This window comes from Paraburkholderia sp. RL17-381-BIF-C (genome assembly GCF_046026435.1).
Lineage (GTDB): Bacteria > Pseudomonadota > Gammaproteobacteria > Burkholderiales > Burkholderiaceae > Paraburkholderia.
The window spans coordinates 1-55,073 of sequence record NZ_JARESX010000050.1; the positions used below are offsets into that span (position 1 = coordinate 1).

Sequence of the window (55,073 nt, forward strand, 5' to 3'; positions counted from 1 at the left end):
ACCCCAAACCAGCAATCATCACACATCCCCAACCGCATGCCCCCCACCTCAACCAACCATCGACCGCCCCACCCCTCCTTCTGAACCATCACGACTAGCCCCATTCAACTGCTGATAACGCCGAAACTTCGAAGGCGCCATCCCCTTCACCGCCAGAAACTGCCGGTTGAAATTCGACAAGTTATTAAACCCCGCCTTGAAACAAATATCAGTAACGCTCAACTCATCTTCGGTGAGCAACTGACAAGCCAGATTGATCCGCATCCGATTCACATACTGCACAAACGGTAAGCCAGTATGCCGCCGAAAATACCGCGAAAACGCGCTGACACTTTGCCCCGCGAGCTGCGCGAGATCCGACTCCCGCAACTCATTAGCGAGATTCCCCCCGATATAAGTGAGCACATGATTGATCCGAGTCGAAGCAAACCCACCAGGATCGGCCTGATAAGCAGGACTCGCCAGCATCTCACGATCTTCAGCGTTCACCAGAATGTCGAGCATCGACATGAACAGCACGAGCCGACGCAACCCACGCGCCGCCAGCAACTCAAGAAACAGCGGCTGGATCGCCGCGCTCGTCTGCGCACCGAACGACACGCCACGCCGTGAATCCGCGAGCAGTGCCTCGACCTGACGCCACTCCGGAAAACTCTCAACGCAGCTCGACACGAACTCCTGCCCGAACTGCACGACCAGATTGCGCTGCGCAATGCTTTCCCCTTGCGGCACTTCACTCACCCAGTTGTGCGGCAAGTTCGGTCCGATCAGCACCAGATTGCCAGGCGTGAAGCTGCTGATGTGATCGCCGACGAACATCTTGCCAGTCGTCGCCACGATCAGATGAATCTCGTATTCGGGATGAAAGTGCCAACGCACGGTGCGATACGGATAACCGTGCGACCACACTTTGAACGATTCGTCGCGGCGCACGGCCACGAGTTCGAGATCGGGTTGCACTGTCTGCCTCCATGAAGCGGCCTGCCAACGGCGCCGCCGGTCTTTGTCTTATATAGCGAACCGTAACCCTCTAACGCGCTCTTCACCACTAAAAATGAAACCGCGGATCGATACTTTTTTGCATTCGGGTTAGTCCTGGCGCATCGCCTGTCAAATTTGATGCAACGCAATACATGCGGCAACGCACTTCCACCACACAACGGCGTCCCGCGAGCCACGTCGAAAAGCCCCGCTGCGCCGCGCTGCGCCACAAAAAAGCCTGTGGCTCCGCCTTGACTTTCGTTTCAGCCGGTACGATCATTCGCTCACACACAGAGCAAATGCTCCATACCGAGACAACGCCAGGCCTTCCAGGTTTCTTCGCTACCCGGGGCGCGGACGCGATGCGTCTGGTTGGAGGCACTCACGAAAAAAACGCACGCTTCGAATCGTGCGAGCAAGGACATTCAGGAGACGCACATGAACAGCGGGCAAGGCAGCGGCGCTGCCGCACACGTGATCCTGCACATCGGCGCGGGATCGTTTCATCGCGCGCATCAGGCGTGGTATCTGCATCGGTTGAACGAGGCCAAGGTGCCCGGCGAGCCGCACTGGTCGCTGACGGTCGGCAACATCCGCAGCGACATGAATGCGGTGCTCGAAGCGCTCGCCGCGCAAAACGGCGTCTACACACTCGAGACCGTCACGCCCCAAGGTGAGCGCGCGTACGAAACCATTCGCTCGATCGAGCGCGTCGTGCCGTGGACCGAAAGCCTCGACGCGCTGATCGAAGCGGGCGCCGACCCGGCCTGCAAGATCATCGCGTTCACCGTCACCGAAGGCGGCTATTACCTCGACGAAGATGACGAACTCGACACCGCCAACGCCGATCTCGCCGCCGACCTCGAGGGCGGCCACACCACCATTTACGGCGCGCTCGCAGCGATTCTCGACGCGCGCATGAAGCGCGGCGCGGGCCCCGTCACGCTGCAGACCTGCGACAACCTGCGCAGCAACGGCGAACGCTTCCACGCGGGCATGAGCGAGTTTCTCGAACGACGTGGCGCGGAGGAACTCGCGCAATGGTTCGACGACAACACGGCCTGTCCGAGTTCGATGGTCGATCGCATCACACCGCGTCCCACGCCGGATGTGCGCGAACGCGTCAAGGCCGCCACCGGCGTCGACGACGCCTGCCCGGTAATGGGCGAAGCGTTCATTCAGTGGGTGATCGAAGACCGGTTTATCGCGGGCCGCCCGGCATGGGAAAAGGTCGGCGCGGAACTGGTCGACTCGGTGATGCCGTACGAGGAAGCGAAGATCCGCATTCTTAATGCGCCGCACAGCTGCATCGCATGGGCGGGTACGCTGGTCGGGCTGAACTACATTCACGAAGGCACGCTCGACGCGGACATCAATCGATTCGCCTTCGACTACGTCACGGAAGACGTGATTCCGTGTCTCACACCGAGTCCGCTCGATCTCGAACGGTATCGCGATGTGGTGCTGGAGCGCTTCAGCAACCCGTATATCCAGGACACGAACCAGCGCGTGGCGGCGGACGGCTTTTCGAAGCTGCCAGGCTTTATCGCGCCGACGTTGACGGAGTGCTTCGAGCGCGGCGCCACACCGGCGGCGACGGCAATGCTGCCCGCGCTGTTCTTCCGCTTTCTCGAGCGCTGGAACGCCGGCAAGCTGCCGTACACGTATCAGGATGGCGTGATGGACGAGCGCGTGGCGCGCGGCTTTTTCGCGGCGCCCGATCCGTTGAAAGCGTTCGCCGCTGACCGGCTGCTATGGGGCAGCATGGCGCAGACGCCGGAACTGGAATCGGCGCTGGAGGGCGCACTGGCGCGTGTCGATGTATGGCTGGCCAAACGCGGCGCGATTTGAGCGCCGACCGCGCCGGCCTCATCCATTGAGCTCAACAAGCGCCGCGCGTCGCGCGGCATCGAAACACGCGCTGCCAGGCTTAATGCGCATGGCACCGCGCGCCATGTGCGGCTAAAGTAGCGCATCTCTAACGACGAAGGTTCCGCGCCCATGTATCTCGGCATCGACCTCGGCACGTCCGAAGTGAAAGTTCTGCTGCTCGCCTCCAACGGACGCGTGATCGGCACCGCAGGCTCACCGTTTACCGTTTCGCGCCCTCATCAGCGCTGGGCCGAGCAGAATCCCGAAGACTGGTGGGCAGGCACGCGCAGCGCGCTCGCCGCCCTGCGCGCCAAACATCCCGACGAGTTCGCGCAGATTCGCGGCATCGGCCTGTCCGGTCAGATGCACGGCGCCGTGCTGCTGGATGCACAGGACCGCGTGTTGCGGCCCGCGATCCTATGGAACGACATGCGCAGCGACAAGGAATGCGCGGAATTGACCGAACGCGCGCCGGAGTTGCACAGCGTGGCCGGCAATCTCGCCATGCCCGGTTTCACCGCACCGAAGCTGCTGTGGGTCGCGCGCCATGAGCCGGACATTTTTGCGCGGACCGCCTGCGTGCTGCTGCCGAAGGATTACTTGCGCCTGCAATTGACCGGCGGCAAGGTGTCCGATCCATCGGACGCGGCCGGCACGCTGTGGCTCGACGTCGCCAAACGCGACTGGTCCGATTCGCTGCTCGCGGCCTGCAACATGTCACGCGCGCAGATGCCGAGCCTGTGCGAAGGCAGCGAGCCGTCCGGCACGCTGCTGCCCGAGGTGGCGCGCGAATTCGACCTGAGCGACGGCGTGATCGTCGCGGCCGGCGGTGGCGACAACGCCACAAGCGCGATCGGCATCGGCGCGACGCAACCCGGCGACGGCTTCGTTTCGCTCGGCACGTCGGGCGTGTTGTGCGTGGTCGGCGACAGCTTCCGGCCGAATCCGGCTTCGGCGGTGCATGCATTCTGTCACGCGATTCCGGATCGCTGGCATCAGATGAGCGTGGTGCTGTCCGCCGCGAGTTGTCTGCGCTGGGTCTGCAAGCTCACCTCCACCGACGAGCCGACCCTGCTCGGCGAAATCGAGGCGCTCCCGGCCGACACGTTGAACACCGCACCGCTCTTTTTGCCCTATCTGTCCGGCGAACGCACGCCGCACAACGACCCGTATGCGCAAGGCGTGTTCTTCGGCATGAATCACGCAACTGATCGCGCGCTGCTCGGCTACGCGGTACTCGAAGGCGTCACGCTCGCGCTCACCGACGGCCTCGACGCGCTGCGCGCGGCCGGCACCGAAGCGAAGGCGCTATCCCTGCTCGGCGGCGGCGCCCGCAGCGACTACTGGGCGCAATTGCTGGCCGACTCGCTCGATACGGCGACGCGCAAGCACGGCGGCGGCGAAACCGGCGCGGCGCTCGGCGCGGCACGTCTCGGCTGGCTGGCAGCCGGCGGCGATCCGGCCACGGTGCTGACCAAACCGCCGATCGAAAAGGAGTTCACACCGAACCCGCGCCGCCACGCCGAATTGCGCGCGCGACTCGAAGCGTATCGCGCACTCTATCGCCATGTGCGGCCGCTGTTCGACCCCGCGCGGCAGCCGCTTGCCTGACCGGCAATCCGCCACCGGTTTGCGCGCCAGGTTCAGTTAAAGCGCGCAGACCGGCTGCTATCATCGGCGCACTTCAAGCGAACCGTCACCGTGCCCAAGTCCACAGAAAAATTAGATCTTGCTACCCGCGCCGCGTGGCTCTACTACGTCGCCGGCAATACCCAGAACGAGATCGCCGAAAAGCTCCAGGTGTCGCGTCCGGTCGCGCAGCGGCTGGTCGCCTTCGCAGTGGAAAAGAATCTGATTCGCGTGCGCGTCGATCATCAACTGGCCGATTGCCTCGCGCTCGCCGATCAACTGTCGAAGCGCTACGGTCTGAGCATGTGCGAAGTGGTGCCGGTCGACAGCGATACGTCGGAGGAAGTCGACCGCAAGCTGGCGGTGGCCGGCGCGCAGGTGATGGAGCGCTATCTCGGCGAGGAAAAGCCGATGGTGGTCGCGGTGAGCAGCGGCCGGACGCTGAAGGCCGCGGTCGATCAGATCGCGCAACTGGACCGTCCGCAACACCGGCTGGTATCCATGGTCGGGGCGATCGCCCAGGACGGCTCCTCGAACCGCTACGACGTCGCGCTGCACATTTCGGAGAAGACCGGCGGCAAGCATTTTCTGCTTCCCGCGCCGCTGCTCGCCGATAGCGAAGCGGAGCGCGCGCAGTGGTGCAATCACCGGCTGTACCGGATCGTCGAATCGCTGTCGGCGCAGGCCGACGTGGCGTTCGTCGGCATCGGCAATATCGGGCCGAATTGTCCGTTGCACGAAGACGGCTTCATTACGTCGGCGGAAGTGAAGGAATTGATGCAGAACGGCGCGGTGGCCGAAATGCTCGGACTGCCGATCGATTCGGCCGGCGCGCACGTCGAATCGCCGATCGGCCGGCGCGTGACGAGCATCGCACTGGATTCGCCGCCACGGCGTCCCACCATCGGCTTCGCCGGCGGCGAGCGCAAGCGCGAGGCGCTGATTGCGGTGCTCAAAGGCGGCTGGCTCTCCGGACTGGTCACTGACGAGTCGTGCGCGCGAGCCGCGCTCGAAGCCTGAGCGGAAGTTGGCACACCGTCGGACGCAGCGCTGAAAGCGGTCCACGTTCGTCTTACATGACCGGCAAGCCTTCGGTGATGATGATGCGATAGTCGGCGCCTTGCAGGCGCGTGTCGCTGACGGCCTGATACTCCGGGCTGTGATACCAGGCGAGCGCTTCATCGTAGCTGGTGAATTCGAGGATCAGAATGTCTTCGATCGCCGGACCTTCCACCACTTCCCTGCGCCCATGGCTCGCCAGCATCATCACCGGATGCTGCTCGAAGGTTGCAGGCGCAACCTGTTTGTACTCTTCCAGTTTGGCGGGATCGAGCGTTTTCTCGCGCGTAATGACGACATAGGCGGGCATGAGCGTTCCAGAGCGTGATTGAAAAGGAAAGCGGCGCGCCCGCCGCTTTTCCAATCGTCACGCGGCTAGCACTTCAACGATCTTACGCTGGAATGCTTTGCCTGCGCTGTCGAACAAATGGCAATGCTCCGGCGTCGCGCCGTTTTTTTGGGGCTTGCCGGTTCGGTAGCGAAACATCACACCATCGGACGTGACCGACTGCGCATGCCGAAAAATCAGGCCCGCGCCGCAGACGTGCCGGCGGGCAACCACTCGTGCTCGAAGTGGTAGTTCGGCGAGCCGGTACCGCCTAGCGCCCGACCAATGCCGGCGACCGCCTTGGAAACGGCATAACCGGCGAGATCGGGTAAGACGTGACAAAGCCGCCCGCAGGGGCCGGCCAGGTTGAACAGCTGGCCGACCGAGGAAATGAGCGGCGTATTCAGAAAGTCGTTGCTCCTGGACACACAGTCGATCATCGCTGAGCCGATCAAACTGTTCACGCTCTTCATGTTCGAGTCCGCAGATTGGTCAGGCTTGCCGCATCTGGAAGGATATGAAGACGTCGACATCCCGTCCCGGCTGGTGACCATCGAGGTTGCGCTCATGACATCTGAGTCGCGTACCCGTTCGCGAGTGGCGCTGGAGCCAGCGCAATGGCGTTCCGTATTGCCGAAGGTGGCGTTAAACCCCGACCTCCGCTGCTCACGCTCGTGACCGCCGCACGTGGACGGGGCAGAGGGCACGTCCGAAGCATTCGAATTGCTGAATCGCGCACTGGAAAAATACGTGTCGATTTTCGTCGACGTGAGTCGTTGCATGCTGATTTCCTCTGTTGATTTTGCGTGCCAGATAACCCGTCTGGCCGGGTATTGGTCAGCGGCTCGCGACGAGTCGCCGTTCAATGCTGGAGCCGGTTGAAAGCGGGTCCGCTGCCGATCGAGCGGACGCGCTCGCCGCCTGCGTTAAGGGAGCAGACAGTCAAGCAGCGTGGAAGAAAAGATGCGGTGCGGATCGTGGCGGTTAAGCGTATTGCGCGCCGTGTTCCAGGTGGCCCCTGACGGCTGTCCCTCGGAATACAGATTCGGAATCGTGCTGCCAATCATCACGCTGTCCTGCCACGCGGCGGCATTCGTATAGGCCCAGCCTTTCGACCATTCGGGGCGCACGGTCGCATATGAGCCTGCGTAGTTCGACATCATCCACTGCTCGATTTCCCGATAGAAACTGTTCGCCGCCGGCGTGCCGGGCATCGTCAAAATGTCGAAGTAGACGGCGATGTTCCACTCCGGATGGTCTGGACACGGCTTGAGTGCGGCAAGCGACGGTGTGGCGGCACCCGGCCCGGCATCGGCCGGTTGATCGAGCCCGGTCACGCGGATTTCGACAGGGCCATTCATTGGGTACTCGCCGCGTTGCCTGTAGGCCTCGACCCGGTTCTGGTAGAACTGCACGAACTCGTGGATGACGCGTTGCACGTCAGCACGCCGGGCAAGCACGGCGTAGCCGTTTGCGGTCACGCGCAGCGTCGAAGGACGGACGTATTGCAGAACGTTGCGCGACCAGCCCCAGATGTCGCCACTGAACGTGACGCCCAGCCCCGCCATGACGATACCCATCTGCAGCTGCCCAAAAGCCGGCGTCAGGTGGCGTTCGCCCCCGATCACGATGCGTTTGATCAGCTCCGCCAGCGGCTGCGGGATGGAATCGGAAAATGAATAGTTATAGGGCTTCGTCACCTCCCGCGAGAAGAGCGGCTTGCGGGATTGCACCGTCCACACCTTGAGCCACGGGCAACTCGTGAACGGAAACCAGATCGCCTCCATCCGGCCTGTGCGGTCGAGGAACGATTCGATCGTACGTCCCCCGGACTTCGCCGGGGCGAACAGTTCGGATGCCGGAATATCCACGAAACTCTGGCAGCGCAGCCGCTGGTTGACGCCCGCTTCGAGCGTCGCCTCGACGATCAACGCGCGGCCGAGATGAACGAGGAACGCACCGATGTCCGCATCGGTTCGCTTGAACGTGCGCAGCGCATACTGATGTTTCTGGGCATCGAACACGACCGCCGTCAGCGACAGGATCAGATTGCTAAGCGAGCCGTAGGTATGCCCCTTCAAAGCGGTTTCGCCGGAAGCGGGTATGGCTGTTCCGTGCGCACCGATCGCAAGAGCGCCGCCTAGCGTAATGTCACCTGGAGCTGGCGAGGCCGTCACGCCCAGACCGAATTTTTCCAGCGTGGCGAGTAACGCTTCCATCGAAATGCCGGTTTGCGCCGTGACGCGTGCGGGCTGAGATGACGTGTCCACGGTTACTGCGTTGAGCGACCTCGTCATGTCGAGCAGGACGACTTGCGACGCCCCGCTGGTCCGGTCGATCGTCAGCGGGGACCAGTTGTGCATATAGCCGCGCGGCCTGATGCGATATCCGTTCGCGCGCGCCCAATTGACAATCGTGACGACAGCAGCGGGCGTGTCGGGCGACGCTGTCCAGACGTCCGCTATCGCGATTTCACCGCTCCAATTCTGGAATGCCTGTTTATACAGCGGAATACCGGTGGGAAAATTGGCCGGAACAGGCGCGGCGCCTTGCGCGTGCGCGGCGATCTGATAAACCGGCGTCCATCCGGTCACGACTCCAGCCACCGAGAGCCGGGCGATATCGGCAATGAATTTACGTCGTGGCGGTGGTGTAAGAACATCTTGAAGAGAGTGGGTCACGTTCGCTCGAATGCCTGTTGATGGGAAGAAGATTTCAGTCCCCATGCTATTTTCTTTAGGCGTTCGCGAGGCGATGACTATTCATGACATGACCGTGACGATCACGATAAACGCGGTTGACCGGATGCGGCGAGCTGTTGCGGTGAGCCGATGGGATAGGCGGGACGTTAGCGCTTGCGCGTCACTCGATTGATCAGGATGGATCTGTCGACCAACGCAGCCACGCATTACTGATGAAAAAAAAGCCGCGCTCGAAGGGCGCGGCATAGAGTCGTTGCAGAGTTCGGAAGTCAGGGCCGCAAGAAGGTGGCCCTTGGAGAACTTACGCCGCCAGCACTTCGACGATCTTTCGCTGAAATGCTTTCCCAGCGCTGTCGAACAAATGGCAATGCTCCGGCGTCGCGCCGAGTTTTTGCGTCTCGCCCTTGGTATGCCGCTCGAGCGGCGGAATCCGCGCGATCAGCCCGTCCGGCGCAACGCTCGACTCTGCATACAGATACGCCGCGTCGCCGAGCGATTCGACCGCCATGGTGCGGGCCGAAACGCCGTCCTCGGCCATGCCGACATGCAGATGCTCGGGGCGAATGCCGACCGTCACCTTGTCGCCCTGTTTGACCGCGGCCGGTTCCACCGCGACGCGCTGGGTTTCGCCGGTTTCGTAGCGCACCGTGACACCGTCATGCGTGACCGACTGCACGACACCTTCCATGAAATTCATCTTCGGCGAACCGATGAATCCCGCCACGAAACGGTTGGCGGGCGCGTGATACAGCATGGTCGGGCTGCCGACCTGCTCCAGATTGCCCGCCGACAGCACGACGATCTTGTCCGCCAGCGTCATGGCTTCGACCTGATCGTGCGTCACGTAGATCATCGTGGTCTTCAGTTCGTCATGCAGACGCGCGAATTCGAGGCGCATTTTCACGCGCAACGCGGCGTCGAGATTCGACAGCGGCTCGTCGAACAGAAATACTTTCGGCTTGCGCGTGATCGCGCGGCCGATCGCCACGCGCTGACGCTGTCCGCCGGACAACTGCTTCGGCTTGCGGTCGAGCAGATGGTCGATGTGCAGGATCTTCGCCGCGTTGCGCACGGCCGCGTCGATTTCCGGCTTCTTGGTGCCGGCGAGTTTCAGGCCGAACGCCATGTTGTCGTAGAGCGTCATGTGCGGATATAGCGCGTACGACTGGAACACCATCGCAATGCCGCGCTTGGCGGGTGCGACGTCGTTCACGCGCATGCCGTCGATGGTCAGATCGCCGCCGCTGATATCTTCGAGGCCGGCGATCATCCGCATTAGCGTTGATTTACCGCAACCGCTCGGGCCCACGAACACGACGAACTCGCCGTCGGCGATATCGAGGTTGATGTCGCGCATCACTTCGTTGTCGTCGTACGCCTTCCGGATGTTGCGCAGAGTTACGCTTGCCATGATGTGTCTCCGTGTAATGCTATGTGTTGCTTGTCCGTTGCTTCGGTTGCCTGAATTTCCCAAGGCTGCCGCGTTGATTCGTATCCCGGTGCCTCGCTTTCCCGTGCCACGCATGCCGTTTACGGCGCGGCGGCCGTCACGCTCAGCGTCCATTGCGCGACCAGTTCCGGCAGCTGCTGCATGTCGTCGAATACGTGACGCGCGCCCGCCGCATGGAGCTTGTCGATCTGCGCATCGCTCGCATGACCGCCGCCTATGAAACCGAGCACCGTCATACCCGCCGCGCTCGCCGCCGTCACGCCCGTGACGCTGTCCTCCACCACGAGGCACCACGAGGGCGCGAGGCCGAGCCCCCTCGCCGCCGCCAGATAAACATCGGGCGCGGGCTTCGGATTCGGCACCGTATCGGCGCAGAACAGGCGGTCGCCGAAAAACCTCACGAGGCCCGTGCGCGCCAGCACCGATTCCACATACGGGCGGAAGCTGTTGCTCGCGCAACCTTTGGTGAGCGGCACCTGAGCCAATGCGGCTTCAATGCCGTCGACTGTCGGTGCCTGCATCGCCGCCGCTTCCACCGCGCGGCGGATCGCATCGATATCCTCGAGCGTGAGGCTTCTGCCGAGTTGCGCGGCGGTGCCTTGCAGCACTTTCTCGATGCGTAGTCCGAGCAACGGCAGCACCACCGGTTCGACATCAGTGCCGGGCCACAGTGTTTCGAGTTCGCGCACCAGCATGCGCGCCGCCACGGCTTCGCTGTCGATCAGCACGCCATCGCAATCGCAGATCAGCGCGAAATTGCCGACCACCGTGCTTCCACTCGTGCCTGACGTCATTTGACCGCCCCGAACGTGAGGCCGCGCACCAGTTGCTTCTGCGACAGCCAGCCGACAATCAGGATCGGCGCGACCGCCAGCAGCGAAGCGGCGGACAGCTTGGCCCAGAACAAGCCCTCAGGACTCGAATACGAGGCGATGAACACAGTCAGCGGCGCGGCGTTCGAACTCGACAGGTTGATGCTCCAGAACGCTTCGTTCCACGACAGGATCACGAGCAGCAGCGCAGTGGAAGCCAGTCCCGGCAGCGACATGGGCATCAGCAGATACACGATTTCCTGCCACGTCGCGGCGCCGTCGATCCGCCCGGCTTCGAGAATGTCGCGCGGAATTTCGGCGAAGTACGTGAACGACATCCACACCGCGATCGGCAGATTGATGAGGGTGTAGACGATCACGAGACCGGATACCGTATCGAGCATGCCGCTGTTTTTCCACAGCAGATAGATCGGCACCAGCACGCCGACCGACGGCATCATCTTGGTCGAGAGCATCCACAGCAGCACTTTCTGTGTGCGGCGGGTCGGGAAAAACGCCATCGCATACGCAGCCGGCACGGCGAGTATCAGGCACAGAATCGTCACGCCCGCCGAGATCAGCACCGAATTCAACGCGAACGAAAAATAATTGCTGCGCGCGAACACCTCGCGGAAGCTATCGAGCGTCGGGATGAAAAACAGCGATGACGAATAGGCCTGCTGCTCCGTCTTGAACGCGGTGATCGTCATCCAGAAGATCGGAAAGAACAGCAGCAACGCGACGAGCCAAGCGATCACGCCGGGGATGCCGCGGCGAATCGCGGCGAACGGCGACTTGGCCGGCACGGTCATGGGTGTCGTGCTCGACACCGGGGTAGAGGCAACCTGGCTCATTTTTCGTACTCCCCTTTCAGGTTCTTCGCGAGCATCCGCACAAGGAAGAACGACACGATATTGGCCAGCACGACAGCGAGAATGCCGCCCGCCGAGGCGAGACCGACGTCGAACTGTTGCAGGCCCAGCGAATAGATCAGGTACGACAGGTTGGTGGTCGCGGTGCCCGGACCGCCGCCCGTGGTCGTATAGATTTCGGCGAAGATCGACAGCAGGAAAATGGTTTCCATCATCACCACCACCGCAATCGCCCTTTTCAGGTGTGGCAGCGTGATATAGAAGAACATCGAGAACGGACCCGCTCCGTCGATCCGCGCCGCTTCCTTCTGCTCCTGATCGAGCGACTGGATCGCCGTGAACAGAATCAGGAACGCAAACGGCAGCCACTGCCACGCCACGATCATGATCACCGCTGTCAGCGGATATTCGGCGAACCAGTCGATCGGCTGCATGCCCATGGCGCGCATGCCCTGCGCGATCAGGCCATACACCGGATGCAGGATCATGTTCTTCCAGATCAGCGCGCTCACGGTCGGCATCACGAAGAACGGCGCGATGGCGAGCAGCCGCGCGATCCCTTGCCCGTAGAACTTACGGTCGAACAGAATCGCCATCAGCACGCCGCCGACCACCGTGATCACAAGGACCGAGATGATCAGTTCGAGCGTGTGTCCGATCGAAGGGCCGAACGACGGATCGCTGGCAAGAAACTTATAGTTGTCGAAACCCGCGAAGCCTTTGAGGTCCGGGTTCAACAGGTTGTAGCGCGAGAACGAAAACCAGATCGTCATCGCGAGCGGAATCGCCATCCACAGCACCAGCACGGCAACCGAAGGCGAGACCAGCCAGCGGGCGGAATTGGCTTTGCGAGTTTCGCGTTCTTTTTCTGTCTGGGGTTGGGCATGCATGAGAGGTAGGCGCAAAGGACGCATGATTGACCACCTGTTCGGTAATGCGCGGGCCGCCGCCTGAAGCCGCATGAAAACCGCAGCGACACCCTGCGATGTCGCGGCGCCCGCGCGGCGGAAACGGCCCGCTGTGCTGCGTGGGCCGGCTGACGGGCGTCAGCCGGCGCGTGCCACGTAACGCTCGTGGCTTACTTCTGGTAGCCGGCCTGCTTCACAGCGCGATCCGCCGTGGCGTTGCCCGCTGCCAGCGCCTGGTCGACCGTCATCTGACCGGCAATCGCGCCGGAGATGCTCTGACCGACCACGGTGCCGAACGACTGGAACTCAGGAATCCCGACGAACTGCACACCGGTGTACGGCACCGGCTTGAGGGTCGGATGCTCCGGATCCGCCGTTTCGATCGCCTTCAGCACGAAGTCGCCGAACGGTGCTGCCTGCTTGTACTCGGGGCGAGCGTAGGTGGATTGACGCGTTCCCGGCGGCACCGAGGCCCAGCCTTCGTCCTTCGCAACCAGTTCGATGTACTCCTTCGACGTCGCCCACGTGATGAACTTCTTCGCCGCGTCAGCCTGCTTCGACGACTTCGGAATCGCCAGCGCCCAGGCCCACAGCCAGTGCGAGCCCTTTGGCGTGACCGCGATCGGCGCCGCGGCGAACCCGACCTTGTCGGCGATCTGCGACTGCTGCTTGTTATAGAGCATGCCGGCAGCGACCGTCGCGTCGATCCACATTGCACACTTGCCGGAAGACATCAGCGTGAGGTTCTCGTTGAAGCCGTTCGAGCTCGCTCCCGGAGGGCCGTCTTTCTTCAGCAGATCGACATAGAACGTGATCGCCTTCTTCCATTCCGGCGAGGTGAGCTGCGCGTTCCACTTCTCGTCGAACCAGCGGCCGCCGAACGTGTTCACCACCGTCGTGCCGTAGGCCATGTTCTCGCCCCAGCCCGCCTTGCCGCGCAGGCAGATGCCGTACATGCCGTTGGCCTTGTCGGTGAGCTTGTCGGCGAATTGCGCGATCTGGTCGTAGGTGGGCTGATCGGGCATCTTCAGGCCCTTGGCCGCGAACAGGTCCTTGCGGTAATACGTCATCGAGCTTTCGACGTAGAACGGCAGCGCATACAACTGGCCGCCGCTCGAGAGGCCGTCGCGGGCCGTCTTCACGACGTCGTTCAGATCGTAATCGGCGGGCAGATTGGTGAGCGGCGTGAGCCAGCCGCGCTTGCCCCATTGCGGCGTTTCGTACGCGCCGATCGTCATCACGTCGAACTGGCCGCTGCCGGTCGTGATGTCGGTGGTGGCGCGCTGACGCAGCACGTTTTCTTCGAGAATCACCCAGTTCAGCTTGATGTCCGGATTCGCCTTTTCGAACGCGGGCGAGAGCTTCTTCAGCTCGATCATGTCCGGATTGTTCAGGGTGGCGATCGTCACCGTGGCCGCCGACGCGCTCAATGCAAAGCATGCGACAGCGCCGGCACTGACCGCCTTTAGCGTGGATTTGAGAGCTGGCTTCATGTGTTGTCTCCTTTCTCGTACGTTATGTAGTACAGCGTTTGTTCTACGAAAATGACGATGAACGGCGCGGACTCAGCTCATCCAGTTGCCGCCGTCCACGTTCAGGGTTTGCGCGGTGATGTAGTCGGCATCCGCCGACGCGAGAAACAGGGCGGCGCCGGTCAGATCGTCCGGCACGCCCATGCGGCCGAGCGGCACCGCTTCGCCGACAAGGCGTTTCTTCTCGCCGAGCGGCCGGTTTTCATAGCGTGCGAAAAGTGCGTCGACTTCGTTCCACATCGGCGTATCGACGACGCCCGGCGCGATACCGTTCACATTGATCTTGTGCGGCGCGAGCGCCAATGCCGCCGACTGCGTGTAGCTGAGCACGGCCGCCTTGGTCGCGCAGTAGTGCGAGACGAGCGCCTCGCCACGCCGGCCGGCTTGCGACGACATATTGATGATCTTGCCGCCACGGCCCTGCTCGACCATCTTCTGTGCGACGGCTTGCATCAGGAAGAACATGCCCTTCACATTGACCGCGAAGAGTCGGTCGAACACGTCCCAGGATTCGTCGAGGATCGGGCGCATGTCGAAGAGCGCCGCGTTGTTGAACAGAATGTCGACCTGGCCGAAGCGCTCCAGCGTGCTCGCCACGATGCGCTGGATATCCTCGCGGCGCGTGACGTCGGCGCTCACGCTCAGCACGCGTTCGCCGTGAGCGGCACGCAGCGCGTCGCCGAAACTGTCTGCCGGCTTTACGTCGACCAGCACGCAGCGCGCGCCTTCGTCCAGATATCGGCGGGCTACGGCTTCACCGATTCCGCTTGCCGCGCCCGTCAGAATCGCCACCTTGTCTTGCAATCGTGCCGCCACTGCTTGTCTCCGGTTCGTTTCGCTTCTTGAGGCGCGGTGAGCGAACGCTCGTTGCGCGAACAATTGCTCTGTTTGTGATCGAATGATCGGATACGCACCGGGTCATGTCAAGGCGCCCGAGCAGATTTCGATGGTGCAGCGCGGCAGGACATCAGGTGGCCTTCCCTGCTTCGAACCACACTAATACGAGAAATCGAAGACAGCCAATCTCCATTCCACTCAACCCGCTGACAAAAATTCGAGATACGTTATATCATTGCGACCTCGCTTCGCTTCGAAGCCTTCGCCGCTTGATCGCCTTTTCGTCAGGAGCTCCTCGCTGATGGCTACATCGATTGCAGAACGCCATGCCGTGCGGCTCGCGCATGCCGAAGCGCATGCCACGTTGCACGGTCTCGCGCTGACGCCGCTGCGTCGTCAGGTGTATGAGGCGATCGTCGCCAACGAGCGGCCGATCGGCGCTTACGAGTTGCTTGACGCGCTCGAACCCCAGCGCGGCCGTATGCCGCCCACGACCGTGTACCGCGCGCTGGACTTTCTGCTCGCGCATGGCTTCGTCCATCGGATCGAATCGAAGAATGCATTCGTGGCCTGCTGCGAAGTCGGCGTGCCGCATCGCAGCCAGTTCCTGATGTGCGACGGCTGCGGTGCGACCGTCGAGATTCCCGGCGACGATCTCGCCGAACAGTTGTCGCATAGCGCGCCGGCACATGGCTTCGAAGTGCATCGCCAGGTCGTCGAACTCAGCGGGCTGTGCGCACTGTGTGCCCGCGCGGTGCGGCCCGCGGGTGGTTCGGCATGAAACGACGCGTCAAGCCGGCATAAACCAGGCACACCCTTCCCAACGTTTGTGGTTCTTTCAACTCTCACGCAGCAGGACAGAACAATGAAGAAATTCGGCTCGATGTTGAACGGGGCGCAGCGAGCGCTGAAGCTGTCGAAGTACCTCGCCGCGAGTGCCGCGGTGTTCGCGTTCGGCCACGCCGCAATGGCCGCGGATGCAAAAATTCCGGTGGTCGCCGCGGAAAATTTTTACGGCGACGTGGTGCAGCAACTGGGCGGCGATCGCGTCGACGTGACGAGCATTCTCAGCAATCCGGACCAGGATCCGCATCTGTTCGAAGCCAGCCCCAAGACGGCGCGCGCGTTGCAGCATGCAAGCCTTGTGGTCTACAACGGCGCCGACTACGATCCGTGGATGGCAAAATTGCTGGCTGCGTCGAAAGGCACGAAGCGCATCACGATTGTCGCCGCCGATCTCACCGGCAAGAAGAGCGGCGATAATCCGCACCTCTGGTACGACCCGGCCACCATGCCGAAAGTGGCGCGCGCGGTGAGCGAAGCGCTCGTCGCGGCTGACCCGGCGCACAAGTCGGCGTACGATGCGAACCTCGCGAAGTTTCTCGATTCGCTGAAACCGGTCGACGCCAAGGTCGCCGAACTGCACGGCCGCTACGCGGGCGTGCCGGTCACGGCGACCGAGCCGGTGTTCGGTTATATGTCCGACGCGGTGGGCCTGACCATGCGCAATCTGCGCTTCCAGCTCGCCACCATGAACGACACGGAAGCCAGCGCCGCGGATATCGCCGCGTTCGAAGGCGACCTGCGCGAAAAGCGCGTCCGTGTTCTGATCTATAACAGCCAGGCAACCGAGGCCCTGACCAAACGCATGTTGAAACTCGCGCAGCAATCGAAGGTGCCGACCATGAGCGTCACCGAGACCGAACCGGCCGGCAAGACCTACCAGACGTGGATGCTCACGCAGCTCGACGCGCTGGGCACGGCGCTGGCCGCGGGCGATGCCAATGCGGCTGCGTCGGGCGCGAAAGGAAAAACCCAATGACTCAGACTGGCCGCAGCGCGCCAGCGCCTGCCCCCACCACCACACCCGTGCTCGAGCTCGAGCACGTGACGCTCGAACTCGGCGACCGCACGATTCTGCGCGACACCGGCTTCGTGGTGAATCAGGGCGAATTCATCGGCGTGCTCGGGCCGAACGGCGCGGGCAAGACCACGCTGATGCGCGCCGTGCTCGGTCTCGTGCCCGCCGCCCACGGCGTGATCCGCGTGCTGGGTCAACCCGTCGAGCGCGGCCACGCGTCGATTGGCTATATGCCACAGACGCGCAGTGCGCTCGCCGGACGCCGCGTGCGCGGCCGCGATTTCGTCGCGATGGCCGCCGACGGTCATCGCTGGGGCTTGCCGCATGCGGACGCCGCCACTCGCGCCGACGTCGAGCGCGTGCTGGATCTGGTCGGCGGGCGCAAGCTCGCCGAGCGGCCGCTGTCCGAGCTGTCGGGCGGCGAGCGTCAACGGCTCCTGCTCGCGCAATGTCTGCTCGGCAATCCGAAACTGCTGTTGCTCGACGAACCGCTGATCAGCCTCGACCCGCATCATCAGAAAAGCGTGGTCGAACTGGTGCGGCGCGTGCAGCAGGAACTCGGCATCGCCGTGCTGTTTTCGGCGCATGAACTGAATCCGCTGCTGAACTCGATCGATCGCGTGCTGTATCTCGGCAGCGGCGTGGCCGCGCTCGGCACCGTAGACGAAGTGATCACCCGGCCGGTGCTGTCGCGTCTGTATGGTTCGCCGATCGACGTGATGCGCGTGAATGGCCGCATCTTCGTGATGTCGGGCGATGTCGAAGTCGAAAAACACGACCACGAGCACGAACACGACGAAGACGGCGGCCACAGCCACTCGCACGCGCATTCACATTCGCATGGCCGCTCGCACGGCCACTCACACCAGCACGACTCAAGCGACGGACACACGCACGATGTTTGAATACGATTTCATGGTGAACGCATTCGCGGCGTCGGGGATCGTCGCGGTGCTGGCCGGCGTGGTCGGATATTTTCTCGTGCTGCGCGGGCAGACCTTCGCGGGCCACGCGCTCTCGCACGTCGGCTTCACCGGCGCGACCGGCGCGGTCCTGATCGGCATCTCGCCGATCTGGGGGATGATCGGCTTCACGCTCGCGGCGGGCGTCGGCATGGGCGCGCTCGGCGAGCGCCTCGCCGGACGCGATGTGGCGATCGGCGTGATCCTTTCGCTGTCGCTCGGCTTCGGCTTGCTGTTTCTGCACTTTTTCACCGCGTATGCGACCCAGGTCACCGCGCTGCTGTTCGGCAACGTGCTCGGCGTGAATGCGTCGACGCTCGTGGTGCTGGCGGCCCTGGGCGTGGTGAGTCTGCTGGCGCTCGCGGCGATCATGCGACCGCTGCTGTTCGCTTCGTTGCAGCCGGAACTAGCCGAGGCCAAGGGCGTGTCGTTGCGCCTCGTGTCCGTGCTGTTTCTCGCGATTGCCGCGCTCGCCGTGGCGGCATGTACGCAGATCGTCGGCGTGCTGTTGGTGTTCACGCTGATGGTCGGCCCGGCCGCCGCCGCGCAAAACATGACGACGCGCTTATCGGCCGGCCTCGTGCTCGCCGCTGTGTTTGCGTTGTTGCAGGCGTGGCTCGGCTTGACGCTCGCGTTCTACACCGATTGGCCCACGAGCTTCTGGATCACCGTGTTGTCGGCGCTGGTGTATGGCGGGAGTTTGTTGCGACGGCGTTGAGCGAGGACGAGGACGATGGCGGTGACGCACCGGCACACCGCCGCCATCGTCCTGCGAGAGACTTCAGCCGAGCAGCACCTTCGCGTGATGCGCGAGATGATCCTCGATGAACGTCGAGATGAAGTAGTAGCCGTGGTCATACCCCGCGTGACGGCGCAATGTCAGCGGCTGACCGGCTGCCTCGCAAGCGGCTTCGAACACGTCCGGATTCAGCTGCTCCGCGAGGAACTGATCCGCGAGGCCCTGATCGACCAGAATCCCCGCCGAAAACTTGCGTGACGCCTGCGCCACCAGCTCGCTCGCGTCGTACTGTTTCCACGCTTCGCGGTCGTCGCCCAGATAACCGCTGAACGCTTTCTCGCCCCACGGGCAGCGTGTCGGCGCGGCGATCGGCGCGAACGCCGACACCGATCGATAGATCTCCGGATTGCGCAACGCGAGCATCAACGCGCCGTGACCACCCATCGAATGCCCGAAGATGCCGAGACGCGCGCCGTCCACCGGCAGATTCGCGAGCACCGTTTCGCGCAGCTCGTCGCGCACGTACGAGTACATCCGATAGTGCTGCGCCCACGGCTGCTGCGTGGCGTCGACGTAAAAGCCCGCGCCCACGCCGAAGTCCCACGCCGCGCTTTCGCCTGGCACGCCCGCGCCGCGCGGACTGGTGTCCGGCGCGATGAGCGCAATGCCGTGCTGCGCCGCGAAGCGCTGCGCGCCGGCCTTGACCGCAAAGGTTTCTTCCGTGCACGTGAGTCCCGCGAGGTAGAACAGCGCGGGCACGTTCGCGTTGGCTTGCAAAGCCTGCGGCGGCAGATAGATGGAGAAGCGCATCGGCAGGCCGATGGTCTGCGAGTCGTGTTTATAGATGCGCTGCTCACCGCCATGACAGGCGTGCGACGACAGAAGTTCAAGCATGCCGATGCTCCTCGTTACGCCGCGTTAGTACAGCACGACCGAGCGGATCGACTCGCCCTTCTTCATCAGATCGAAGCCCTCGTTGATGCGTTCGAGCGGCAGACGGTGCGTGATCAGATCGTCGATGTTGATCTTGCCTTCCATGTACCAGTCGACGATCTTCGGCACGTCCGTGCGGCCACGTGCGCCGCCGAACGCCGAGCCCTTCCACTCGCGGCCCGTCACCAGCTGGAACGGACGCGTGCTGATCTCCTCGCCCGCCGCCGCCACGCCGATGATGAACGACTGGCCCCAGCCCTTGTGCGTGCACTCCAGCGCCTGGCGCATCACCTTCGTGTTGCCGATGCATTCGAACGAATAGTCCGCGCCGCCATCGGTGAGTTGCACGATGTGATCGACCACGCTCTCGACTTCGTTCGGGTTGATGAAGTGCGTCATGCCGAACTTCTTCGCGAGTTCGACGCGGCCCGGATTGATGTCGACGCCGATGATCTTGTCCGCGCCGACCATCTTCGCGCCCTGGATCACGTTCAACCCGATGCCGCCGAGGCCGAACACCACCACGTTCGCACCCGCTTCGACCTTCGCCGAATACACGACCGCGCCGACGCCCGTCGTCACACCGCAGCCGATGTAGCAAATCTTGTCGAACGGTGCGTCTTCACGCACCTTCGCGACCGCGATTTCCGGCACGACGATGTAATTCGAAAACGTGGACGTGCCCATGTAGTGAAACAAAGGCTTGCCGTCGAGAGAAAAACGCGAGGTGGCATCCGGCATCAAGCCCTTGCCTTGCGTCGAACGGATGGCCTGACAGAGGTTGGTCTTGCGCGACAGACAGAACTTGCATTGCCGGCACTCCGGCGTGTAAAGCGGAATGACGTGATCGCCCTTTTTCAAGGTGCCGACGCCCGGACCCGTATCGACGATCACGCCCGCGCCTTCGTGGCCGAGAATCGCCGGGAAGATGCCTTCCGGATCCGCGCCGGAGAGCGTGTAGTAATCGGTATGGCAGATGCCCGTGGCCTTCACTTCGATCAGGACTTCACCGGCGCGCGGACCTTCCAGATCGACTTCCTCGATCGTCAACGGCGCGCCAGCTTTCCATGCGATTGCTGCTTTGGTCTTCATCGTGAATGCTCCTGTGAGTCTGTCAATGCAAGGCGCGTTGCGCGCCGACATCATTGCGGCGCGCACGTGCTGCGATTCGGTACTGCGGTTGATGCGTGTGTCAGGCTCAGGGCCCACAGTGGCGCCGCCACCCGGCGCAGTGCGCCGAGCGACACCTTAGCGTGCGAAACACATCATGGTATTGCAAAGTGCGTCACGGCATTGTCTGAACTCGACATGGTTTCGCTCAGCGCTGAGGTTTGTCGGCGAACCATGTCTCGACACGTCCGTAGAGATCGAGAAAGCGGGTGTAGCGTTCTGCAAGCGCTGCATCGCCTTGCGGACCGGCGACACGAGTCGCGCCGGGCGCGAGCGCGGCGAGATCGCTCGCGTGCCAGTGCCCGCTTGCGAGACCGCCGAGCATGGCCGCGCCGCGCGGCGCCGCGTTCGGACAATCGACCGCGTGCAGCTCGACATTCAACGCATCGGCCAGCAACTGGCGCCAGCGCGCGTCGATGGAACCGCCGCCCGCCAGCTTCAATGCCGTCACCGTCGCGCCGCTCGCGCGAATCGCGTCGAGGCCGGCGCGCAGCGAGAACGCGACGCCTTCGAACGCGGCACGCATCATCGTGCCGCGCGTGTGATCGAGCGCGAGGCCGAGCCAGCCCCCGCGCGCCATCGGATTGAGCCAAGGCGTGCGTTCGCCCGTGAGGTAAGGCAGGAACGTGAGGCCGGATGCGGCCGTTGGGCTCGCAACCGCTGCGTCGCCGAACGCATCACGATACGCATCGGCCCACTCATAGGAGAGCCAACCGCGTACACGTTCGAGCGCGATGCCGACGTTCTGCATCGCCGCCATCCGATACCAGTGATCGCTCGCTGCCCGATAGCGATGCAAGCCCCTGACCGCAGCGGGCGCGTGCTCGGCCAGCACGACGATTTGTCCGCCGGTGCCGGTGGTAAGCAAGGCGTCGCCGTCGCGAGCGAGTCCGCTGCCGAGAGCGGCGCAAGGCGTATCGGCAGCGCCGGTGGCGAGCACGATGCCGGCGCGCAGACCCAGCGCCTGCGCAGCCTGCTCCGATAGCACGCCCCCTGCGGCGTAAGACGGCGCGAGCGGCGCGAACCACTCATGCGGAATTCCGAGCCGGGCGAGCAGCGCCGCGTCCCACACGCCGGCGGGATCGGCGAGCGCGGTGGCGCAGGCATCGGAGGGATCGGTCGCGATCGCGCCGCCCAGCGCGACGCGCAGCCAGTCTTTCGGTTGCAGCGCCCAACGTGTGCGGCTCGCGGATTGCGGTTCGTGCAACACGATCCAGCGCAGCAGCGGACCGGCCATGCCGGGCGCAACCGGATTCGGCTGCGGCTCGGGCCACTCGCCGAGCAGGGCCAGCGCGCGCGTGTCGGGCCACAGCATGGCGGGCCGCACGGCTTCGCCCGCTGCGTCGATCAGCACGACGCCGTGCATCTGCCCGGAAAAGCCGATGGCCCGCACATCGCGGCGCAATCCGTCAGGCAAACGCGCGGCGGCTTCGCATAGCGCGCGCCACCACGTTTGCACCGACGTCTCGGCCCAACCCGCATGCGGCGTTTCGATTGCATAAGCGACGCTCGCCACCGCCTGCTCGCGACCGTTTTCGTCGACGATCGCTACTTTGAGAGAGCCGGTGCCGAGGTCGATGCCGAGAAAACTCATGGATGATTGTGCGTGAAATTGTGAACCGAGATGGGCACGCGAAAGCGTGCTCAAAAAGCGCATTTTCTCTGCCCGGCGCACCGCTTCGGAAACGCGCCCGAATGCACGCAAACAATCCCGAATCGCGGGTTAACCCGTCTACGCTGCGAGCCGCGTCAAAACAGGACTATGCGCTCAGTGAGATACACCTCATTGATTCTCACACATATCGCGTCAAGCCGGGTTCGTGCTGCGCGCGGCCTCGCATCGCTGCTGCAAGGGGCTGACCGCCGATGGGCGACGTTCACACCTTTATATTGGCTTTCAAAAGGCGCGCTCGCATATCGTCACCGGGAATGCCGGAATAGGCCCCAGTGGTCTTGTTGCACCTTTTCGTCCCCGATACCTTGGAGCCATCCCAAAAACCAGATGGTGGAGACAGACGATATGCAATCGAACACGGTTCACCCGTGCGACGAGAGACTGCCCGCAGGCCAGTTGCTCACCCTCGGCATTCAGCACGTTCTGGTGATGTACGCCGGCGCGGTCGCGGTCCCGCTGATCATCGGCGCGGCGCTCAAGTTGCCGAAAGATCAGATCGCGTTCCTGATTAGCGCCGACCTGTTTTCCTGCGGCATCGCCACGCTGATTCAGACACTCGGTCTGTGGATTTTCGGCATCCGTCTGCCGGTCATCATGGGCTGCACGTTCGCGGCCGTCGGTCCGATGGTCGCGATCGGCACCAATCCTTCGCTCGGCATTCTCGACATCTTCGGCTCGACCATCGCGGCCGGTGTGGTCGGCATCCTGCTCGCGCCCGCGGTCGGCAAATTGCTGCGCTTCTTCCCGCCGGTCGTGATCGGCGTGGTGATCTCGGTGATCGGTCTGTCGCTGATGGAAGTCGGCATCAACTGGGCGGCCGGCGGCGTAGGCAATCCCGATTACGGCAATCCGGTCTATCTCGGTCTCTCGTTGATCGTGCTGATGCTGATTCTGTTGATCAACAAGTTCGCCAAGGGTTTCCTCGCCAATATCTCGGTGCTGCTCGGTATCGTCGCGGGCTTCGTGATCGCGCTGGTGCTCGGCCGCGTGAACATGGAGGGCGTCACGCATGCGCCGTGGGTCGGCTTCGTCATGCCGTTCCACTTCGGCCTGCCGCACTTCGACCCGCTGTCGATCGCGACGATGGTCACCGTCATGTTCGTCACCTTCATCGAATCGACCGGTATGTTTCTCGCGGTCGGCGACATGGTGGATCGTCCGGTCGATCAGAAGACGCTGGTGCGCGGTCTGCGTGTCGACGGTCTGGGCACGTTGATCGGTGGCATCTTCAACTCGTTCCCGCATACCTCGTTCTCGCAGAACGTCGGCCTGATTGGCGTGACTGGCGTGAAGAGCCGTTTTGTGTGCGCCATGGGCGGCGTGATCCTGGTGCTGCTGGGTCTGTTCCCGAAGATGGCGCAAGTGGTCGCATCGGTGCCGCCGTTCGTGCTCGGCGGCGCGGGCATCGTCATGTTTGGCATGGTCGCGGCGAACGGCATCAAGGTGCTCTCGAAGGTCGACTTCGTGAAGAACCATCACAACCTGTTCATCGTCGCGGTCAGTATCGGGCTGGGTCTCGTGCCGGTGGTGTCGCCGCACTTCTTCTCGAAGCTGCCGCCGGCGCTCTCGCCGCTGCTGCATAGCGGGATTCTGCTGGCTTCAGTGTCGGCGGTCGTGCTGAACCTGATCTTCAACGGCGTGAAGAGCGAGAAGAAGGCACGCTGCGAAATTCGCAGCGCCGGTCACGATTTCGACGGACGCGGCGGCAATGAACCGCGTAGCGACGAGATGCTGCGCGCCGCGGACCTGCACTGAGCGGCACGCAATCAGGCGCCGCGCGAGCCACTTCGCGCGAGCGCCGCGGATAAAAAAAGCCACGGCATGCCGTGGCTTTTTTTATGACCGGCTGCGCACGACGGTTTCGCTGAAACAGAGAACCGCCGTGCGCGCCTCAAACTACAAGACTTAACCCGCCGTAGCCGCCGAAGCCGCCACCGGCGCACTCGCTGCGCCGTAGTCAACCGGTGCGTCGGCCGGACGCGGCTGATCGCCGTTATGCTCGACCCAGCCGCCACCAAGCGCCTGATACAAAGTCACGAGGTTCTGCAGACGTTCCATCCGGGCAGTGACCAGCAACTGCTGCGACGAATACAGATCCGTCTGCGCGGTCAGCACCGACAGATAACTGTCGACGCCGTTCGTATAGCGCAGATTCGACAGATCCAGCCGGCGTTGTTCCGCAAAGGTATTACGCTCCAGCGCCTGGATCTGCTGATCGTACGTGCCGCGCGCCGCGAGAGCGTCCGCCACTTCGCGGAAGGCCGTCTGGATCGCCTTCTCATACGTGGCGATCTGGACTTTCTTCTGGATGTTGGCGAGGTCGAGGTTGGCGAGATTCTGTCCGCCCTCGAAAATCGGCAGCGTGATCGACGGCGCGAAGCTCCACGCCGCCGAACCCGGCTTGAACAGACCGCCGAGCGATGGGCTCAGCGTACCGAAGCTGCCCGTCAGCGACACCTTCGGGAAGAACGCGGCACGCGCTGCGCCGATGTTCGCGTTGGCGGCCAGCAGATTCTCTTCGGCCTCCATGATGTCGGGACGACGCGTCAACAGATCGGACGGCAAACCCGCCGGAATGTCCGTGAGCAGATTCTGGTTGTCCAACGTCATGCCCGGCGGCAGATCCTCCGGCAACGGCTCGCCGAGCAACAGCACGAGCGCGTTATCCGCCTGAGCCCGCAGACGCTGCTGCTGCTGCAGGTTGGCCAAAGCCTGCTCGACCACCGTTTGCGACTGACGCAGATCCAGTTCCGAACCCGTACCGTTGTCGAATTGCAGTTTGGCGATCCGATACGATTCCTGCGAAGTCTTCAGCGTGTTCTGCGTGACCTTCAACAGATCGTCGAGTTCGAGCACCGTCATGTACTGGTTCGCGACCTGCGAGACCAGCGAGATTTCCGCCGCCTTGCGGGCTTGGGCCGTGGCCAGGTACTGCGCCAACGCCTGATCCTTCAGGCTTTGAATCCGCCCGAAGAAGTCGATTTCCCACGACGCATTCAGACCCACCGAGTACGAGTTGGAAATCGTCTGGCCGAAGACCGACAGGTCCTTCGGTGTACGCGATTTGCTTTGCGAAGCCGCAGCGTCAAGCGTCGGCAGCAACTCGGCGCGAACGATCCGGAACTGCGCCGCCGACGCCTGCATGTTCAGCACCGACACGCGCAGATCGCGGTTGTTCTTCAGCGCGATCTCGATCAACCGCTGCATGCGCGGATCGACGAAGAAATCGCGCCAGCCGATATCCGCCGCGGCCTGGCCGTTGGCGGTGCGCGCGGCGCCGGTCGCGCCGGGCTGTTGCTGGCCCGGCTGGGTCGCGCCCGGCTGCGTGTCGTACACGCCGCCGGTCGGGAAGGTGCTCGTCGTGGGCACGGCGGGGCGCTCGTACTTCGGCGCCATCGTGCACCCAGCGGCGAACAGCGCGACCGCCACTGCAATCAGAGAGTGTTTTTGCATCTCAATGTCCGTCCTTGCCCGAGCCTTCACCAGTTGAACCGCCACCTTGCGGGTCATGCGGATGGTGCTGGTTGTAGTGTGCGAGCGCCTCATCCGGGTCTTCCTTCTCACCGCCGAATTTCGCGCGGATCACCACGAAGAACATCGGGATCATGAAAATCGCGAGGAAGGTCGCCGTCAACATCCCGCCGATCACGCCGGTACCGATCGCGTGCTGGCTGGCCGAACCCGCGCCGTTACTGATGGCGAGCGGCATCACGCCGAGAATGAACGCGAGCGAGGTCATCAGAATCGGACGCAACCGCAGACGCGCTGCTTCCAGCGCGGCCTCGATCGGCCCCATGCCTTCACCCTGCTGCAACTCGCGGGCGAATTCCACGATCAGAATCGCGTTCTTCGCCGACAGACCCACCGTGGTCAACAGACCCACCTGGAAGAACACGTCGTTCTCGAGCCCACGCAGCGTGGCGGCCAGCAGTGCGCCGATCACACCGAGCGGCACCACCATGATCACCGAGAACGGGATCGACCAGCTTTCATACAGCGCCGCGAGACACAGGAACACGACGAGAATCGAGATGCCGTACAGAATCGGCGCCTGCGAACCGGACTGGCGTTCCTGCAACGAGAGGCCCGTCCATTCGTAGCCGACACCCGCCGGCAGCTTCGCCACGAGCGCTTCCATGGCCGTCATGGCTTGACCGGTCGACTTGCCCGGTGCCGCCGCGCCCTGGATTTCCACTGCGGAAATACCGTTGTAGCGCTCCAGCTTCGGCGAACCGTAAGTCCACGTGCCGCTGGCGAACGACGAGAACGGCACCATGCCACCCGCAGTATTGCGTACGTACCACGCGTTCAGGTCTTCCGGTTTCATACGGAACGGCGCATCGCCTTGCAGATACACCTTCTTGATCCGGCCATCGGTATCGAGGAAGTTGTTCACGTACTGCGACGCCCATGCGATCGAGAACGTCTGGTCGATCGCGGACAGCGACACGCCGAGGGCCGAAGCTTTCTCGTGGTCGATGTTCACCTTGAACTGCGGCGTGTCATTCAGGCCGTTCGGACGCACCTGAGCCAGCGTCGGATCTTTCGCCGCCATGCCCAGCAACATATTGCGTGCTTCCATCAGCTTTTCGTGACCGACGCCCGCGCGATCCTGCAATTCGAAGTCGAAGCCCGCGGCGGTGCCGAGTTCAGGAATCGACGGCGGATTCACCGGATACACCAGCGCGTTCTTGTAGCTGCCGAAGTGCATGAAGAGACGGCCCACCAGCGCCTGCACCTTCTGGTCCGAGTGCTGACGCACCGCGTAGTCCTTCATCCGCACGAACACGAGACCCGCGTTCTGGCCGCGACCGGCGAAGCTGAAACCGTTCACGGTGAAGGTCGATTCGACGATGCCCTTCTCGGTATTGAGCAGGTAGTCGGACACGTCCTTCAGCGCGCGCGCCGTGGTTTCCTGCGTCGAGCCCGAAGGCGTTTGCACCAGCACGAACATCGTGCCCTGGTCTTCGTCAGGCAGGAACGACTTCGGCAACTTCACGAACAGCAGGCCAACCGCGAAGATCACCACCATATAGATGATCAGCCAACGGCCCGAGCGCTTGATCACGTGGTGCACGCCCGAGTGATACTTGTCGCGGCTGCGGTTGAAGGTACGGTTGAACCAGCCGAAGAAGCCGGTGGTCTTTTCCTGGTGACCCTTTTCGATCGGCTTGAGGATCGTCGCGCACAATGCCGGGGTCAGAATCAACGCGACGAGCACGGACAGCACCATCGCCGCCACGATCGTCAACGAGAACTGCCGGTAAATGGCGCCGACCGAACCGCCCGAGAACGCCACCGGCACGAACACCGCCGACAGCACGAGCGCCACGCCCACCAGCGCGCCGGTAATCTGATCCATTGCCTTGCGGGTGGCGTCACGAGGCGATAAGCCCTCCTCCTGCATCACCCGCTCGACGTTTTCCACCACCACGATCGCATCGTCCACCAGCAAGCCGATTGCCAGCACGAGCCCGAACATGGACAGCGTGTTGATCGAGAAGCCCACCAGACCCATGATCGCGAACGTGCCCAACAGCACCACCGGCACGGCGATCGTCGGGATCAGCGTGGCGCGCAGGTTCTGCAGGAACAGGTACATGACCAGGAACACCAGCACGATACCTTCGAGCAGCGTCTTGACCACTTCCTCGATCGACAGGCGCACGAACGGCGTGGTGTCGTACGGATACTGCACGACCAGACCGTGCGGGAAGTACTTCGACAGTTCGGCGACCTTCGCGCGCACCGCCTTGGCGGTGGCCAGCGCGTTCGCGCCGGTTGCGAGCTGAATACCGAAGCCTGCCGTCGGCTGACCGTTGTACTTGGTGTCGAAGTTGTAGTTTTCGCCACCCAGCTCGATGCGCGCGACGTCCTTGATACGAACTTGCGAACCGTCCGTGTTCACCTTCAGCAGCACGTTGCCAAACTGCTCAGGCGTATTCAGCAGCGTGGCTTCCGTGATAGTGGCCTGCAGCACCTGGCCCGGCACCGACGGCGTGCCGCCGAGCGAACCGCCCGCGACCTGCACGTTCTGCGCCGTCAACGCGGTTTCCACGTCCACCGGCGTGAGGCCGAAGTTGGTCAGCTTGTTCGCGTCGAGCCAGATCCGCATCGCGTACTGCGAGCCGAACAGCGTCACCGTGCCCACGCCGTCGATACGGCTGACCGGATCCTGAATGTTCGACGCGACGTAGTTCGCCAGATCGTACTTGTTCATGCTGCCGTCTTCGGACACGAACGCCATGACCAGCAAGAAGCTGCTGCTCGACTTCGTGACCTTGGTGCCCAGCTGCTGCACGGCTTGCGGCAAGAGCGGCGTGGCGAGTTGCAGCTTGTTCTGCACCTGCACCTGCGCAATGTCAGGATTGGTGCCGGCCGCGAACGTCAGCGTAATGGTTGCCGTACCCGAATCGTCCGAGGTGGACGACAGGTACAGCAAGTGGTCGAGACCACTCATCTGCTGCTCGATCACCTGCGTGACGGTGTTTTCCACCGTTTTCGCCGATGCGCCCGGGTACGTCGCGCTGATCTGCACAGCCGGCGGCGCGATGGTCGGGTACTGCGCGATCGGCAACGTAAAGACCGACGCGATACCCGCGAGCATCAGAATGATGGCGATCACCCATGCAAAAATCGGGCGATCAATGAAGAACTTTGCCATGAGGCGGGCTCCCTGTTATTACGCGCCCGATGCGGCGGAGGCAGGTTGTGCCGTCTGCGCAGCACCGCTGGCGGCCGGCGCGCCCTGAGCGGAGGCGTCGGAAGCGGGTGTGGCGGGAAGTTGCGCGGCGACGGTCTTGACCTGCATGCCGGGCTTCGCCTTGTCGGTGCCCTGCACGATCACGCGGTCACCCGGATTCAGGCCGCTTTCGACCACCCAGTTCGAACCGTAAGTGCCCGACGTAGTCAACTGACGCAACACGACCTTGTTGTCGTTACCGACGACCAGCGCGGTCGGCTGACCCTTCTGGTCGTGCGTCACGCCGACTTGCGGCACGACGAGCGCGTGGTCGTTGACACCTTCTTCGATGCGCGCGCGCACGAACATGCCCGGCAGCAGCACCTTGTCGGCGTTCTTGAAGATCGCGCGCACCGTGACCGAACCGGTTCCCTGGTCGACGGTCACGTCGGTGAACTGCAGCTTGCCCTTTTCCGAATAGGTGCGGCCGTCTTCGAGAATCAGCGACACCTTGGCGGCGTCCGGACCGCTCGTCTTCAGACGGCCTTCCTGCATCTCGCGGCGCAGCTTCAGGCCGTCGAGGCTCGATTGCGTCAGGTCCACATAGACCGGGTCGAGTGTCTGCACGGTGGCCATCAGCGTGGCGGCGCTAGCCTGCACGTAGGCGCCGGGCGTGACTTGCGAGATGCCGACCTGGCCGCTCACCGGCGACACGACGTCCGTGTAGCCCAGATTGATCTGCGCCGTGTCGACCGCCGCCTTGCCCGCGGCCACGTCTGCCGCGGCCTGGCCTTCCGAGGCCACCGCGTTGTCGTAGTCCTGCTTGCTGACCGCGTTGGCGGCAACCAGCACCTTGTAGCGATTGGCCTGCGCGGTGGTGGACACGAGGTTGGCCTGCGCCTTCGCGAGCGTTGCCTTGGCGTTGTTCAGCGTGGCGATGTACGGCGCCGGATCGATCTTGTACAGACGCTGCCCCGCTTTGACCTGGCTGCCTTCGGTGAACTCGCGGCGCAGCACGATGCCGTCGACCCGTGCGCGCACTTGCGCGACGAGGAAGGCGCTCGTGCGGCCAGGCAACTCGGTGACGACGGGCACGGCCGTCGGCTGGACAGTGACAACGCCGACTTCGGGCGTTTGTGGCGGCGGCGCAGATTGTTTTGGCCCGCACGCTGCCAGCAATACGGCAGCCGTCGCGGCACTGATTAAGCGGAATGGAACCCGTTCGACGCGCATGGAGCGACCTCTGTCTAAGACTGAGAGAATGAAAAAGTGCGTGCATCCCTACGCCGGGGACGGTTGCGCACACATGCGTCTCGCGACGCTGACCGGATGCCCCATGCACGCAAACCGAACCTGCTGGGCATCCTCAACGAAATGCGCCATACCGGGGAAATGCCGCACGGCGCCGCCCATTCCGGCACGGCGCAAAGAGCGTTTTGAAAGGCAACAGTGACGGATATTAACGTGTCGTCACGGCTTGGGCTATCCGATCGTGGGATGCTATTATATATACATTCACGAATGCATGTAAAAGTGCGTTTACATCTCTTGCGGGCGGGGGGCTCGCAAGATCGCTTCACAATTCGCTCAGGCGTAGTCAGATTGTCATCGGGCGCACTTAAAAGCGCCCGGGAAAACCCCACAATCAGGGCAGGTCATTCCAATATGGTCCGAAGAACCAAAGAAGAGGCGCTGGAGACGCGCAATAGCATTCTCGACGCCGCCGAGCGCGTTTTTTTCGAGAAGGGTGTTTCGCGTACGTCGCTCGCCGACATCGCGCAGGCTGCCGGCGTTACGCGCGGCGCGATTTACTGGCACTTCGCCCACAAGAGCGATCTGTTTACGGAGATGTTCGACCGCGTGCTGCTGCCGCTGGACGAACTCAAAGCCGCCTCGCTCGACCCCAACGAGCCCGATCCGCTCGGGCGCCTGATGGAAATCTGCAAGGTCTGCCTGCGCGACACGGCTAACGATCCGCGTCGCCGGCGCGTGTTCGACATCCTGTTTCTGAAATGCGAGCTGGTCGAGGAAATGGGCCCGGTAATGGTCCGCTATCAGACCAATATGCGCGAAGGGCTCACGAAAATCGAAGGCGGTCTGCGCAACGCCATCTCCAAGGGGCAAATGCCCGCGGATCTGGATACGAAGCTGGCGGCGGCCATGGTGCACGCGTTTGTCAGCGGTTCACTGCGCGACATGCTGTTCCTGCCCGACGCCACGGATTTCGGCGCCCACGCCGTACAGATGGTTGAAGGCATGTTCGACGCGCTGAAGCTGAGCCCGGCGTTGCGCAACGGGCATGCGCGGCGAACAGCCGGCGGCTAGTTACGCCGCGGCCCGCCTGGCCCGGGCCTGCTGATTCGAGGCATAGATATTGCCGCGCGGGAGCGCTGCCCCGCCTTCCACTGCCCCGATCCACTCGTCCGTGCTCGCCACCGCCGCGAAGCGCGACTGCAGCACCACGCTGAATACCCGGTGAATCTCCTGCGCGCTGGCGAAACCCGCGCTGTTTTCATACGGCACCGAGCCCGTCGCGTCGTGCAGAAACTCGACGGCGAGCCCGGCGTGAACCGCGTGGTTGATGGTCGACGCGTCGCAGTTGTGCGTCATGTAGCCCGTGACCGTCAGCGTGTCGATTTGACGCGCGGCGAGCCAGTCGGCCAGATCGGTGCCGGTAAAGGCGCTCGGCAGGGACTTCTCCACGTAATGATCGCGAGCCCGCTCGCCCACCACTGGATGCAGTTCCGCCCCGCTGCTGCCACGCGCGAATAACGGCGAGCTGGCCGGCGCCAGATTCTGCACGACAACGACCGGCACGCCCGCGGCGCGCGCCGCATCCATTGCACGGCCAATGTTGGCGAGCGAGCTTTGCACGTCCGGGTATTCGATCGGCAGATCGCCTGTCACATATTCGTTCTGCACATCGATGACGATCAGCGCGCGGCGCGGTGTGGCGGTCATTGCAAGACTCCTCGGTCGGGTAAAGGGATGGTTGGCGCCGCGCAGACTGATCCGGTCGGGGTTGGCCTGAGAACGAGCCGCGGCGATAACTGCATTGTTCCCCCGCCGCCCACGTCGCGACAGCGACCCGAATGACAAGATTCGCTAGAATCGGGCCATCGTCGGATTTCACGAGGTGACTGATGGCCACGCCCGTTTCTTCTGCCGCGACGCACGGCGCAGCGCCCCGGCACGTCGTCGCGGTGGTCGCCTTCGACCGCATCAGTCCGTTCCACCTCTCGGTGCCGTGCGTAGTGTTCGGCGAGGACCGCAGCGGCGGCGGCGTGCCGGAGTTCGACTTCCGCGTCTGCGCCGCTGAAACAGGCGCGCTGACCACCACGGCCGGCTTTTCGATCGGCGTCACGCATGGACTCGAAGCCCTGGCCGATGCCGGCACGATCATCGTGCCGAGCTGGCGCGACCCGGCCGAAACGCCACCGGCCGCGCTGCTCGATGCGCTGCGCGCCGCCCATGCGCGCGGCGCGCAACTGGTCGGGCTGTGTCTCGGCGCATTCGTGCTGGCGGCCGCCGGCATCCTCGACGAGCGGCCGGCCTCGACGCACTGGGCATGGGCCGACGACTTCGCGCGCCGCTACCCGCGCGTGCGCCTCGACCCCAACGTGCTCTATGTCGACGACGGCAACGTGCTGACCTCGGCCGGCACGGCCGCCGGCCTCGACTGCTGTCTGCACGTGATGCGCAAGATGTGCGGCGCGCAAGTGGCCAATCATGTGGCGCGCCGGCTGGTGGTGCCGCCGCATCGGCAAGGCGGCCAGGCGCAATACGTTCAGCAGCCCATGCCGCCGAATGTGCGCGGCGACCGGCTGTCGGGCCTGCTCGACTGGGTCAGCGGGAATCTGGCATTGCCGCACACGCTCGACTCGCTGGCCGGGCGCGCGCTGATGAGCCGCCGCACTTTCACGCGACGCTTCCGGCTCGCCACCGGCACGACCGTGGGCGCATGGCTGCTGGCGCAGCGGCTCGCACGCGCGCAGCAACTGCTGGAGGGGACGGACGAGTCGGTGGAAGCGATCGCGGGAATCGCGGGCTTCGGCTCGACCGCTTCGCTAAGGCAACATTTCGCGGAGACGTTTCGCACGTCGCCGTCCGCATGGCGGAGAGAATTTCGCGGCGTCTAACCGCGCGAGCGCGGCGCTAGTTGCGCCGACGACGTTTCGTAGCAGCCCAACGGAATTTCGTAGTCGCGCCGGCGCGACAGCAGCGATACGCGCCCCGCGCACCGGAACGACGCCAAAGCGACGCCAGAGCGACCCAGCGACGAATATCAATGCTCGCTGATCCAGCGCGCCACATACAACAGCAGCGCCACCAGAAAGATCATCGCCGCCCAGGCCCAGTTCGGCACTGCGTGCGGACTGGGCTCGTGATGCGAGACCCCGTGCGAGTGTCCATGCGACGCACTTGCCGCGCGGCCGGGCAACGCATTGCCGTGGTCCGGGCGCACGCGCCGCGCCATGCCGCCAAGTGTGATCGGCCGCAGAAACACATGCTGACGGCGCACCGCCGAGCCCCGTGCACGGTTGGGCCCTTGCCCATGCTTGGCGCGCACGACAGCGTCGAACTCGGAGAAGAAGTCGTCGGCCAGTTGATGCAGGGCGTTTTCGAGTTGACGTGTCGGCAGTTCGGCGAGCGGGCCGGACGAGGTTGCCCAGATCGTGTAGTCGATCCGCGTGCCGCGCGCCTTGTCGGCGCCATGCCCGCCTTCGTCGGCGCGCAAGCGCACTTCGATCTGACCACGCAACGCGCCGATGCCTTCGGCGCGCGCCTTGAAGTTGATGGTGCGGCGCTGCGCGTCCGCCGGTCCGGAATCCTGCCCGGCCACGTGGGCGCGTGCTTCATAACGCGCGCGCAGTGGGCCGAGCGGCACCGTCATGATCAGCTCGTATTCGCCATGCGCAAGGCGCGTGAACGACTCGCAGTTGTCGAGGCTGGCGCGTAATAGCGCGAGGTCTTGCAACGCCTCCCAAACCTCAGACGGCGCAAGCGGAATCCGTAACGCGTCGTTCAGTTCCATGGCAGCCTCCCCGATGAACGCGCGACAGCGGGATCAGGACGTCTGATCGATGCGGTCGACGCGCGATGCGTAAAACGCGAGATACCCTTTGATCGTGGCCGCCGACTCGAGCGGCGTTTCGTAGCTCCACACGGCGTTTTCGATCAGGCCGTCTTCCGTGCGCAGATGGAAGTACGACGCCTCACCCTTGAACGGGCAGTGCGACTTATGCGCCGAGCGTTCGAGCCGCGCCATGTTCACATCCGAACGCGGAAAATAGAACACGTCCGGCAAACCGGTTTCCGCCAGTGTCAGTCCCGCCTGCGTATCGGCCATGGTCACACCGCCGTGTATCACCCGCACCCGGTGATGGTTGCCGGTGATCACGATGGTGTGCCCGCCCGCACTCGTGCCGGGGCTTCCGTGAGGTGTCAAGGCATCGCTCATGTCTCGGCTCCGTGATGGTGTGCGGTCGTGCAAACAGTAAAGCCACGGGGCGTGCCCGTGGCTTCATTATCGGCCAAAGTCCGGCCGATTGCGCGACGTTCCTGCGCGGGGTACGAAGCTAGCCGCAACTCCGCGCAAAACGGCCTCACGCTTATTGCGTGTTCCAGTAGAACGCGGCCTTGGCGGTACCCTTGGCCGGGATCGTCACCGCCTTGGACTGGTCGCGATCCTTGTATTGCGCATGCACCGTGTAGCGGCCCGGGCGCAGTTTGACGAGCATATACGGCCCGCGTGACGTAGTCGTCAGCACTTCGCCGTTGTGCGCATCGACCACGCGCACGTGGACGTCGGCGAGAAAGTCGGAACCGGGGCCGGTGAAGCGCAGCGACAGGGGCCACTGGCTTTGCGCCTGCTGTAACGCCTTAGATTCGTCGAGGCCGACGCCGCCCGACACGAACGAGACATCGCCTTGCTGCTGGATTTGCGGCAAGCCGCCACCGTTGGCGTTACCCGCGCTGGTTTGATCCGTGGTCGTGCCGCCGGTCGTGTCGCTTGCCTGCTGTGCATACGCGCCACCCGCCAGACCGAGCGTGAGCGCTGCGCACACCGCAGCGGCTACGAGCCTTCGCTGATTGCGTTGGGTTTTCATCGGTTCGCTCCTTGTTGAGGTCTTATCCCTGCTTCTCCGGCACCCCGCGATGGGCCCGGACCAAGGTAGACGCAACCTGCGTGCCAAGCCGCCGGCGCGTCCTCTGGAAAACCGCTGCGCGCCACGCCGGGTAGCGCGCAACGCCCTGCTTCAATAGTTGGCACCAAATGAAAATTGCCGGTCCGCTGGCAGTAAATGCAACGGGACCGGCAAGCATTACTTCAATTCGCGGGCGAATCGGCTAGCCGTCGGTCAAACCGCCGCCCGGCCGCCGACCGGTACAGCCGCCGCGCTCACCCGATCAGCCGAGATCGACCGGGACGAAGATCTGCGCGTTGTCGCGCTGGATCAGCAACGCGATGCTGTTGCCGGCACCGGCGATCATCTGCTTCAACTGATCGACGCTCGAAATGGGCCGCCCGTTGACCGCCAGAATCACGTCGCCCGGCTGGATGCCGGCGCTTTCCGCCGCGCCGCCTGACTGCTGCACGAGCAGACCGTGCGACACCGACGCACCGCTCTTTTCTTCCGGCGTCAGCGGCCGCACTGCCACGCCGAGGCGGCCTTGCAACTGGGTCGGCTGATCGGCCTTGTCTGACGCCACCTTCGCATCCGACAACGAGCCGATGGTCACCTTCAGGTCCTTGGTGGCCTTGTCGCGCCATACCTGCACGGTCGCCGAACTGCCCGGCGCGAGACCCGCAACCTGCGACGGCAGATCGGACGAGTCGCCAACGGGCTCGCCGTTCACCGACAGGATCACGTCGCCCGGCTGCAGACCGCCCTTAGCGGCCGGGCCGCCCGGATCGACCGAGCTAACCAGCGCACCTTGCGGCTTCTGCATGCCGAACGAATCGGCCAGCGTCTGGTTCATGCCCTGCACCGCCACGCCGAGGCGGCCGCGACTCACGTGACCGGTCTTGACGATGTCGTCCTTGACCTTGATCGCTTCATTGATCGGGATAGCGAACGAAAGGCCCTGGAAGCCGCCCGTCTGCGAATAGATCATCGAATTGATGCCGATCACTTCGCCTTGCAGATTGAACAACGGGCCGCCCGAGTTGCCGGGGTTCACCGGCACGTCGGTCTGAATGAACGGCGTGTAGTTTTCGTTAGGCAGCGAGCGCGACTTGGCGCTGATGATGCCCGAGGTCACCGTGTTGTCGAAACCGTAAGGCGAACCGATCGCGACGACCCACTGGCCGACCTTGCTTTGACGCGGGTCGCCGATCTTCACGGTCGGCAGATTGCTCGCATCGATCTTCAGCACGGCGACGTCGGACTGCTTGTCGGCGCCGACCACCTTTGCGCGGAATTCGCGCTTGTCGGTCAGCTTCACCGTGACGACGTTCGCGCCGTCCACCACGTGCGCATTGGTCAGGATGTAGCCGTCATTGCTGACGATGAACCCCGAGCCCAGGCTCGCGCTCGGCTGATCGGGCGCATCGCCGCCGTCGCCGCCCTGCATGCCGGGCATGCCGCCGAAGAAGTGCTTGTAGAACTGGTAGAACGGGTCGCTCGGATCGATCGGCAACTGGTTGCCGCCGCCGTTGCCATTACCGGAATTGCCGCGCAGCGCCGTCTGCTTGACGACATGTTTCGCGCTGATGTTGACGACCGCCGGACCGTAGGTTTCGACGAGGCCCGAGAAGTCGGGAATGCCGGTTTTGGCGGCGGCTTCGGCGGGCATCATCGCGGCTTGCGCCGGCGTGATCACCTGCGGCGCGGGCACGTCGCGATGCCCCGCCACATAGCCGGCGGAGAGCGCCACGGCGACAGCCACTGCAACAGCGCTGCGGGACAAGGTTTTCGCGTTCATCGTGTACTCCTGACTGGGAGAAAGAGACTTTGGATGTCTCGAAGCGTACGTGGCGTCACTTAAAAGAGTCTTAAGCAGCGACAGATCGCTTCCATCCTGTTTTCGAGGCGCTATTGCAGCGTTGCACAAGCCTCGATCAAAGCCTCTTACGAACTGAAAGCCCGTCCTTCAAAAGCGCACGCTGACCTGCAAGCCGCCCGCCGGCGATTCGTCGAGCAACACGGCGGCATGATGCTGCACGGCGATGCGGCGCACGATCGCGAGACCCAGACCGCTGCCCGCCACGTCGGTCCGCGCGCGGTTCGCACTGGCGCCCGCGCGATAGAAACGGTCGAACACGCGATCGCGTTCCGCCGGATCGATCCCCGGGCCGCTGTCGGCGATCCGCACGACCGGGTGTCCCTCTTCCACACGCAGAACGACATCCACATGTCCGCCGCGCGGCGTGTATTTGGTTGCGTTATCCACGAGATTGTTGAACATCACGCGCAGCGCGTCGGCGTCGCCGATCACGGTGGCGGACTCTGTCGCCTCGATGCCGAGATCGACGCCGCGATTCTGCGCGAGCGGCGCGTAAGCCAGCACACATTCTTCGAGCAGCGCGCGCAGATCGATCGCGTCGGTGGCGGCGAGTCCGTCCGGCTCGGAACGCGCGAGCGCCAGCAGTTGTTCGGCAAGACGCGTGGCGCGCGTCACGCCCGCTTGCAGATCGGCGAGCGCTTCGCTGCGGCCGGCTTCGTCTTTCGCGCGCGCCACGAGTTGCGCCTGAATCTGCACGGCGGCCAGCGGCGTGCGCAATTCATGCGCCGCGTCGGCGACGAATGCCTTCTGAATATCGAGCGCGGTGGCGAGCCGTTCGAGCAGCCCGTTCAGCGCGCGCACGAGCGGCTGCACTTCGAGCGGCAGACGCTGGTCCGGCAAAGGATCGAGTGCCTCGGGATGACGCGCGTCGAGTGCGCTCGTCACGCGGCGCAGCGGCCTGAGTCCGCGTCCGACGATCACCCACACCGCGAGCCCCAGCAACGGCAGCAGCACGATCAACGGCCACAGCGTGCGCAGCGCGACATTCGCGGCAAGCCGGTTACGCACGGACACCGGCTGCGCCAGTTGCACCACGTTATCGCCGACGATCGCGCCATACACGCGCCACTCGCCGCGATCGGTGTGCTCGGTCGAAAAGCCGAGCTCGGCGCGCGGCGCGAGCGGCGCACGCGGACGCGAGTAGTACATCAGCACGCCGTTGCGATTCCAGATTTGCAGCACGATGCCTTCGTCGCCGGTGTCGCGCGAACCCAGCACCTGCGAGAACGGTTCCGACGGCAGCGCCGCGGCGATCTGCTCCAACTGGTAATCGAAGAGTTCGTTGGCTTCGGCAAGCGCTTGCCGGTAGATCAGCCAACCGGCGATGCCGACACCGAGCAGCACCAGCGCCAGCAGCCAGACCAGCAATTGACGGCGGATCGAACGCATCGGCTCAGGCGTCCTTAGCGATCATGTAGCCCAGACCGCGTACGTTGCGGATCAGGTCCGCACCGAGTTTCTTGCGCAGCGCGTGAATGTAGACCTCGACGGTATTGCTGCCGATCTCCTCACCCCAGCCGTACATTTTTTCTTCGAGCTGGCTCTTCGAGAGCACGGCGCCGGGACGCGCGAGCAGCGCCTCGAGCAGCGCGAATTCACGCGCCGACAACGCCACCGGCGAGCCGTCGAGCGTGACCTGATGCGAGGCGGGATCGAGCGTCAGATTGCCGAGGCGGATGGTCGAATCGCTGCGCCCGGATTGACGGCGAATCAGCGCGCGCATGCGGGCGCCGAGTTCGTCGAGATCGAAAGGCTTGACGAGGTAGTCGTCGGCGCCGGCGTCGAGGCCCTTGACGCGATCCGCCACGGCGTCGCGCGCGGTGACGATCAGCACCGGCAGCGCATGGCCGCGAGCGCGCAACGTGCGCAGCACGTCGAGACCGTCACGCTTGGGCAGCCCCAGGTCGAGCAGTACGAGATCGTAAGGCTGGCTGGCCGCTGCGCTGAGCGCTGCTTCCCCGTCTTCCACCCAGTCGACCGCGAAGCCTTCGCCGCGCAGCGCCTTGCGCACGCCTTCGGCGATCATCCGGTCGTCTTCGACTAGCAAGATGCGCATGGTTATCCGTTCCGAATCGTTCGATGATGCCGCATTCTAGCGCCCGCCTCAGGCATGCGCGGCGCGTGGCGCATTTTCCACCGCAGCCTCGCGGCATGTCACTACAATGGGCGCTTTGCGTCGCGCGGCCGGCGATTCGTCCGTGTGTCACGCGACGTCCTGCCGCAACCCGGATTACCGCGTGCCCCACGCCCTGACATTTTGCTTTTTCGCCCGTCCATGACGCACGCTTTTCTGTCTTCTCTCGCACGCCGCGTGCGCCTTGCCGCGCGGCGGCCGGTTTTCCCGTCTGCCTCCGCTGCCTCCACTGTTCGCACCGCTTGCGCACCTCGGCTGCCTCGCCGGTTCGCGCCGCGCACGAGCGCCTGGCTGCTCGCCTGTGTCGCGCTCGGCTGCGGCGCCTCGCTGCCGCTCGCCGCGCAGGCTCGCGTCAAGGCCGCGCATCCGAGCGTCAACGTCACCACGGTATTGCCGCCGCAGGTGATGGCCGGCTTGCAGCGCGCGCACGTGCCGCTGTCGTCGATCAGCGTGGTGGTGGAGAAAGTCGGCGACCGCACGCCGATCGTCGCGCTGAACGCCGGCAAGCCGATGATGCCCGCCTCGACCATGAAGCTCGTCACCACCTACTCGGGGTTGTCGATCCTCGGCCCCGACTACCGCTGGCGCACGAGCGCCTATACGGACGGCACGGTCGACGCCAACGGCGTGCTGCACGGCAACCTCTACATTCAGGGCACGGGCGACCCGAAGCTCGTGCCGGAAGAACTGATCGATCTCGTCCAGAAGATTCACAAGGCGGGCATCAACGGCATAGACGGCGCGCTGGTGCTCGACAAGCGCTACTTCGATCCGTCCACGCGCGACCTGCCGCCGTTCGACGACGACGCCACCGCGCCGTACAACGTCGGCCCCGATCCGCTGCTCTACGCGTTCAAATCGCTGTCCTTCACACTGACGCCGTCGCCCGACGGCAGCGTCGCGATCGACGTGCTGCCCGCGCTCGCGCAGTTACAGATCGACAACCAGATGCACGCTGTCAACGGTCCATGCCGCGGCGATGCGGCCTCCGTGTCGCCCACCGTCACGCCGCAGCCGAACGGCACCGTCGTCGCCTCGTTCGACGGCGACTACTCGGTGCGCTGCGGCCCGCGCACGATCAACGTCGCGGTGCTCGATCACTCGGCATTTTTCGCGGGCGGTTTTCTCGCGCTATGGCAACAGACCGGCGGCACGTTCAGCGGCGCGACGCGCGAAGGCGCCGTACCCGTGGGCGCCAAACTCGTGGCGACACACCAGGGGCCGATGCTGTCCGACATCGTTCGCGACATCAACAAGTTCAGCAACAACACAATGGCGCGCAATCTGTTCCTGACGATCGGCGCGGCCGAGGAAAAGGGTCCCGCCACGCCCGCCAAGTCGGCGCGTGCAATCGAGGCGTTTCTGCGCCGCGACAGCATCAACATGGAATATCTGACGCTCGATAACGGCTCGGGCCTCTCGCGCGACGAGCACATCACCGCACTCGCGCTCGCCGATCTGCTGCAACGGGCCAACGCGAGTCCGGTCGCGCAGGTGTTCGTGGAGTCGCTGCCGATCGCGGGCGTGGACGGCACCATGCGCAACCGGCTGACCAACCAGGGCGCGGGCGGCAACGCGCATATCAAGACCGGCACGTTGCGCGACGTTCGGGCAATCGCGGGCTATGTGGCCTCGGCTGACGGCAATAGTTACGTGGTCGTCAGCCTGATCAACGATCCGCATTCAGAGGCCGCTCGCGCCGCGCATGATGCGCTGCTCGAATGGGTGTACCAGGGCCCGTCTCAAGGTTTCACCAAAGTTTCCGATCCCGTCGTCGAACCGCGCAGCAGCAAGCCCAGGAAAAACCCGCACCAGCGCGGCGCTCACTGAGTGTTCCTTCTAGCGAAGCCGCGCGCGGCAACGTCCTCTAGCGTGTACGCTGTCGGGCAGTGTTTGAGGCGCGCGTAAAACGCTGGACGTGGCGCCGGGACCGCACACCGCTGACGGTCCACTCGAACAATAACGACAACACCGCTCGCGCACGGCGCGGCGGCCAGGGACCACGGAGGAAGACACCATGCAATTCGATGCCGAATTGCTGCTGCTCGCCATGGCGCCAGTCTTTCTCGCATGCATCGGCTGGGAGGCGTGGCACCTGTTGCGCACGCGCCCTGGCGCGCAACTCTATAGCTGGCGCGACACGCTCTGCAACACGGCGCTCGCGCTCATGCACCAGGGCGCCGACAAGCTCGCGTGGCTCGCCGTCATTCCCGTCTACGCGTTCTTCTACGATCACTACCGCATCTACACGTGGCAGGCGAGCTGGGTCTCGTTCGTTGTGCTGTTCGTCGCTCAGGATCTGCTCTACTACGTGTTCCATCGCTGCAGCCATCGCGTGCGCTGGCTATGGGCCGCGCATGTCGTGCATCACTCGTCGGAGCGCATGAATTTTTCGACCGCGTTCCGCCAGAGCCTGATGTATCCGATCGCGGGCATGTGGCTGTTCTGGACACCGCTTGCCGTGCTCGGCTTTCCGCCGAAGCAGATCGTCGCGATCGTGCTGATCAATTTGGGCTTTCAGTTTTTCGTGCATACGCAGGCCATCGGCAAACTCGGCTGGCTCGAATATGTGTTCAACACGCCGTCGATCCATCGCGTGCACCACGCGCGCAACGACCGCTATATCGACCGCAACTATGCCGGCGTGCTGGTGATCTGGGATCGCCTGTTCGGCAGCTATGTCGAGGAAGACGAGCGCGATGCGCCGGTCTACGGCATCGTCGAGCCACTTCACACGTATAACCCGCTGAAGGCGACGTTTCACGAATGGGCGTCGATGGGCGCCGACTTCGCGAGCGTGCGCGGCTGGCGCAACAAGCTGCGCGCACTCTTTGCGCCGCCCTCGTGGGCGACGGATTATCACGCGCGGCGCGCCGCCGGTTCATCGGAGTCGCACGCGGATTCAAGCGGAAATTCGAGCGAAGCGATTCGCGCGAATCAAGACCATACGGCCGCGTTTCAAACACCGCGCAGGCCGTAGAAGATTCTGTAAGCTGTCGTCACGCCGCCTAAGCGGCGGGCGCTGCCTGCAACACATGGCATAAGGGCCAAACATACGAGGAGATGTAGTCAACATGAAGCAAACAGCATCGCGGAAACAACATTGGCTGCGCGTGACGCAGATCGCCATTGCCAGCACGGCTTTTGCCCTGCTCGCGGCTTGCGGCGGGGGTAGCGACAACAACAATGCGAGCAGCACGCCTGCGGGCGGCGTCAAGTTGCAGGTCGTGTCGTTCGGCGACAGTCTCTCGGACGTCGGCACGTACGCGCCGGTGATTCAGGGGAGCTTCGGCGGCGGCCGCTTCACGACGAACCCGGGTGAAGTGTGGACCCAGAAGGTCGCGGAATACTACGGCGACACGTTGAAGCCGGCGTACCTCGGCGGCTTCGGTCAGCCGCTGGTCGCAGCGGGCGGCTACGGTTACGCGCAGGGCGGCTCGGACGTCGTGAACGCCCAAGGTCAAGGTTGGGCGCCCAATAACATGGCCGCGACTACCGTGCCGGTCGTGACGCAGGTGGCTAACTACCTGGGTGCGCATACGAGCTTCAATGCGAACCAGCTCGTGCTGATCAACGGCGGCGCGAACGACATCTTCCAGTTCGCGGGGACCACCACCAATCTGACAGCACTCGGCGCCGCGCTCCAGACGCAATACCCGCAACTCGTGCAGGCCGGCAAACTGCCGAACTCGCAGGCGGGCCAGGTCGCGTTTATCGTCGGCTACCTGCAGCAGTTGCCCAACCCGCAGATCGCGCAGGCCGCCACCCAGCTCGCGGCGCAAGTGCAGACCATCGTCAACTCGGGCGCGACCCACGTGGTGGTGTCGACGGTGCCGGACATCGGCAATACGCCGCTCGGCGTGTCGGCCAACGCGTCCACGCCTGGCACGGCTGCGCTGCTGTCCGGGATTACCGCGGCGTATAACTACCTGCTGGTGCAGAACCTGACGGCCCGCGGCCTGGTGGGTACGGGCAAGGTTATCGTGGCCGACGCCTTCACGTGGCTGGATCAGCAGTTGCCGAACTACCAGGCGCTGGGCTTCACGGTGTCCAACACCGGCACGGCGTGTAACCTGGCGTCGATGCAGAGCAACGCAACCGCTTACGCCACCGCGAACCCAAGCGCAACGAACGGACTGACCCCGGCTCAATACGGCGCACAGTTTGGTTCGTCGCTGTTCTGTTCGCCGCAGACCTACACGGTGGCTGGCGCTGACCAGACTTACATGTTCGCGGATACGGTTCACCCGAGCACGCACCTGCACGCGTTGTTCGCGCAGTACGTGCAGCAGCAGATCGCGGCAACGGGGTTGGGCAAGTAATCAGGTAACGCGGCAGGTAACGCGGCGGATCCGGCGATCCGCCGTCGCCTTTGCGACGATGACAGGCCCGGCTGAGTTCAACCGGGCGCTGTCGACGCTATCCCTGCGCTTCGAACGCAGCGGCCGCCCGCCCCAACCGGTCATTCACCGCGATCCACTCGATCGTATCCGGCAGCTTCTCGATAAGAATTCGCGAGACGTTCGCGCGGTCGAGAGCCCTCAGCAAGCCATATAGTTCACGCGCGTAGACATGCGGATCTTCCGGCGCGGCGATGAAATGCACGCCCTCGGCATCGGCCCAATGTCCCGCGCGGGAAGCGCGCGCAACCAATGCCACGCGCTCATCCGCTTGCCGCGCGGCAAGCAAAGTCTCCAGCGCGTTGAACGGCAATAGCGCCAACGGCGTGCTCGGCGCGTAATGCGCCTTCAACGTGCCGGAAGCGCGTGGCGCAGTCGCGTCCGAGCCGTCTGGCAAGCGCGGCGCCTCGCCGAGCACTTCGGCGATATCTTGCGGCGTCACGCGCCCCGGCCTCAACAACGCCGGAAAGCCGCGCGACAAATCCAGAATGGTCGATTCGATACCGACGTCCGACGCGCCGCCGTCCAGCACATGAATCGTGTTGCCGAACTCGTCCCGCACATGTTGCGCCGTGGTCGGGCTCACATGTCCGAAACGGTTCGCCGACGGCGCCGCGACACCGCCATGTCCGCCGCGCAATGCGCTGAACGCCTCGAGCAAGGCTTGCGCGACCGGATGCGACGGACAGCGCAGCCCCACCGAATCCTGGCCGCCGCTGACCGCCGCCGGAATGCGCGCGGCGCGCTTCAGAATCAACGTGAGCGGCCCGGGCCAGAACGCGTCGATGAGCCGCTGTGCCTCCGCGGGCAAGTGCTCGACCCAGTAGTTCGGATCGCCGTGCGGCGCGAGATGCACGATGACCGGATGATTCGCCGGCCTGCCCTTCGCCGCATAAATCCGCGCGACCGCGTCGGGATTCTCCGCGTCGCCGCCGAGGCCGTACACCGTCTCCGTCGGAAAAGCGACCAGCTCTCCCGCGTCGAGCAGAGCCGCCGCGTGTTCGATCTGCGTGGCGCTCACAGGCAATGCGCCTTCGGCAGGTTTCTGTTGATCCGGCATGGCGCTCGTGTCAGCCCGTGATGATGTGCAGGAGACGCGCGCAATCGCGCGCAGCCGTGCGAGCTTCTTCGAGCGTAGCCGCCGTGAAGTTCACGTGGCCCATCTTCCGGCCACAACGCGCCTCCTCCTTGCCGTACAGATGCAAACGCGCTGCCGGCATCGCGGCGACTTCCTGCCACGGCGGCGTGACGGCCGGGCGCTTCGGGCCGTCGGGAAACCACACGTCGCCGAGAATGTTCAGCATTACCGCCGGCGAGTGCTGGCGCGTGTCGCCAAGCGGCATGCCGGTCATGGCGCGCACCTGCTGCTCGAACTGGCTGGTCGCGCAGGCGTCGACGGTGTAATGGCCGGAGTTGTGCGGACGCGGCGCCATTTCATTGGCGACCAGCGAACCGTCTTCGAGGATGAAAAACTCGACGCACAGCACGCCCACGTAGCCGAGCTTGTCGGCGATTTGCAGCGCGGCCTGTTGCGCTTGCTGGACCAGTGTCGGGCTCGCGTCCGGCGCCGGGACGATGGTGTGCGACAGCACGCCGTCGCGATGCGTGTTCTGCGCAAGCGGATAGACCACCGAGGCGCCGCTCGCCGCCCGCGCGATCAGCGCGGACACTTCGAACTTCAACGGCAAGCGCTTTTCCAGCACGCAGGGCACGCCGGCGAGCGAAGCATGCGCCTCGCGCACTTCCTCGGCGTTGCGCACGCGAATCTGGCCTTTGCCGTCGTAGCCGAGGCGCGCGGTCTTGAGAATACCCGGCAGCACGGCTTCGAGCCTGGCGTCGTCGAGTGCGGCCAGCGCGTCCGACGATTCGATCACCACGTGCGGCGCGACCGTCACGCCCGATGAGGCGATGAAGCGCTTCTCGGCAATGCGGTCCTGGGCCACGGCGACGCAGCGGCCGGCCGGACTCACGAAGGTGGTCCGGGCGAGGAAATCGAGGCTCGCGGCCGGCACGTTCTCGAACTCCGTGGACACTGCGGCGCACAGCCGCGCGAGTTCGGTCAGCGACGCTTCGTCGGTGTATGCCGCGCGCAGATGGCGATCGGCGACGGCGCCCGCCGGACTGTTTTCGTCCGGATCGAGCACGGCGACGCGATAGCCCATGGCCTGAGCGGCAAAACAGAACATGCGGCCGAGCTGGCCGCCACCGACCATGCCAAGCCATGCGCCGGGCAGAATCGGTGAAACCGGTGTGTTGTCTGGGTTCATCTTAGTGGTCGGTCGCGGCCGGGTGCTGTGTGCAATGCGTGCTTGCAATGCGATGGCAGGCACCCGGCCGGGGGTCGGACAGGGAACGTCTTCAAGCAATCAGTCTGTGCGCTTACAGCGCCGGCAGCACCATGGCGTGGGCCGCTTCATTCTGGCGCACGCGGAATGCAGCCAGCTTTTCCGCATACTCGTTGCTCGTGCCGCTCAGGAGCGACACGGCGAACAGCGCCGCGTTCGCCGCGCCGGCTTCACCAATCGCAAACGTGGCGACCGGCACGCCCTTGGGCATCTGCACGATCGAATGCAGCGAATCGACGCCCTTCAGGTACTTGCTCGCCACCGGCACGCCGAGCACCGGCACCGTGGTCTTGGCGGCCAGCATGCCCGGCAGGTGCGCCGCGCCGCCCGCGCCCGCGATGATCGCGCGAATGCCGCGCTCGCGCGCGCTTTCAGCATAGGCGAACATTTCGTCGGGCATGCGGTGCGCGGACACGACCTTGGCTTCGTAGGGCACGCCGAATTCCTGCAGAATGGCCACGGCGTTTTTCATGACTTCCCAGTCGGAACTGGAGCCCATCAGCACGCCGACAACCGGCGCGCCATGCGTGTGGGCGGTTTGAGCTTCACTCATCTTACGGCTTCCTTGTTTCTTGAGAGCGCCCCCGGGACCGTCGCTTCGCGCCGGGTTCCGGGAGGGCGATCCCTCAATCCCTCAAGGCGTCTTCCTTCGGGGCGAGGGACTTTCTTTGGCGAGGGACTTCCCGCGCAGCGGCACCCCTGGGGCGGCCTTTTCTCAGGCTGCGCAAATCCAGGCGGTGCGCGTAATCAGGCGAGCTTATGTCCGGTCAGGCGCTCGAGCGCTTCCTGATACTTCTCGCCCGTCTTCGTGACCACCTCGTCCGGCAGCTTGGGCGCCGGCGGCTCTTTCTTCCACGGCTGGGTTTCGAGCCAGTCGCGCACGAACTGCTTGTCGAACGACGGCGGGTTGGTGCCGACCTGGTACTGGTCCGCCGGCCAGAAACGCGACGAATCCGCGGTCAGCGCCTCGTCCATCAGGTACAGCTTGCCGTGGTTGTCCAGACCGAACTCGAACTTCGTATCCGCGATGATGATGCCGCGCGTGGCCGCGTAATCAGCGGCTTCCTTGTACAGCTTGATCGAGATGTCGCGGATCGTGGCCGACAGTTCGGTGCCGATGCGGCGCTCCATCTCGTCGTATGTGATGTTTTCGTCGTGGTGGCCCATTTCGGCCTTGGCCGCCGGCGTGAAAATCGGCTCGGGCAGCTTCTGCGCGTTCTGCAGACCCGGCGGCAGTTCGACGCCGCACACCGAACCGGTTGCCTGGTAGTCTTTCCAGCCGCTGCCGGCCAGATAGCCGCGCACCACGGCTTCGACGAGGATCGGCTCGAGGCGCTTCACCACCACCGCGCGGCCCTTGACCTGCTCGACTTCGTCTGCCGCCACCACGGATTCGGGCGCGACGCCCGTGAGGTGGTTCGGCACCACGTGCTTGAGTTTTTCGAACCAGAAGTTCGCCATTTCGTTGAGCACGCGGCCCTTATTCGGAATCGGCTCGCCCATGATGACGTCGAACGCCGACAGACGGTCGGTCGTGACGATCAGCAACTGGTCGTTGCCCACCGCATAGTTGTCGCGGACTTTACCGCGGCCGAGCAACGGCAGCGAGCGGAGCGTGGATTCGTAGAGGGTAGACATCGTCGTGGTTCGCTAAAAGTGAGGCAAAAAGTGTGACCGGAACAAAAGGGAAACGCCGTTCCCCGGATGATGCGGGAACGGCGATCTAACGACAACCTGGCCAAACGGCCAGGTGCAGCGCATGTTGATAGCTTAGCGGACGACTTGCGCGAGCTCGCCCGATTTGTACTTCTCCGCGATTTTATCAAGCGTGACCGGCTTGATCTTGCCGGCCTGGCCTTCACAGCCGAATTGCGTGTAGCGCTCGATACAGATCTTCATCGCCGCTTCGCGCGCCGGCTTCAGGTAATCGCGCGGATCGAACTTGCCCGGGTTGGTCGCCATGTAGCGGCGGATCGCGCCGGTGATCGCCAGACGCAGGTCGGTGTCGATATTGACCTTGCGCACGCCGTTCTTGATGCCTTCCTGGATTTCCTCGACTGGCACGCCGTAGGTTTCCTTCATGTCGCCGCCGAATTCGCGGATTTCAGCCAGCAATTCCTGCGGCACCGACGACGAACCGTGCATGACCAGGTGCGTGTTCGGAATGCGCTGGTGGATCTCCTTGATGCGCTGGATCGACAGAATGTCGCCCGTGGGCTTTTTGCTGAACTTGTACGCGCCGTGCGACGTACCAATCGCGATAGCCAGTGCGTCGCACTGGGTCAGCTTGACGAAGTCGGCAGCCTGCTCCGGATCGGTCAACAGCTGCTCGCGCGTCATCGTGCCTTCCGCGCCGTGGCCGTCTTCCTTGTCGCCCTTCATGGTTTCCAGCGAACCGAGCACGCCCAGTTCCGCTTCCACCGTGATACCGATCGAATGCGCCGCTTCCACGACCTTGCGCGACACCTCGACGTTGTACTCGTACGATGCGACCGTCTTGCCGTCGGCTTCGAGCGAACCGTCCATCATCACGCTGGTGAAGCCGCTGCGGATTGCGGCCATGCAGACCGCCGGCGACTGGCCGTGATCCTGGTGCATCACGACCGGAATATGCGGATACGATTCGACCGCGGCTTCGATCAGGTGGCGCAGGAACGCCTCGCCCGCGTACTTACGCGCGCCGGCCGATGCCTGCATGATGACCGGCGCGTTGACCTTGTCGGCCGCCGCCATGATCGCCTGCACCTGCTCCAGGTTGTTCACGTTGAATGCCGGAAGGCCGTAGCCGTTTTCAGCGGCATGGTCCAGCAGTTGACGCATTGATACGAGAGGCATGCTTAACTCCTTAGATTGAAACGAATTCTTGTGCCGTCGGCATCTTTTGGGCGATTTTATCGCGAAGCAAGCCGCATACCCGTTCACACCTTCCCTAAAGCGCGGAGCGGTCCTACCCGCTGCAACGCGCGATTGGAGCCGGTGCGCCGCCTCTCGCGGGGCATGGCAGCCTGCTTCGCCCAATCAACTGCGTGCCGATCGAGCCATGTGGGTCGATCCGATCAATACGGCTCGCCCACCCGTACGATCTTCAGCGTATTCGTACCGCCGGCTTGCCCCATCGGCTCGCCGACAGTCAGCACCACCATATCGCCGCGCGACGCGTAACCCTTGCTCACCACCGTTTCCAACGCCTGCTGCAACGCGGTGTCGCGGTCGGTGTTGGTGTCCAGGTGCAGCGACGTCACGTTGCGATACAGCGCCATGGCCCGTTCGCTGCCGACCCGCGGCGTGAGCGCGAAGATCGGCACGTGGGTCGAGTGACGCGACATCCACAGCGCGGTCGAACCGGATTCCGTCAGCGCCACGATCGCCTTCGCGCCCAGATGGAACGCCGTGAAGAGCGCGCCCATGGCGATCGACTGGTCGATCCGCGTGAACGTGCGGTCGAGGAAATCCTTGTCCAGCTCCGACTGCTCCGACTTCTCGGCTTCGATACAGATCGCCGCCATGGTCTCGATGGTCTGCACCGGATACTTGCCCGCCGCCGATTCCGCCGACAGCATCACCGCGTCCGTGCCGTCCAGCACGGCATTCGCGACGTCCGACACTTCGGCGCGGGTCGGCACCGGCGCGTGGATCATCGACTCCATCATCTGCGTGGCGGTGATCACGAACTTGTTCGATTCGCGTGCCATACGAATCATGCGCTTTTGCAGCGCCGGAACTGCGGCATTCCCCACTTCCACGGCCAGATCGCCGCGCGCCACCATGATGCCGTCTGATGCGTCGAGAATCCCTTGCAGCGCCGGAATGGCTTCCGCACGCTCGATTTTGGCGATCATCTTCGGCTTGATGCCGAACGGCGCGCCGGCGATGTTCGCCAGCTGGCGGGCCATTTCCATGTCGGTGGCGTTCTTCGGGAACGATACCGCGACATAATCGACGCTGAGCGACATGGCGGTGCGAATGTCTTCCATGTCCTTGGCGGTCAGCGCGGGAGCGGACAGGCCGCCGCCCTGGCGGTTGATGCCTTTGTTGTTCGACAGCTCACCGCCGATCTTGACGACCGTGTGGATCTCGTTGCCGATCACACGCGAGACGTCCAGCACGATCAGGCCGTCGTTGAGCAACAGCACGTCACCCGGTTTCAGGTCGCGCGGCAGGTCCTTGTAGTCGAGACCGGCGCGTTGCTCGTTGCCGAGTTCGCAGTCCGCGTCGAGCACGAACGGCTCGCCGGCGACCAGCATGATCTTGCCGTTTTCAAATTTGCCGACCCGGATCTTCGGGCCTTGCAGGTCCGCCATGATGGCGACTTCGCGGCCGGCCTGGCGGGCCGCCTCGCGCACGAATTCGGCGCGCTGGCGGTGGTCGTCGGCGGTGCCGTGCGAGAAATTGAGCCGCACCACGTCCAACCCTGCCTGAATCATTTGCAGCAGGATTTCCGGCGTATTGGAAGCCGGTCCGATGGTAGCGACAATCTTGGTGGCGCGATGCATGAGTCTCCTCGTCTGGGTGAGATCGCTGGAAAGAGCGCTGCGAGTCGGATGCGGAGGCTGCGCACCGAAGGATGCTGCCGGGGGCTGCGCGCCGGTTGAAACCAGCGTCGCTTTATGGGGTGAAGCGGTATTCGAGACCAGCACGGGGCGCGCTGGTGGGGGGGCGAGTTCTTCGTCGGGGAGTTCTGCGGACGGCGAGGCGGTCTCTCCAGCATCTGCGCTGGACAATTCCGCTGCCTCACTGACAGTGGTCAACTCCGCGAACGCGAGGGACGCCCCGGATACTTCCTGCTGCTGGCTAGCTGAACCGACCGCGGCATCAACCGCGGACTCGAGCGCTGCCGGCGTGGCCGCGGAGCGCGCCGCGCGCTCCCCTGCCGATTCTGCCGCGAGATTGCGCGGCTTGCCGCCGCGCACTTTTGCAGACTTTGCCGTTGGGGAGCGCGTCGCCACGTTAAGCCCGCGATTCCAGAACTTCGACCGCCGGCAGCTTCTTGCCTTCGAGGAACTCGAGGAAAGCGCCGCCGCCTGTCGATATATAGCTGACCTTGTCGTGGATGCCGTACTTGGCGATCGCAGCGAGCGTATCGCCGCCGCCGGCAATCGAAAACGCCGCCGATTTGGCGATGGCGTCCGCCAGCGTCTTCGTGCCGTTGCCGAACTGGTCGAATTCGAACACGCCGACCGGACCGTTCCACACGATCGTGCCGGCCTTTTCCAGCTGCGCGGCGAGCACCTTGGCCGTTTCCGGCCCGATGTCGAGGATCAGGTCGTCGTCTTGAACATCGGCGACGGCCTTGACTTCGGCCTTGGCGGTCGGCGAAAACTCCTTGGCCGTGACCACGTCGGTCGGGATCGGCACGGAAGCGCCGCGGGCTTTCGCGGCGTCGATGATGGCTTTGGCTTCGTTCACCAGATCGGCTTCGGCGAGCGACTTGCCGATTTTCAGGCCCGCGGCCAGCATAAACGTGTTGGCGATGCCGCCGCCCACGATCAGCTGATCGACCTTGTCGGCGAGCGACTTCAGAATGGTCAGCTTGGTCGACACTTTCGAGCCGGCCACGATCGCCACCAGCGGACGCTTCGGCGCGCCGAGCGCCTTGCCGAGCGCTTCGAGTTCGGCCGCGAGCAGCGGGCCGGCACATGCGACGGGCGCGTACTTGGCGATGCCATGGGTAGTGGCTTCGGCGCGGTGCGCCGTGCCGAATGCGTCGTTCACGTAGATATCACAGAGCTTCGCCATTTTTTGCGCGAGCTCGTCGGAATCTTTCTTTTCGCCCTTGTTGACGCGGCAGTTTTCCAGCAGCACGACCGAGCCCGGCGCGACGTTCACGCCGTTTTCGACCCAGTTCGCCACCAGCGGCACGTCACGGCCGAGCAGTTCGGCCAGACGCCTGGCGACCGGCGCGAGCGAATCTTCCGGCTTGAAGTCGCCTTCGGTCGGGCGGCCCAGGTGCGACGTGACCATCACGGCGGCACCTGCGTCGAGCGCTGCCTTGATAGCCGGCACGGAGGCGCGGATACGGGTGTCTTCGGTGATGTTGCCTTGATCGTCCTGCGGCACGTTCAGATCGGCGCGGATGAACACGCGTTTGCCGGATAGCTTGCCTTCGGCGATCAGATCGGAGAGACGCAATACCTTGTTCATGGGCGTGTGTGTGCGAGTTGATGGAAAGGCGGTGGCGGACGGCGCGCGGCACTCGAACGCGGCGAACTCCAGCGCTCAGGCACGGTAGCGGCTCCACTGAGTCGGGTGCCGGCGGCTGGGCCGCGGCTTCGCGCGCCTTGCAGCGGCGCGGTTATCCCGGAAACGACCATTTTAACTGATCCACACTGCCTTCTGACCCGCACCTCGGCGAATGTCCCGTATTTGAAGGATGCGACGCGCATGCCGCGACGCAACATTTCCTGCCTCGCCAGCTACATGAAGAGGCGCAATAAGGTGAAGACGACCATTCCGACGACAATCGTGCCGAGCATGGTGCGCCGCCACAAAAACCACGCGAGACCCGCCAGCGTGGCGTAGAACTCATGGTTCGACAGCGCGAAAGACAGGCCGTCGGGCGTGGCCAGCACATCCGGCAACACCACGGCGGCCAAGGCCGCGGCCGGCGCATAGCGCAGCATGCGCTGAACGCGCGCCGGCAAAACGGTGCGCTCGCCGCCGATTAGAAACATCGCGCGTGTCACGGCGGTGACGAAGGTCATGCCGAAAATGGCCAGCCAGATCTGCGTGGACGTCATTGGGAACCTCCGGCGCTGTTGCGAATGCGGCGCAGGTCCGCGCGCTCGACCATCAGGTCGGCGGCGCTGCCCGCGACGATCGCCGCGATCACCGCAAGCGGCAGCGCGAGCCGGTACGGCAGGTCGAACGCGAGCAGCGACACCACGCCGGCAATCGTGACCGCGACCAGCGTGGAGCGCGTCGCGATCGCCGACACCATGATGGGCAGCAACGCCAGCGTGCCCGCGAGCGCGAGGCCCCAGTTGTCCGGAATCAGGCTTGCCAGCAGAATCCCGGCGATCGACGACACCTGCCACGACAGCCAGCTGCACAGCGCCATGCCCCAGTAGTACGCCTCCTTGCCGGGCACATAGCCGGTCGGAAAGCTTTTCTTCTGGAACAGCAGGTAGATCACGTCGCCGTTGAAATAGCCGAGCACGATGCGCCGCCACATCGACAGATAGGAAAAATGCGGCGCCAGACCGACGCTGAAGATCACGAAACGCGTATTCACCATCGCGGCGGTGAGCAGCACGGTCCAGACCGGCAGCTTGGCGGCGAGCAGCGGCAGCACCGCCAGTTGCGACGAGCCGGCATAGCACAGCAGCGACATGGTGAGCGCCTGCGGCAGCGTCAGCACCGACTTGCTCATGGCAATGCCGGTGACGAGGCCCCAGGAGAAAATCGCCATCAGCGTGGGCGAATAGTCGCGCGCGCCCTGGCGGAAGGCACGGCGATCTGTTTCTGACAGGCGAGCGAGCATGAAGCGAAACGCGGGCGCCAAAGGCGTCGCAATGAAGGGAAGTCGGCGCCAGGTCGTCAAGCACCCGCTGGCGCATCCGGATTTGATTTATGCGTGCGCTGGATTATAGCGTCCGGAATGCGCCCAAATGCCCGTTCCGTGTGCAAAAGACGCTAAAATGCTGGTCTTGGCGATACCTGCCATAGCTACGCCTAACAACGCACCTGCTGGAGAATCGTATGTCAATGGCCGACCGTGACGGCAAGATCTGGATGGATGGCAAGCTCATCGACTGGCGCGATGCCAAGATCCACGTGCTCACCCATACGCTGCATTACGGCATGGGCGTCTTCGAGGGCGTACGCGCCTACAAAACGGTAGACGGCAGCACCGCGATTTTCCGGCTTCAGGAACACACCAAGCGTCTGCTGAACTCGGCCAAGATCTTCCAGATGGACGTGCCGTTCGACCACGCAACGCTCGCCGCCGCGCAATGCGAAGTGGTTCGCGAAAACAAGCTCGAGTCCTGCTATCTGCGCCCGATCATCTGGGTCGGTTCGGAAAAGCTCGGCGTGTCGGCCAAGGGCAACACCATCCACGTGGCGATCGCGGCCTGGCCGTGGGGCGCGTACCTCGGTGAAGACGGCATCGCCAAGGGCATTCGCGTGAAGACCTCGTCGTTCACGCGCCATCACGTGAACGTATCGATGGTCCGCGCCAAGGCGTCGGGCTGGTACGTGAACTCGATCCTCGCCAACCAGGAAGCGATCGCCGACGGTTACGACGAAGCGCTGCTGCTCGACGTGGACGGCTACGTGTCGGAAGGCTCCGGCGAGAACTTCTTCCTCGTGAACAACGGCAAGCTGTACACGCCCGACCTGGCGTCGTGCCTCGACGGCATCACGCGCGACACGGTCATTACGCTGGCGCGCGACGCGGGCATTCAGGTGATCGAAAAGCGCATCACGCGCGACGAAGTTTATACCTGCGACGAAGCGTTCTTCACCGGCACCGCCGCCGAAGTCACGCCGATCCGCGAACTCGACAACCGCACGATCGGCTCGGGCGCACGCGGGCCGATCACCGAAAAGCTGCAATCGGGCTTCTTCGACATCGTGAACGGCAAGAGCGACAAGTACGCGCACTGGCTCACCAAGATTTAACGCGCGCGGCGCCGGTGTGAACCGGCGCAACGCACGCCCCCTGCATACAACGAGAATCCCTCATGAGCGAAATCAAGGAAATGCCGCTGGTCGAACTGTCGGCAAAAGACCTGCCGGCTTACTGCCCGAACCCGGCCATGCCGCGCTGGAGCGCCCATCCGCGCGTCTTTATCGACGTCACGCACGGCGAAGCCAAATGCCCATACTGCAGCACGCGTTACAAGCTGCGCGACGGCGAAGTGGTCAGGGGTCATTGAACACGGCGCACTGAGCATTGATTGCTTGTGGCGCCGCTTGCCGGGCCGAGCGCCCGATTCGTTGCGGGCGAGGTGGCAGGCGGTCAGGCGCGATTGCGCTGCGGGGTTCGCTTCGTAACCGGCTGCACGTGTCACGGTCTGGTTCGTGGTTCGACGGGCCAGTGCCGGTCATGCAACCGGCGGTGACCACGCCGGCGCGAACGCGCGGCGCGGGCCGAAAGCAGGCGCGCCACAGCAGGGCCGCCGCCGCGGTGGGGGGGGGGCGGGCGCGCGGCCCCCCCCCCGCGGGCCGGGCGGGGGG

General features: G+C 64.0%; 46 protein-coding genes and 1 pseudogene. 15 read left to right on the top strand and 32 right to left on the bottom strand.

The features are described 5' to 3' along the window. Positions 1-63: 63 nt before the first annotated feature. Positions 64-960, bottom strand: a pseudogene (locus P0D70_RS25685) (AraC family transcriptional regulator); the annotation flags it as partial. Positions 961-1,419: 459 nt separating this feature from the next. Between P0D70_RS25685 and dalD the strand changes: the two are divergent. The 3 genes from dalD to P0D70_RS25700 all read left to right on the top strand — a co-directional run bounded on the left by dalD (position 1,420) and on the right by P0D70_RS25700 (position 5,502). Next, positions 1,420-2,832, top strand: coding sequence for a D-arabinitol 4-dehydrogenase (gene dalD / locus P0D70_RS25690; protein ID WP_408186526.1), 1,413 nt, complete (start codon positions 1,420-1,422; stop codon positions 2,830-2,832). Between the two features lie 150 nt (positions 2,833-2,982). After that, positions 2,983-4,464 carry a xylulokinase gene (xylB, locus tag P0D70_RS25695; protein WP_408186527.1) on the top strand — a complete coding sequence of 494 codons (1,482 nt, stop codon included), beginning with the start codon at positions 2,983-2,985 and terminating at the stop codon, positions 4,462-4,464. Positions 4,465-4,554: 90 nt separating this feature from the next. Then, positions 4,555-5,502: a sugar-binding transcriptional regulator gene (locus P0D70_RS25700; protein ID WP_091799490.1), complete on the top strand. Its 948-nt coding sequence runs from the start codon at positions 4,555-4,557 to the stop codon at positions 5,500-5,502. A 52-nt stretch (positions 5,503-5,554) separates the two neighbouring features. On the opposite strand, the gene P0D70_RS25705 is transcribed toward P0D70_RS25700, so the two are convergent. From P0D70_RS25705 to P0D70_RS25745, 9 genes are all read right to left on the bottom strand, one after another. Further along, on the bottom strand, positions 5,555-5,851 hold the full coding sequence (locus P0D70_RS25705) for a DUF1330 domain-containing protein (RefSeq protein ID WP_011489704.1): 297 nt from the start codon (positions 5,849-5,851) through the stop codon (positions 5,555-5,557). Positions 5,852-6,066: 215 nt separating this feature from the next. Further along, positions 6,067-6,651: a hypothetical protein gene (locus P0D70_RS25710; RefSeq protein ID WP_408186528.1), complete on the bottom strand. Its 585-nt coding sequence runs from the start codon at positions 6,649-6,651 to the stop codon at positions 6,067-6,069. Positions 6,652-6,795: 144 nt separating this feature from the next. Then, positions 6,796-8,550 carry a cholesterol oxidase substrate-binding domain-containing protein gene (locus P0D70_RS25715; protein ID WP_408186529.1) on the bottom strand — a complete coding sequence of 585 codons (1,755 nt, stop codon included), beginning with the start codon at positions 8,548-8,550 and terminating at the stop codon, positions 6,796-6,798. A 322-nt stretch (positions 8,551-8,872) separates the two neighbouring features. Further along, positions 8,873-9,982 carry an ABC transporter ATP-binding protein gene (locus tag P0D70_RS25720; protein WP_091799482.1) on the bottom strand — a complete coding sequence of 370 codons (1,110 nt, stop codon included), beginning with the start codon at positions 9,980-9,982 and terminating at the stop codon, positions 8,873-8,875. Positions 9,983-10,101: 119 nt separating this feature from the next. Next, positions 10,102-10,815, bottom strand: a complete 714-nt coding sequence (locus tag P0D70_RS25725; protein WP_408186530.1) for an HAD family hydrolase — start codon at positions 10,813-10,815, stop codon at positions 10,102-10,104. After that, the gene (locus P0D70_RS25730) at positions 10,812-11,645 is read right to left on the bottom strand and encodes a carbohydrate ABC transporter permease (RefSeq protein ID WP_286162061.1); all 834 of its coding nucleotides are present in this window, start codon (positions 11,643-11,645) and stop codon (positions 10,812-10,814) included. The genes P0D70_RS25725 and P0D70_RS25730 overlap by 4 nt, the downstream gene beginning before the upstream one ends. 38 nt (positions 11,646-11,683) lie before the next feature. Next, on the bottom strand, positions 11,684-12,619 hold the full coding sequence (locus P0D70_RS25735; protein WP_408186531.1) for a carbohydrate ABC transporter permease: 936 nt from the start codon (positions 12,617-12,619) through the stop codon (positions 11,684-11,686). A gap of 164 nt (positions 12,620-12,783) precedes the next feature. Continuing rightward, positions 12,784-14,106, bottom strand: a complete 1,323-nt coding sequence (locus P0D70_RS25740; RefSeq protein WP_091799469.1) for an ABC transporter substrate-binding protein — start codon at positions 14,104-14,106, stop codon at positions 12,784-12,786. Positions 14,107-14,178: 72 nt separating this feature from the next. After that, positions 14,179-14,961: an L-iditol 2-dehydrogenase gene (locus P0D70_RS25745; RefSeq protein ID WP_408186532.1), complete on the bottom strand. Its 783-nt coding sequence runs from the start codon at positions 14,959-14,961 to the stop codon at positions 14,179-14,181. Positions 14,962-15,283: 322 nt separating this feature from the next. On the opposite strand from P0D70_RS25745, the gene P0D70_RS25750 reads away from it, so the two are divergent. The 4 genes from P0D70_RS25750 (at position 15,284) to P0D70_RS25765 (ending at position 18,523) form a co-directional block, all read left to right on the top strand. Continuing rightward, positions 15,284-15,763, top strand: coding sequence for a Fur family transcriptional regulator (locus tag P0D70_RS25750; RefSeq protein WP_408186533.1), 480 nt, complete (start codon positions 15,284-15,286; stop codon positions 15,761-15,763). Between the two features lie 84 nt (positions 15,764-15,847). Further along, complete coding sequence (locus tag P0D70_RS25755; protein WP_408186534.1) at positions 15,848-16,804, top strand: metal ABC transporter solute-binding protein; 957 nt, start codon at positions 15,848-15,850, stop codon at positions 16,802-16,804. After that, the gene (locus P0D70_RS25760) at positions 16,801-17,748 is read left to right on the top strand and encodes an ABC transporter ATP-binding protein (RefSeq protein WP_091799457.1); all 948 of its coding nucleotides are present in this window, start codon (positions 16,801-16,803) and stop codon (positions 17,746-17,748) included. The genes P0D70_RS25755 and P0D70_RS25760 overlap by 4 nt, the downstream gene beginning before the upstream one ends. Beyond that, a complete protein-coding gene (locus P0D70_RS25765; RefSeq protein WP_408186535.1) occupies positions 17,741-18,523 on the top strand; it encodes a metal ABC transporter permease in 783 nt (260 codons plus the stop codon). The genes P0D70_RS25760 and P0D70_RS25765 overlap by 8 nt, the downstream gene beginning before the upstream one ends. A 63-nt stretch (positions 18,524-18,586) precedes the next feature. Here the strand turns inward: P0D70_RS25765 and fghA are convergent, their stop codons facing one another. The 3 genes from fghA to P0D70_RS25780 all read right to left on the bottom strand — a co-directional run bounded on the left by fghA (position 18,587) and on the right by P0D70_RS25780 (position 22,241). Then, positions 18,587-19,438, bottom strand: a complete 852-nt coding sequence (fghA, locus tag P0D70_RS25770) for an S-formylglutathione hydrolase (RefSeq protein WP_408186536.1) — start codon at positions 19,436-19,438, stop codon at positions 18,587-18,589. A 24-nt stretch (positions 19,439-19,462) separates the two neighbouring features. Then, positions 19,463-20,569 (bottom strand): S-(hydroxymethyl)glutathione dehydrogenase/class III alcohol dehydrogenase, encoded by a 1,107-nt coding sequence (locus P0D70_RS25775; protein WP_408186537.1) that lies wholly within the window; start codon positions 20,567-20,569, stop codon positions 19,463-19,465. 226 nt (positions 20,570-20,795) lie between these two features. After that, positions 20,796-22,241, bottom strand: a complete 1,446-nt coding sequence (locus P0D70_RS25780) for a xylulokinase (RefSeq protein WP_408186538.1) — start codon at positions 22,239-22,241, stop codon at positions 20,796-20,798. Positions 22,242-22,667: 426 nt separating this feature from the next. Here P0D70_RS25780 and P0D70_RS25785 point away from each other — a divergent pair, with 426 nt between their 5' ends. Continuing rightward, positions 22,668-24,077, top strand: coding sequence for a nucleobase:cation symporter-2 family protein (locus P0D70_RS25785; protein ID WP_091801041.1), 1,410 nt, complete (start codon positions 22,668-22,670; stop codon positions 24,075-24,077). 150 nt (positions 24,078-24,227) lie between these two features. Here the strand turns inward: P0D70_RS25785 and P0D70_RS25790 are convergent, their stop codons facing one another. From P0D70_RS25790 to P0D70_RS25800, 3 genes are read right to left on the bottom strand one after another with little or no spacing between them, the layout of a single operon-like run. Continuing rightward, positions 24,228-25,775, bottom strand: coding sequence for an efflux transporter outer membrane subunit (locus P0D70_RS25790; RefSeq protein ID WP_408186539.1), 1,548 nt, complete (start codon positions 25,773-25,775; stop codon positions 24,228-24,230). Between the two features lies 1 nt (position 25,776). Further along, positions 25,777-28,986 carry an efflux RND transporter permease subunit gene (locus tag P0D70_RS25795; RefSeq protein WP_091799442.1) on the bottom strand — a complete coding sequence of 1,070 codons (3,210 nt, stop codon included), beginning with the start codon at positions 28,984-28,986 and terminating at the stop codon, positions 25,777-25,779. A gap of 18 nt (positions 28,987-29,004) precedes the next feature. Then, positions 29,005-30,237 carry an efflux RND transporter periplasmic adaptor subunit gene (locus P0D70_RS25800; protein ID WP_408186540.1) on the bottom strand — a complete coding sequence of 411 codons (1,233 nt, stop codon included), beginning with the start codon at positions 30,235-30,237 and terminating at the stop codon, positions 29,005-29,007. Positions 30,238-30,669: 432 nt separating this feature from the next. Between P0D70_RS25800 and P0D70_RS25805 the strand changes: the two genes are divergently transcribed. Next, positions 30,670-31,329, top strand: a complete 660-nt coding sequence (locus P0D70_RS25805; RefSeq protein ID WP_408186541.1) for a TetR family transcriptional regulator — start codon at positions 30,670-30,672, stop codon at positions 31,327-31,329. Here P0D70_RS25805 and P0D70_RS25810 read toward each other — a convergent pair whose 3' ends face one another. Further along, entirely contained in the window at positions 31,330-31,965 is a 636-nt protein-coding gene (locus P0D70_RS25810) for a cysteine hydrolase family protein (protein WP_408186542.1), read from the bottom strand. A gap of 182 nt (positions 31,966-32,147) precedes the next feature. Here P0D70_RS25810 and P0D70_RS25815 point away from each other — a divergent pair, with 182 nt between their 5' ends. After that, positions 32,148-33,143, top strand: coding sequence for a helix-turn-helix domain-containing protein (locus P0D70_RS25815; RefSeq protein ID WP_091799430.1), 996 nt, complete (start codon positions 32,148-32,150; stop codon positions 33,141-33,143). A 146-nt stretch (positions 33,144-33,289) separates the two neighbouring features. Here P0D70_RS25815 and P0D70_RS25820 read toward each other — a convergent pair whose 3' ends face one another. The 6 genes from P0D70_RS25820 to P0D70_RS25845 all read right to left on the bottom strand — a co-directional run bounded on the left by P0D70_RS25820 (position 33,290) and on the right by P0D70_RS25845 (position 39,070). Then, positions 33,290-34,039: an SRPBCC family protein gene (locus P0D70_RS25820; protein ID WP_091799427.1), complete on the bottom strand. Its 750-nt coding sequence runs from the start codon at positions 34,037-34,039 to the stop codon at positions 33,290-33,292. Positions 34,040-34,072: 33 nt separating this feature from the next. Continuing rightward, positions 34,073-34,465, bottom strand: a complete 393-nt coding sequence (locus tag P0D70_RS25825; RefSeq protein WP_408186543.1) for a DUF427 domain-containing protein — start codon at positions 34,463-34,465, stop codon at positions 34,073-34,075. 151 nt (positions 34,466-34,616) lie between these two features. Next, positions 34,617-35,114, bottom strand: coding sequence for a peptidase associated/transthyretin-like domain-containing protein (locus P0D70_RS25830; RefSeq protein WP_408186544.1), 498 nt, complete (start codon positions 35,112-35,114; stop codon positions 34,617-34,619). Between the two features lie 301 nt (positions 35,115-35,415). Further along, positions 35,416-36,933: a DegQ family serine endoprotease gene (locus P0D70_RS25835; RefSeq protein ID WP_408186545.1), complete on the bottom strand. Its 1,518-nt coding sequence runs from the start codon at positions 36,931-36,933 to the stop codon at positions 35,416-35,418. A gap of 168 nt (positions 36,934-37,101) precedes the next feature. Continuing rightward, positions 37,102-38,403: an ATP-binding protein gene (locus P0D70_RS25840; RefSeq protein ID WP_408186546.1), complete on the bottom strand. Its 1,302-nt coding sequence runs from the start codon at positions 38,401-38,403 to the stop codon at positions 37,102-37,104. A 4-nt stretch (positions 38,404-38,407) separates the two neighbouring features. Next, complete coding sequence (locus P0D70_RS25845) at positions 38,408-39,070, bottom strand: response regulator (protein WP_408186547.1); 663 nt, start codon at positions 39,068-39,070, stop codon at positions 38,408-38,410. Between the two features lie 219 nt (positions 39,071-39,289). Here P0D70_RS25845 and dacB point away from each other — a divergent pair, with 219 nt between their 5' ends. From dacB to P0D70_RS25860, 3 genes are all read left to right on the top strand, one after another. Continuing rightward, positions 39,290-40,978, top strand: a complete 1,689-nt coding sequence (gene dacB, locus P0D70_RS25850) for a D-alanyl-D-alanine carboxypeptidase/D-alanyl-D-alanine endopeptidase (protein ID WP_408186548.1) — start codon at positions 39,290-39,292, stop codon at positions 40,976-40,978. Positions 40,979-41,165: 187 nt separating this feature from the next. Continuing rightward, on the top strand, positions 41,166-42,128 hold the full coding sequence (locus P0D70_RS25855) for a sterol desaturase family protein (protein ID WP_408186549.1): 963 nt from the start codon (positions 41,166-41,168) through the stop codon (positions 42,126-42,128). A 94-nt stretch (positions 42,129-42,222) separates the two neighbouring features. Then, positions 42,223-43,470 carry an SGNH/GDSL hydrolase family protein gene (locus P0D70_RS25860; RefSeq protein WP_091799399.1) on the top strand — a complete coding sequence of 416 codons (1,248 nt, stop codon included), beginning with the start codon at positions 42,223-42,225 and terminating at the stop codon, positions 43,468-43,470. Between the two features lie 97 nt (positions 43,471-43,567). Here P0D70_RS25860 and P0D70_RS25865 read toward each other — a convergent pair whose 3' ends face one another. The 9 genes from P0D70_RS25865 to P0D70_RS25905 all read right to left on the bottom strand — a co-directional run bounded on the left by P0D70_RS25865 (position 43,568) and on the right by P0D70_RS25905 (position 53,373). Beyond that, a complete protein-coding gene (locus tag P0D70_RS25865; RefSeq protein ID WP_091799396.1) occupies positions 43,568-44,608 on the bottom strand; it encodes an L-threonylcarbamoyladenylate synthase in 1,041 nt (346 codons plus the stop codon). Positions 44,609-44,618: 10 nt separating this feature from the next. Further along, positions 44,619-45,815 carry a 5-(carboxyamino)imidazole ribonucleotide synthase gene (locus P0D70_RS25870; protein ID WP_091799393.1) on the bottom strand — a complete coding sequence of 399 codons (1,197 nt, stop codon included), beginning with the start codon at positions 45,813-45,815 and terminating at the stop codon, positions 44,619-44,621. A gap of 112 nt (positions 45,816-45,927) precedes the next feature. Further along, complete coding sequence (purE, locus tag P0D70_RS25875; RefSeq protein WP_007180510.1) at positions 45,928-46,446, bottom strand: 5-(carboxyamino)imidazole ribonucleotide mutase; 519 nt, start codon at positions 46,444-46,446, stop codon at positions 45,928-45,930. A 194-nt stretch (positions 46,447-46,640) separates the two neighbouring features. Next, complete coding sequence (locus P0D70_RS25880; RefSeq protein WP_091799390.1) at positions 46,641-47,531, bottom strand: phosphoribosylaminoimidazolesuccinocarboxamide synthase; 891 nt, start codon at positions 47,529-47,531, stop codon at positions 46,641-46,643. Between the two features lie 132 nt (positions 47,532-47,663). Further along, positions 47,664-48,728 (bottom strand): class II fructose-bisphosphate aldolase, encoded by a 1,065-nt coding sequence (gene fba / locus P0D70_RS25885; protein ID WP_091799387.1) that lies wholly within the window; start codon positions 48,726-48,728, stop codon positions 47,664-47,666. 221 nt (positions 48,729-48,949) lie between these two features. After that, positions 48,950-50,386 (bottom strand): pyruvate kinase, encoded by a 1,437-nt coding sequence (gene pyk / locus P0D70_RS25890; protein ID WP_091799384.1) that lies wholly within the window; start codon positions 50,384-50,386, stop codon positions 48,950-48,952. A 454-nt stretch (positions 50,387-50,840) separates the two neighbouring features. Continuing rightward, a complete protein-coding gene (locus tag P0D70_RS25895; protein ID WP_408186550.1) occupies positions 50,841-52,034 on the bottom strand; it encodes a phosphoglycerate kinase in 1,194 nt (397 codons plus the stop codon). A gap of 272 nt (positions 52,035-52,306) precedes the next feature. Continuing rightward, positions 52,307-52,630 carry an AzlD domain-containing protein gene (locus tag P0D70_RS25900; protein WP_091799378.1) on the bottom strand — a complete coding sequence of 108 codons (324 nt, stop codon included), beginning with the start codon at positions 52,628-52,630 and terminating at the stop codon, positions 52,307-52,309. Beyond that, a complete protein-coding gene (locus P0D70_RS25905; RefSeq protein WP_091801038.1) occupies positions 52,627-53,373 on the bottom strand; it encodes an AzlC family ABC transporter permease in 747 nt (248 codons plus the stop codon). The genes P0D70_RS25900 and P0D70_RS25905 overlap by 4 nt, the downstream gene beginning before the upstream one ends. A 218-nt stretch (positions 53,374-53,591) precedes the next feature. On the opposite strand from P0D70_RS25905, the gene P0D70_RS25910 reads away from it, so the two are divergent. Beyond that, complete coding sequence (locus tag P0D70_RS25910) at positions 53,592-54,515, top strand: branched-chain amino acid transaminase (protein WP_408186551.1); 924 nt, start codon at positions 53,592-53,594, stop codon at positions 54,513-54,515. A gap of 62 nt (positions 54,516-54,577) precedes the next feature. Next, positions 54,578-54,772, top strand: a complete 195-nt coding sequence (locus P0D70_RS25915) for a zinc-finger domain-containing protein (protein ID WP_042321180.1) — start codon at positions 54,578-54,580, stop codon at positions 54,770-54,772. The last annotated feature ends 301 nt before the right edge of the window (positions 54,773-55,073 follow it).

What these genes read in the sequence shown, in the direction of transcription:
- dalD (WP_408186526.1), top strand. Translation starts at nt 1,420, where the DNA reads ATGAACAGCGGGCAAGGCAGCGGCGCTGCCGCACACGTGATCCTGCAC.
- xylB (WP_408186527.1), top strand. Translation starts at nt 2,983, where the DNA reads ATGTATCTCGGCATCGACCTCGGCACGTCCGAAGTGAAAGTTCTGCTG.
- P0D70_RS25705 (WP_011489704.1), bottom strand. Translation starts at nt 5,851, where the DNA reads ATGCCCGCCTATGTCGTCATTACGCGCGAGAAAACGCTCGATCCCGCC.
- P0D70_RS25710 (WP_408186528.1), bottom strand. Translation starts at nt 6,651, where the DNA reads ATGCAACGACTCACGTCGACGAAAATCGACACGTATTTTTCCAGTGCG.
- P0D70_RS25720 (WP_091799482.1), bottom strand. Translation starts at nt 9,982, where the DNA reads ATGGCAAGCGTAACTCTGCGCAACATCCGGAAGGCGTACGACGACAAC.
- P0D70_RS25725 (WP_408186530.1), bottom strand. Translation starts at nt 10,815, where the DNA reads ATGACGTCAGGCACGAGTGGAAGCACGGTGGTCGGCAATTTCGCGCTG.
- P0D70_RS25730 (WP_286162061.1), bottom strand. Translation starts at nt 11,645, where the DNA reads ATGACCGTGCCGGCCAAGTCGCCGTTCGCCGCGATTCGCCGCGGCATC.
- P0D70_RS25735 (WP_408186531.1), bottom strand. Translation starts at nt 12,619, where the DNA reads ATGCGTCCTTTGCGCCTACCTCTCATGCATGCCCAACCCCAGACAGAA.
- P0D70_RS25740 (WP_091799469.1), bottom strand. Translation starts at nt 14,106, where the DNA reads ATGAAGCCAGCTCTCAAATCCACGCTAAAGGCGGTCAGTGCCGGCGCT.
- P0D70_RS25750 (WP_408186533.1), top strand. Translation starts at nt 15,284, where the DNA reads ATGGCTACATCGATTGCAGAACGCCATGCCGTGCGGCTCGCGCATGCC.
- P0D70_RS25755 (WP_408186534.1), top strand. Translation starts at nt 15,848, where the DNA reads ATGAAGAAATTCGGCTCGATGTTGAACGGGGCGCAGCGAGCGCTGAAG.
- P0D70_RS25760 (WP_091799457.1), top strand. Translation starts at nt 16,801, where the DNA reads ATGACTCAGACTGGCCGCAGCGCGCCAGCGCCTGCCCCCACCACCACA.
- P0D70_RS25765 (WP_408186535.1), top strand. Translation starts at nt 17,741, where the DNA reads ATGTTTGAATACGATTTCATGGTGAACGCATTCGCGGCGTCGGGGATC.
- fghA (WP_408186536.1), bottom strand. Translation starts at nt 19,438, where the DNA reads ATGCTTGAACTTCTGTCGTCGCACGCCTGTCATGGCGGTGAGCAGCGC.
- P0D70_RS25775 (WP_408186537.1), bottom strand. Translation starts at nt 20,569, where the DNA reads ATGAAGACCAAAGCAGCAATCGCATGGAAAGCTGGCGCGCCGTTGACG.
- P0D70_RS25780 (WP_408186538.1), bottom strand. Translation starts at nt 22,241, where the DNA reads ATGAGTTTTCTCGGCATCGACCTCGGCACCGGCTCTCTCAAAGTAGCG.
- P0D70_RS25785 (WP_091801041.1), top strand. Translation starts at nt 22,668, where the DNA reads ATGCAATCGAACACGGTTCACCCGTGCGACGAGAGACTGCCCGCAGGC.
- P0D70_RS25790 (WP_408186539.1), bottom strand. Translation starts at nt 25,775, where the DNA reads ATGCAAAAACACTCTCTGATTGCAGTGGCGGTCGCGCTGTTCGCCGCT.
- P0D70_RS25795 (WP_091799442.1), bottom strand. Translation starts at nt 28,986, where the DNA reads ATGGCAAAGTTCTTCATTGATCGCCCGATTTTTGCATGGGTGATCGCC.
- P0D70_RS25800 (WP_408186540.1), bottom strand. Translation starts at nt 30,237, where the DNA reads ATGCGCGTCGAACGGGTTCCATTCCGCTTAATCAGTGCCGCGACGGCT.
- P0D70_RS25805 (WP_408186541.1), top strand. Translation starts at nt 30,670, where the DNA reads ATGGTCCGAAGAACCAAAGAAGAGGCGCTGGAGACGCGCAATAGCATT.
- P0D70_RS25810 (WP_408186542.1), bottom strand. Translation starts at nt 31,965, where the DNA reads ATGACCGCCACACCGCGCCGCGCGCTGATCGTCATCGATGTGCAGAAC.
- P0D70_RS25815 (WP_091799430.1), top strand. Translation starts at nt 32,148, where the DNA reads ATGGCCACGCCCGTTTCTTCTGCCGCGACGCACGGCGCAGCGCCCCGG.
- P0D70_RS25820 (WP_091799427.1), bottom strand. Translation starts at nt 34,039, where the DNA reads ATGGAACTGAACGACGCGTTACGGATTCCGCTTGCGCCGTCTGAGGTT.
- P0D70_RS25825 (WP_408186543.1), bottom strand. Translation starts at nt 34,465, where the DNA reads ATGAGCGATGCCTTGACACCTCACGGAAGCCCCGGCACGAGTGCGGGC.
- P0D70_RS25830 (WP_408186544.1), bottom strand. Translation starts at nt 35,114, where the DNA reads ATGAAAACCCAACGCAATCAGCGAAGGCTCGTAGCCGCTGCGGTGTGC.
- P0D70_RS25835 (WP_408186545.1), bottom strand. Translation starts at nt 36,933, where the DNA reads ATGAACGCGAAAACCTTGTCCCGCAGCGCTGTTGCAGTGGCTGTCGCC.
- P0D70_RS25840 (WP_408186546.1), bottom strand. Translation starts at nt 38,403, where the DNA reads ATGCGTTCGATCCGCCGTCAATTGCTGGTCTGGCTGCTGGCGCTGGTG.
- P0D70_RS25845 (WP_408186547.1), bottom strand. Translation starts at nt 39,070, where the DNA reads ATGCGCATCTTGCTAGTCGAAGACGACCGGATGATCGCCGAAGGCGTG.
- dacB (WP_408186548.1), top strand. Translation starts at nt 39,290, where the DNA reads ATGACGCACGCTTTTCTGTCTTCTCTCGCACGCCGCGTGCGCCTTGCC.
- P0D70_RS25855 (WP_408186549.1), top strand. Translation starts at nt 41,166, where the DNA reads ATGCAATTCGATGCCGAATTGCTGCTGCTCGCCATGGCGCCAGTCTTT.
- P0D70_RS25860 (WP_091799399.1), top strand. Translation starts at nt 42,223, where the DNA reads ATGAAGCAAACAGCATCGCGGAAACAACATTGGCTGCGCGTGACGCAG.
- P0D70_RS25865 (WP_091799396.1), bottom strand. Translation starts at nt 44,608, where the DNA reads ATGCCGGATCAACAGAAACCTGCCGAAGGCGCATTGCCTGTGAGCGCC.
- P0D70_RS25870 (WP_091799393.1), bottom strand. Translation starts at nt 45,815, where the DNA reads ATGAACCCAGACAACACACCGGTTTCACCGATTCTGCCCGGCGCATGG.
- purE (WP_007180510.1), bottom strand. Translation starts at nt 46,446, where the DNA reads ATGAGTGAAGCTCAAACCGCCCACACGCATGGCGCGCCGGTTGTCGGC.
- P0D70_RS25880 (WP_091799390.1), bottom strand. Translation starts at nt 47,531, where the DNA reads ATGTCTACCCTCTACGAATCCACGCTCCGCTCGCTGCCGTTGCTCGGC.
- fba (WP_091799387.1), bottom strand. Translation starts at nt 48,728, where the DNA reads ATGCCTCTCGTATCAATGCGTCAACTGCTGGACCATGCCGCTGAAAAC.
- pyk (WP_091799384.1), bottom strand. Translation starts at nt 50,386, where the DNA reads ATGCATCGCGCCACCAAGATTGTCGCTACCATCGGACCGGCTTCCAAT.
- P0D70_RS25895 (WP_408186550.1), bottom strand. Translation starts at nt 52,034, where the DNA reads ATGAACAAGGTATTGCGTCTCTCCGATCTGATCGCCGAAGGCAAGCTA.
- P0D70_RS25900 (WP_091799378.1), bottom strand. Translation starts at nt 52,630, where the DNA reads ATGACGTCCACGCAGATCTGGCTGGCCATTTTCGGCATGACCTTCGTC.
- P0D70_RS25905 (WP_091801038.1), bottom strand. Translation starts at nt 53,373, where the DNA reads ATGCTCGCTCGCCTGTCAGAAACAGATCGCCGTGCCTTCCGCCAGGGC.
- P0D70_RS25910 (WP_408186551.1), top strand. Translation starts at nt 53,592, where the DNA reads ATGTCAATGGCCGACCGTGACGGCAAGATCTGGATGGATGGCAAGCTC.
- P0D70_RS25915 (WP_042321180.1), top strand. Translation starts at nt 54,578, where the DNA reads ATGAGCGAAATCAAGGAAATGCCGCTGGTCGAACTGTCGGCAAAAGAC.